The 51832-nt window shown below is 68.8% G+C and carries 46 protein-coding genes and 1 pseudogene; 15 read left to right on the top strand and 32 right to left on the bottom strand.

Features of this window, described 5'->3' with window-relative positions; genetic code table 11:
- Window positions 1–213, top strand: a pseudogene (locus FMP39_RS24965) (FHA domain-containing protein); the annotation flags it as partial.
- Window positions 214–299: 86 nt separating this feature from the next.
- Here the strand turns inward: FMP39_RS24965 and sctV are convergent.
- On the bottom strand, window positions 300–2423 hold the full coding sequence (sctV, locus tag FMP39_RS24970) for a type III secretion system export apparatus subunit SctV (RefSeq protein WP_141592716.1): 2124 nt from the start codon (window positions 2421–2423) through the stop codon (window positions 300–302).
- Window positions 2424–2655: 232 nt separating this feature from the next.
- On the opposite strand from sctV, the gene FMP39_RS24975 reads away from it, so the two are divergent.
- Window positions 2656–3453, top strand: coding sequence for a carboxypeptidase-like regulatory domain-containing protein (locus FMP39_RS24975; protein WP_228558308.1), 798 nt, complete (start codon window positions 2656–2658; stop codon window positions 3451–3453).
- Between the two features lie 55 nt (window positions 3454–3508).
- Here FMP39_RS24975 and FMP39_RS24980 read toward each other — a convergent pair whose 3' ends face one another.
- Window positions 3509–3973: a tetratricopeptide repeat protein gene (locus tag FMP39_RS24980; RefSeq protein WP_141592718.1), complete on the bottom strand. Its 465-nt coding sequence runs from the start codon at window positions 3971–3973 to the stop codon at window positions 3509–3511.
- Window positions 3974–4229: 256 nt separating this feature from the next.
- On the opposite strand from FMP39_RS24980, the gene FMP39_RS24985 reads away from it, so the two are divergent.
- Window positions 4230–4454, top strand: a complete 225-nt coding sequence (locus tag FMP39_RS24985) for a hypothetical protein (protein ID WP_002640925.1) — start codon at window positions 4230–4232, stop codon at window positions 4452–4454.
- A 170-nt stretch (window positions 4455–4624) separates the two neighbouring features.
- Here FMP39_RS24985 and FMP39_RS24990 read toward each other — a convergent pair whose 3' ends face one another.
- The gene (locus tag FMP39_RS24990) at window positions 4625–5131 is read right to left on the bottom strand and encodes a tetratricopeptide repeat protein (protein ID WP_225888784.1); all 507 of its coding nucleotides are present in this window, start codon (window positions 5129–5131) and stop codon (window positions 4625–4627) included.
- A gap of 59 nt (window positions 5132–5190) precedes the next feature.
- The gene (locus FMP39_RS24995) at window positions 5191–6357 is read right to left on the bottom strand and encodes a DUF1521 domain-containing protein (protein ID WP_141592719.1); all 1167 of its coding nucleotides are present in this window, start codon (window positions 6355–6357) and stop codon (window positions 5191–5193) included.
- Between the two features lie 265 nt (window positions 6358–6622).
- On the opposite strand from FMP39_RS24995, the gene FMP39_RS25000 reads away from it, so the two are divergent.
- Window positions 6623–6847 (top strand): hypothetical protein, encoded by a 225-nt coding sequence (locus FMP39_RS25000; protein ID WP_002640925.1) that lies wholly within the window; start codon window positions 6623–6625, stop codon window positions 6845–6847.
- A 196-nt stretch (window positions 6848–7043) separates the two neighbouring features.
- On the opposite strand, the gene FMP39_RS25005 is transcribed toward FMP39_RS25000, so the two are convergent.
- From FMP39_RS25005 to FMP39_RS25115, 23 genes are all read right to left on the bottom strand, one after another.
- On the bottom strand, window positions 7044–7421 hold the full coding sequence (locus FMP39_RS25005) for a hypothetical protein (RefSeq protein WP_141592720.1): 378 nt from the start codon (window positions 7419–7421) through the stop codon (window positions 7044–7046).
- Window positions 7422–7520: 99 nt separating this feature from the next.
- On the bottom strand, window positions 7521–8102 hold the full coding sequence (locus FMP39_RS25010; protein WP_141592721.1) for a hypothetical protein: 582 nt from the start codon (window positions 8100–8102) through the stop codon (window positions 7521–7523).
- Window positions 8103–8195: 93 nt separating this feature from the next.
- Window positions 8196–8672 carry a SycD/LcrH family type III secretion system chaperone gene (locus FMP39_RS25015; protein WP_011552527.1) on the bottom strand — a complete coding sequence of 159 codons (477 nt, stop codon included), beginning with the start codon at window positions 8670–8672 and terminating at the stop codon, window positions 8196–8198.
- Window positions 8673–8676: 4 nt separating this feature from the next.
- Window positions 8677–9156, bottom strand: coding sequence for a hypothetical protein (locus tag FMP39_RS25020; RefSeq protein ID WP_141592722.1), 480 nt, complete (start codon window positions 9154–9156; stop codon window positions 8677–8679).
- A 47-nt stretch (window positions 9157–9203) separates the two neighbouring features.
- On the bottom strand, window positions 9204–9488 hold the full coding sequence (locus tag FMP39_RS25025; protein ID WP_011552525.1) for an EscU/YscU/HrcU family type III secretion system export apparatus switch protein: 285 nt from the start codon (window positions 9486–9488) through the stop codon (window positions 9204–9206).
- A 43-nt stretch (window positions 9489–9531) separates the two neighbouring features.
- Window positions 9532–10611: a type III secretion system export apparatus subunit SctU gene (gene sctU, locus FMP39_RS25030; protein WP_090489467.1), complete on the bottom strand. Its 1080-nt coding sequence runs from the start codon at window positions 10609–10611 to the stop codon at window positions 9532–9534.
- 22 nt (window positions 10612–10633) lie between these two features.
- Entirely contained in the window at window positions 10634–11452 is an 819-nt protein-coding gene (locus FMP39_RS25035) for a flagellar biosynthetic protein FliR (protein ID WP_141592723.1), read from the bottom strand.
- The gene (gene fliQ, locus FMP39_RS25040) at window positions 11449–11712 is read right to left on the bottom strand and encodes a flagellar biosynthesis protein FliQ (RefSeq protein WP_013939029.1); all 264 of its coding nucleotides are present in this window, start codon (window positions 11710–11712) and stop codon (window positions 11449–11451) included. Before fliQ ends, FMP39_RS25035 begins: the two co-directional genes overlap by 4 nt.
- A 12-nt stretch (window positions 11713–11724) precedes the next feature.
- A complete protein-coding gene (gene sctR, locus FMP39_RS25045; protein ID WP_020477619.1) occupies window positions 11725–12549 on the bottom strand; it encodes a type III secretion system export apparatus subunit SctR in 825 nt (274 codons plus the stop codon).
- Window positions 12550–12560: 11 nt separating this feature from the next.
- Window positions 12561–13247 carry a flagellar biosynthetic protein FliO gene (locus FMP39_RS25050; protein WP_141592724.1) on the bottom strand — a complete coding sequence of 229 codons (687 nt, stop codon included), beginning with the start codon at window positions 13245–13247 and terminating at the stop codon, window positions 12561–12563.
- A 118-nt stretch (window positions 13248–13365) separates the two neighbouring features.
- Window positions 13366–14769: a type III secretion system cytoplasmic ring protein SctQ gene (gene sctQ, locus FMP39_RS25055; RefSeq protein WP_141592725.1), complete on the bottom strand. Its 1404-nt coding sequence runs from the start codon at window positions 14767–14769 to the stop codon at window positions 13366–13368.
- On the bottom strand, window positions 14766–15674 hold the full coding sequence (locus tag FMP39_RS25060; RefSeq protein WP_141592726.1) for a flagellar hook-length control protein FliK: 909 nt from the start codon (window positions 15672–15674) through the stop codon (window positions 14766–14768). Before FMP39_RS25060 ends, sctQ begins: the two co-directional genes overlap by 4 nt.
- A 33-nt stretch (window positions 15675–15707) precedes the next feature.
- On the bottom strand, window positions 15708–16196 hold the full coding sequence (locus tag FMP39_RS25065) for a flagellar assembly protein FliH (RefSeq protein ID WP_011552518.1): 489 nt from the start codon (window positions 16194–16196) through the stop codon (window positions 15708–15710).
- Window positions 16197–16247: 51 nt separating this feature from the next.
- Window positions 16248–17561 (bottom strand): type III secretion system ATPase SctN, encoded by a 1314-nt coding sequence (gene sctN / locus FMP39_RS25070; RefSeq protein ID WP_141592727.1) that lies wholly within the window; start codon window positions 17559–17561, stop codon window positions 16248–16250.
- Between the two features lie 24 nt (window positions 17562–17585).
- Window positions 17586–18257: a FliH/SctL family protein gene (locus tag FMP39_RS25075; protein WP_090489477.1), complete on the bottom strand. Its 672-nt coding sequence runs from the start codon at window positions 18255–18257 to the stop codon at window positions 17586–17588.
- A gap of 24 nt (window positions 18258–18281) precedes the next feature.
- Window positions 18282–20546: a hypothetical protein gene (locus tag FMP39_RS25080; protein ID WP_141592728.1), complete on the bottom strand. Its 2265-nt coding sequence runs from the start codon at window positions 20544–20546 to the stop codon at window positions 18282–18284.
- A 71-nt stretch (window positions 20547–20617) separates the two neighbouring features.
- Window positions 20618–21436 carry a type III secretion system protein gene (locus tag FMP39_RS25085; RefSeq protein WP_011552514.1) on the bottom strand — a complete coding sequence of 273 codons (819 nt, stop codon included), beginning with the start codon at window positions 21434–21436 and terminating at the stop codon, window positions 20618–20620.
- A 114-nt stretch (window positions 21437–21550) separates the two neighbouring features.
- Window positions 21551–22108 (bottom strand): ATP-dependent helicase HrpB, encoded by a 558-nt coding sequence (locus FMP39_RS25090; protein WP_228558309.1) that lies wholly within the window; start codon window positions 22106–22108, stop codon window positions 21551–21553.
- Entirely contained in the window at window positions 21990–22826 is an 837-nt protein-coding gene (locus FMP39_RS25095; RefSeq protein ID WP_011552512.1) for a sigma-70 family RNA polymerase sigma factor, read from the bottom strand. Before FMP39_RS25095 ends, FMP39_RS25090 begins: the two co-directional genes overlap by 119 nt.
- 7 nt (window positions 22827–22833) lie before the next feature.
- Window positions 22834–23229, bottom strand: a complete 396-nt coding sequence (locus FMP39_RS25100) for a hypothetical protein (protein WP_011552511.1) — start codon at window positions 23227–23229, stop codon at window positions 22834–22836.
- A gap of 16 nt (window positions 23230–23245) precedes the next feature.
- The gene (locus tag FMP39_RS25105) at window positions 23246–23677 is read right to left on the bottom strand and encodes a lipopolysaccharide assembly protein LapB (RefSeq protein WP_090489481.1); all 432 of its coding nucleotides are present in this window, start codon (window positions 23675–23677) and stop codon (window positions 23246–23248) included.
- 30 nt (window positions 23678–23707) lie between these two features.
- Entirely contained in the window at window positions 23708–24274 is a 567-nt protein-coding gene (locus FMP39_RS25110; RefSeq protein WP_011552509.1) for a hypothetical protein, read from the bottom strand.
- Window positions 24275–24412: 138 nt separating this feature from the next.
- Window positions 24413–24688 (bottom strand): hypothetical protein, encoded by a 276-nt coding sequence (locus tag FMP39_RS25115; RefSeq protein ID WP_026113931.1) that lies wholly within the window; start codon window positions 24686–24688, stop codon window positions 24413–24415.
- 265 nt (window positions 24689–24953) lie between these two features.
- Between FMP39_RS25115 and FMP39_RS25120 the strand changes: the two genes are divergently transcribed.
- The 8 genes from FMP39_RS25120 (at window position 24954) to FMP39_RS25155 (ending at window position 34548) form a co-directional block, all read left to right on the top strand.
- Entirely contained in the window at window positions 24954–25571 is a 618-nt protein-coding gene (locus tag FMP39_RS25120; protein ID WP_141592729.1) for an RNA-binding protein, read from the top strand.
- Window positions 25572–25814: 243 nt separating this feature from the next.
- Entirely contained in the window at window positions 25815–26312 is a 498-nt protein-coding gene (locus tag FMP39_RS25125; RefSeq protein ID WP_011552506.1) for a GbsR/MarR family transcriptional regulator, read from the top strand.
- Window positions 26309–27052, top strand: a complete 744-nt coding sequence (locus FMP39_RS25130; RefSeq protein WP_141592730.1) for an ABC transporter ATP-binding protein — start codon at window positions 26309–26311, stop codon at window positions 27050–27052. Before FMP39_RS25125 ends, FMP39_RS25130 begins: the two co-directional genes overlap by 4 nt.
- Before the next feature lie 2 nt (window positions 27053–27054).
- Window positions 27055–29163 carry an ABC transporter permease gene (locus FMP39_RS25135; RefSeq protein ID WP_141592731.1) on the top strand — a complete coding sequence of 703 codons (2109 nt, stop codon included), beginning with the start codon at window positions 27055–27057 and terminating at the stop codon, window positions 29161–29163.
- Between the two features lie 4 nt (window positions 29164–29167).
- Window positions 29168–30469 carry an ABC transporter permease gene (locus FMP39_RS25140; protein WP_141592732.1) on the top strand — a complete coding sequence of 434 codons (1302 nt, stop codon included), beginning with the start codon at window positions 29168–29170 and terminating at the stop codon, window positions 30467–30469.
- Window positions 30470–30473: 4 nt separating this feature from the next.
- The gene (locus FMP39_RS25145) at window positions 30474–31256 is read left to right on the top strand and encodes an outer membrane lipoprotein-sorting protein (protein ID WP_141592733.1); all 783 of its coding nucleotides are present in this window, start codon (window positions 30474–30476) and stop codon (window positions 31254–31256) included.
- The gene (locus FMP39_RS25150; protein ID WP_194858553.1) at window positions 31253–32869 is read left to right on the top strand and encodes a hypothetical protein; all 1617 of its coding nucleotides are present in this window, start codon (window positions 31253–31255) and stop codon (window positions 32867–32869) included. Before FMP39_RS25145 ends, FMP39_RS25150 begins: the two co-directional genes overlap by 4 nt.
- Window positions 32870–33048: 179 nt before the next feature.
- Entirely contained in the window at window positions 33049–34548 is a 1500-nt protein-coding gene (locus FMP39_RS25155; RefSeq protein WP_228558310.1) for a hypothetical protein, read from the top strand.
- Here the strand turns inward: FMP39_RS25155 and FMP39_RS25160 are convergent.
- Window positions 34538–35632: an EAL domain-containing protein gene (locus FMP39_RS25160; RefSeq protein WP_141592736.1), complete on the bottom strand. Its 1095-nt coding sequence runs from the start codon at window positions 35630–35632 to the stop codon at window positions 34538–34540. The genes FMP39_RS25155 and FMP39_RS25160 overlap by 11 nt on opposite strands.
- Before the next feature lie 10 nt (window positions 35633–35642).
- Window positions 35643–37094 carry an LVIVD repeat-containing protein gene (locus tag FMP39_RS25165; protein WP_228558311.1) on the bottom strand — a complete coding sequence of 484 codons (1452 nt, stop codon included), beginning with the start codon at window positions 37092–37094 and terminating at the stop codon, window positions 35643–35645.
- A 193-nt stretch (window positions 37095–37287) separates the two neighbouring features.
- Between FMP39_RS25165 and FMP39_RS25170 the strand changes: the two genes are divergently transcribed.
- Complete coding sequence (locus FMP39_RS25170; RefSeq protein ID WP_228558312.1) at window positions 37288–40995, top strand: tolB protein precursor protein; 3708 nt, start codon at window positions 37288–37290, stop codon at window positions 40993–40995.
- A 7-nt stretch (window positions 40996–41002) separates the two neighbouring features.
- On the opposite strand, the gene FMP39_RS25175 is transcribed toward FMP39_RS25170, so the two are convergent.
- Window positions 41003–41473 carry a hypothetical protein gene (locus FMP39_RS25175; RefSeq protein ID WP_228558313.1) on the bottom strand — a complete coding sequence of 157 codons (471 nt, stop codon included), beginning with the start codon at window positions 41471–41473 and terminating at the stop codon, window positions 41003–41005.
- 291 nt (window positions 41474–41764) lie between these two features.
- On the opposite strand from FMP39_RS25175, the gene FMP39_RS25180 reads away from it, so the two are divergent.
- Window positions 41765–43567, top strand: coding sequence for a CotH kinase family protein (locus tag FMP39_RS25180; protein ID WP_228558314.1), 1803 nt, complete (start codon window positions 41765–41767; stop codon window positions 43565–43567).
- Window positions 43568–43628: 61 nt separating this feature from the next.
- Here FMP39_RS25180 and pbpC read toward each other — a convergent pair whose 3' ends face one another.
- On the bottom strand, window positions 43629–45998 hold the full coding sequence (gene pbpC / locus FMP39_RS25185; protein WP_228558315.1) for a penicillin-binding protein 1C: 2370 nt from the start codon (window positions 45996–45998) through the stop codon (window positions 43629–43631).
- Window positions 45999–46031: 33 nt separating this feature from the next.
- Between pbpC and FMP39_RS25190 the strand changes: the two genes are divergently transcribed.
- The gene (locus FMP39_RS25190) at window positions 46032–46715 is read left to right on the top strand and encodes a phospholipase D-like domain-containing protein (RefSeq protein WP_141592741.1); all 684 of its coding nucleotides are present in this window, start codon (window positions 46032–46034) and stop codon (window positions 46713–46715) included.
- Between the two features lie 22 nt (window positions 46716–46737).
- Here FMP39_RS25190 and FMP39_RS25195 read toward each other — a convergent pair.
- On the bottom strand, window positions 46738–51832 hold a 5095-nt coding region (locus tag FMP39_RS25195; RefSeq protein ID WP_141592742.1), incomplete at its 5' end, for an alpha-2-macroglobulin.

Here is a 51832-nt window from a genome sequence, read left to right on the forward strand (position 1 = left end):
GCCGAGGAGCCCGCGCCCCCGCCCGAGGAGCAGGTCTCCGAAGAGCCGCCCCCGCCGGTGTCGGCGGAGTACCCCATGCCGGATGAGCAGCCCGCCCAGCCGAGCGCGATGGCGGCGCTCAAGGACAAGGGGAAGCTCGTGCCCCTCGTGGTGATGAGCGTGGTGGGCCTGGTCTTCCTGGTGCTGATGATTGCCGTGCTCGCGGGCGCCTAGGGTCGCGAGCAGGGCCCTGCCCTCATGAGAGGACATTCCTTCCGCCCGCGCGTCCCTGTCACGCGCGGGCGGAGGTCCATCCGCGGCTATCGCGTGGAGATGCGCGCCACGGGCTGGATGTTCAGCTCGGGCGACAGCTCCTGGTAGCTGAGCACGGAGAACGACGGGTTGAACTCGTACTCCAGCAGCTTGCGGACGTAGCGGCGGATGTCCATGGCCGTGAGGATGACGGGCCGCTGCGCGCTGGGCGGCAGGTGGCCACACTCCGAACGCACGGCCTGGACGATTTCCTGCGCCAGCTCCGGCTCCAGCGCCAGGTGCGCGCCCGCGGAGGTCCGCTTCACCGAGCCGCGGATGGCGTCCTCGATGTTCGGGTCCAACAGGTACACCACCAGGGTGCCGGTGCCACGCGCGTACTTGTGGGAGATGTAGCGACGCTGGGCCGCGCGGACATGCTCGGTGAGCATGACGTTGTCCGCCTCCACCTGCCCGTACTCGGCCAGGGCCTGGAGGATGCCGCGCAAGTCACGGATGGAGATCTCCTCCTCCACCAGGCGCTGGAGGATGTCTGTCAGCTTCAGCACGTTGACGACCTTGGGGACGACCTCCTTCACGATGGCGGGGAAGGCCTTCTCCAACTGCTCCAGCATCGTCTGCGTCTCCTGCACGCCGACGAACTCACGGGCGTTGCGCCGCAGCACGGCGGCGGTGTGCAGGATGATGTAGCCGGGCACGTCCCACGTCGTGAGGCCGGCGGCCTCCAGCGTGTCGCGGTACTGCTCGGGGACCCAGGCGGCGGGCTGCCGGGTGGCGGGGTTCACCGCCTCGAAGCCCTGGATGTTCATCAGCCGCAGCCGGTCCACCGTGTCGTTCACCAGGACGTGGCCCAGCGTGGCCTGGCCGGTGACGACGGGCACCTCGTTGATTTGAATCTGGTACGCGCCCGGCGGCAGCGAGCCGTTGCCACGCGCACGCACGCCCGGGAAGCGCACGCCCAGCTCCACGAAGAGGCCATCACGCATGAACGGGATGAGCTCGAAGAGGAACTTCCCGTTGTCCTGGCGCGAGTCCACGAAGGGGACCAGCGCGTCGGAGACCTCCAGGACGATGGGTGTGACGACGGGGATGAACAGCTCGGAGTCCGGATTGAGGGCTTCCTTGGGCGCGGGCTCCGAGGCCATGGGCGTGCCCAGGTCCGTCTCCATGGCTGGGCCGGCATCCTCCGCCTCCACGGCCTGCTGCTGCTTCTTCAGCATCGTCCAGGCGCCCAGGCCCGCGCCGATGCCCAGCAGGAAGAAGGGAATCTTGGGCAGACCGGGCACCAGGCCCAGGACGATGAGCATGCCGGAGGCAATGGCGATGGCCTTCGGGTAGGCCGTCAGCTGGGAGCCCATGTCCATGCCCAGGTGATTGCCCTCTTCCTCACCCGCCACGCGCGTCACGATGATACCGGCGCAGGTGGAGACGAGGATGGCGGGAATCATGCCGACCAGACCGTCACCGATGGTGAGCAGCGTGTACTTCTGCGCCGCGTCGCCAGCGGACATGCCCTTCTGCGTCACGCCGATGATGAGGCCACCGACGATGTTGACGACGGTGATGATGATGCTCGCGATGGCGTCGCCCTTCACGAACTTCATGGCGCCGTCCATGGCGCCGAAGAGCTGGCTCTCACGCTCCAGGTCGCGGCGCTTCTTCTTGCCCTGGTCCTGGTCGATGGAGCCGGCCCGCAGGTCGGCGTCGATGGACATCTGCTTTCCGGGCATCGCGTCCAGGGTGAAGCGGGCGGCCACTTCGGCGACGCGCTCCGAGCCCTTGGAAATCACGATGAAGTTCACGATGACCAGGATGATGAAGAGGATGGCGCCGACGACGAAGTTGCCCTGCACCACGAAGTTTCCGAACGCCACCACCACCTCTCCCGGGTCACCGGTGAGGAGGATGAGACGCGTGGTGGAGATGGTGAGGGCCAACCGGAACATCGTGGTGATGAGCAGCAGCGTCGGGAACACCGACAAGTGCAGCGCCGCTGGCACGTAGAGGGACACGAGGAGCAGCACCACCGAGATGCTGATGTTCAGCGTCAGCAGCACGTCCAGCAGCAGCGTGGGCAGCGGGACGATCATCATCCCGACGATGGCCACGACCACCACGGCGAGGACGATGTCGGAGTACTTGGAGAGGAAGCTGTTCGAATTGGTGGCAGCCATCAGCGGTCAGGCATCCTAGGCCAACCCGGGTGCCTTCTGTCAGGGGGGGCGTCGCGAAGGGCCCCTCCCCCACGACGAAACCCGCCGTTCTCCCTCGGGCGGAAGCAGCCGGGCAGTCAACCGAAGTGGACATTCCTTCTTGCACCGCGCCCCGTCACGCGGGTTCATCCCCCTGTCGTGCCCTGCCGACCTGGAGGGCCGGGGCAGGCCACACGAAACCTGGGAGAACACGATGCGACTGAAGAATGCCTTGGGCAGGGGTCTTCCGCTGATGTTGCTGGGGGCGTCCCTGGCCTGTTCGGCCTGCTCGGACGGCGGCCCCAGCGGCCCTGGCCCCTCTGGTGAGAGGGAGAAGAACGTCGTCAAGGGCAAGGCCACGGACACCGCGGGCAAGCCCCTGGCGGGGGTGGAGGTGGTGGCCGACAATCAGGTCCTCTACGACTCCGACGTGGTGGGCGTGACGGGCGCGGACGGCACCTACCGGCTGGAGCTGGGCCAGGCGGCCACCACCTGGAACGCCAGCGCGCGGCTCAAGCGCGACTTCAACGGCCGCAGCTACACCTTCGAGCTGCACCCCAGCAACGCCACCCCCTTCGCGGGCAACGAGGGCGCCGTCCGGGACTTCCATTGGAAGCTGACCGGCGCGAAGCCCGAGGGCGGCGTCTACGGCAGCGGCGTCTACTTCGACCTCAGGGATTATGTCGATCCGTCCGACCCTGATCAGGCGGTGACGCGTGAGCACATCGAGCTGACCCTCACCCCCACGGGCCCCCTGGTGGACGGGAGTGCCGGCACCCCGAAGACGGCCCGGGGCAGCAACACGCCGGACGGCTTCGGGCTCCCGGACGTTGCCCTGGGGCGCTACACCGTGACGGGCCGCTACGCGCCGCCGGGCCAGGCCGTCCGCCCGCTCGTCGTGCGCGTGCAGGGCGAGGAGACCTACACCGAGTCCGTGACGGTCGACTTCAAGCCCGTCATCGAAGGCGGTGAGGGTCCGTACCGCCTGGACGTGGAGCTGAAGTTCCCCTGAGCCCAAGGGCCAGGGAAGGCGGGCCGGGGCCTTCGAGCGGCCCCGCCCGCGCCTACTACGCCGCGCCGTCGGATTCGGAGGACGGCGACCCCTCGGCGCTCTCCAGCGCCGCGGCGGCCAGCATCCGGGCCCGGGCGCTGAGCGGATCCTGTCCTTCGGGATCCAGCCCCACCGCGTGATTGAAGTCCCGGGCGGCCTCGTGGACCTTGCCGAGCCGCAGGTGGACTTCCCCGCGGTTGACGAAGGGCGTGAGGTCGGAGGGGTCCAGCTCGATGGCGCGGTTGAAGTAGGACTCGGCCAGGTCCAGGTCTTCCAGCGCCAGGTGGCAGGCGCCCAGCGCCGTCTGGAAGTAGGCCTCGGTGGGGTCCATGGCCGCCAGGGACTGGAACAAGGTCAGCGACTCACGGAAGCGGCCGTCCTGGAAGAGGTTGAAGCCTTCCGTGGCCCGTTCGAGCATCTCCGGGCCGGACAGGGGCTTCACGTCGTCGTTGGTCACCGTTGCCTTGGATTCAGTCGTCATCTGCACACATCCCTCACGAGGGCGGGAGGACGGCCCCGGAGCCGGTAGGGCAAGCGGTTCCGGGCGCCGGGAGCTTAGACTGTTATCGGCTTTTCCACCAAAACGGTGCGCCGCTTCGGAAGCGATATTCGCGCTGCCGCCGCGAAAAAAAGGATCAGAAAATGGGGAGGAAACTTCTGCCCCCCATTCTCCCATAATCCTTTTGTAAGCAGCGCCGCCGCAAACCACCCGCTTCCCAAACTTTCTGGAGAACGCCATGACCACCGCCACCACCGCCGCCGCCGCCGCCACGAAGGCCCTCGGAGCCAGCCAGGGTCTCTCCGCCCTCGAGCAGAAGTCCCTCTCCGGTCTGACGGGTCCGGACCGTGAGCGCGCCGAGGCGCAGCTCATGCTCCAGAAGCAGCAGGAGGCCACCGCCTTCGTGGCCAACCTGATGAAGAAGCTCAACGAGATCGCGATGTCCGTCATCGGCAAGATCTAATCCTGCCGCTGTAACGCGACTCTCGGAGCCGGCTTCCCTCTCGGGATGCCGGCTCCTTGCTTTTGCGGGCTCGAGCGCCTCACCCGAAACGACGAAGCCCGGACTGCGCGACGACTCGCGCGGCCCGGGCCTGGTGCGTGTTGCGATGAAAAGGGGCATGCCCCCGGGACCTACCGGGACTTCTTCACCTGGTCGGCCTGCTGCTTGAGGGTGCGCAGCGTCGCGTGGGCGCGCTGCGTGGCACGGCGCTTGAGACCCGGGTCCAGCTGGATGGCCTTGCTGAGGTCCGCGAGCGCCTCGGGAACATTGCCCCGGCGCAGCTGGATTTCACCCCGGCCGACCAGCGCGTCCACGTGGCCGTCGTTGAACTGGAGCGCCAGCCGGAAGGCGTCGAACGCCTCGTCGAAGCGCTCCAACGTCATGAGGGTCGCCCCGAGCTGCGCGTGGAAGACGGCGTCGGTGGGCGAGGCGGCCACGAGGCCCTGGAAGATCTGCAGGGCCTGCTGCGAGCTGCCCGCCTGGAGGAGCTGATAGGCCTTGTCCGCCCAGGCGTAGAGCTGCGTGTTGGAGAGGTTGAGGAACTGCCCCAGGGTGATTTCGCCGCGGATCACCGCCTCGGCGAGTGCTTCCGGGACGACGACCTTCTCTTTTTCACCCCTGGGGGCGGAGTCACTCACGACAGCCTCTAGAAGGGCCAGGCAGTCCCCCACCTGGCCCGATGAAGTACGTCCAGCGGCTAGAACGACTGGGGACCGCGGAAGCGGACCATATCATTCAGCTTGGACAGCTTCTCCAGCGTCCCGAACATGTCACCCAGCGCCTTGAAGGACTGGGTCAGCCCGGACTTGTGCTGGTTCTTGTCGTAGGCGCCGAAGAGGTCGTCCGCCTTGCGGAACGGGTTGAAGCCGTTCGCGTTGGTGTTCTTGAGCTGGTCGAACACCTTGCTGATGGAGTCGAACGTCTCGTTCAGCTTGTTCAGCTCGGGCTTGGCACTGCTCATGTCCCAGGGCAGCGGTTTCACCTGGGGCAGGTTGGTGTTCATGTCCCAGTTCTGGGCCACCTCACCCGCCGCGGGGGAGTCCGCCGCCGCCGAGTAGTTGAAGGCCATGGTGCGCCGCTCGGTGATGACGGCCTCGCCCACCTTGTGCACGTCGCCGCCGTTCTCGTGGCCGACAATCTCCTTGCCATGGAACGTCCAGTCGGCCGCGTTCTGCCCCATGTGGAAGACGTCCGCGGACTGGTTCGAGTGGAAGCGGACGACCTCGTCCATGCCCTTGTTGGTGACCTGGCCGACCTTGCCCTTGCCCTTGTCGATGTCCGTCACGCGCACGTGGCTGTCGCCGTAGACGACGTCCAGCTGGCCCGTCACCGTCATGCCGTTGCCCCAGGGCTTGCAGGAGCAGTTGATGCGGGTGCCGTCGCCCAGGACGAAGGACGTGTCGCGCTTGAAGTCGAACTTGCCGCCGTCGCTCTCGTCGACGTGCGGATCACCCCAGACGCGGGTGTTCTTGCCGTCCGGCCCCGTCACGCGCCACTCGAACTGGCCCAGCTGCTCGATGGTGTAGCCGCCCGGGGTGGTGATCTTCCCGGTGCCCTCTTCCACCTTCAGGGAGTTGGCCTCGCGCACCGCGTCCAGGGGGTTGGGACGCTCGGCGGGGAAGGCGGCGTTGGTGCCCGTCGCACCCGCCTGCTTCGTGGAGGCAGCGGCCTGGGACATCTGATCCACGGCCTTGCCGGCGACGTTCACCGCCTTGCCCGCCAGGTCAACGGCCTTCTCCACCAGATTCAGCGTCGACTCGATGAGCTGCGCGTTGCGCGCGATCGTCGAGGTGTTGACGTTGCCCGCGCCCTGCGTCGTGGCGAGTTGCCGGTTACCGCCAACTCCGCCGATGCCGTTCGACATATTCGGTGCTCCCTAAGGAGGGGGAAATGTTCGATGCTGCTTCACCGTGATTTTCGGTGTTCAGCGCTGGGAGTTTCGCCTCGGTGCGTCGCTTTTCTTAAAAAGAAGGTACGAGCCGATCACGCGGGGCGGGGGCACCTCTTGCCAGGGCGGGAAAAAGAATCAGAAAATCCCGAGGAAACTTCCGGCCCCCTTTCTCCCATAATCCTTTTGTAAGCAGCGCCGCCGCAAACCACCCGCTTCCCAAACTTTCTGGAGAACGCAAATGACCACCGCCACCACCGCCGCCGCCGCCGCCACGAAGGCCCTCGGAGCCAGCCAGGGTCTCTCCGCCCTCGAGCAGAAGTCCCTCTCCGGTCTGACGGGTCCGGACCGTGAGCGCGCCGAGGCGCAGCTCATGCTCCAGAAGCAGCAGGAGGCCACCGCCTTCGTGGCCAACCTGATGAAGAAGCTCAACGAGATCGCGATGTCCGTCATCGGCAAGATCTAATCCTGCCGCTGTAACGCGACTCTCGGAGCCGGCCTCCCTCTCGGGATGCCGGCTCCTTGCTTTTGCGGGCTCGAGCGGGCCCCAGCACAACCCACCCCCCTTCCCCAGCACCCCGCAAAGCAAAACCGCCGCTCCGGTCAAAGACCCGGGCGGCGGCTTCAAGGACAGGCGCGCGGCGGGGCCGCTCGCGGTCGGGCTACTCGCCCCACATGTCCTTGAGGAGCTCCTTGCGGCGGCTCATCAACTTCCCGAAGAAGTTGTCGTCCCGCATCTTCTGGAACATCGCGTTCGTCTCGTGCTTCTTCGTCGTCGACTCGGCGTGCGACTTGACGTCGTCGGCGGAGGCGTTCGGGTTGCTCTTGAGGAAGGCCTCCATCTCGCCCTGGACCTTCTCCTTCACCGTGTTGATCCGGCCTTCGCCCAGGTACTGGAGGCTGCCCTTGATCTCCGGCTCGTTCATCCGGTCCATGGCGGAGTTCAGCACGCCCTCCCACGCCTGCTTCTGGGCCTCGGGGGTCGTCGTCGTCGACTTGCGCGTCGTCGCGGACGCGTTGTTCGCAATCTTGGTGGTCACGGGGAAATCTCCTCGGAAGAAAAGAACGTCTCGAGGGAGTTATCGTCGGCGCCGGGCCCCAAGTTGCGTCCCTAGGGCCCAGGCGCCAACGCGGTGCGACTAGCCCTTGAGCTTGCCCAGGCTGGGGTTCTTCATCCAGGCCTTGAAGGACTCCAGGTCCTTCTGCTCGGCCTTGACGTCCGGCGCCGCGGCCGGCGGAGGCGGCACGTCACCCGTCAACGACGCGTGCTTCTTGCTGCTCGTCTCAAAGGCGTCCTTCGCACCACCCGGCCCGGCGGGGGCCTTGGGCGCGGCGGCCGGAGCCGCCGTGGCGGCGGGCGCGGCGGCAGCGGCCTCGTCGGTGGAGAAGCCACGGGCGTTCAGGTACGCCTGCATCCACTCCACGGACTCCACCAGCACGGGCGGCATGGTGGCCAGGGCCGGCGTCTTCGTCGCCTCGTTCAGGTGCCGGGTAAAGGCGTCCTTCACGTCCTGGTAGAGCTGGAAGCTCAGCGAAGCACCGGGCTTGGTGTTGCCCAGCAGCGCGGACATCTTCCGCATCACCTGCTGCAGCGTACCCGTCGCGGACTTCGCCTGGTTCTCCAGCTCGGTGACGAGACGCTCGCGCTTGGCGACCAGTTCGGGCGGGGCCTCTGGAGGCATCTGGGCGGGAACGCGCGGATCAGGATTCGGGTTCGACATGTCAACGACCTCCCTGACGACGAAGAATTGAGCGTCGGGCAGCCTACCAGACTCCCCGGAAGAACAGTCGACTCCGGATGTGAAATGCGGCTGTCAGCGGCGGCTCAGGGCGGAGATCATGGCCGCCGCCTTGCGCACCACGGGGTCATCCCCCGGCTGCATCGCCGCCGCCCGGCGTAGATCCTCCAGCGCCTGGGGCTTCTGGCCCATGGCCAGCTTCACTTCCGCGCGCCCCACGTAGACGGACGGATCATGCGGCGTCAGCTTGGCCGCCACGTCGAAGGCCGCCAGCGCCCCCTGCCCGTTCCCAGCCGCCATCTCCACCACGCCCAGGGCCTTGGCGAAGTAGGCGTCCGTCGGGTTGACGGCATACAGGCCCTGGAAGAGCGTGCGCGCCTCGCTCACCCGGCCTTGATAGAAGAAGTAGTAGGCCGTCTTGGCGATGGCGTAGAGCTCTTCGTCCGAGTAGCCACGCACGTCCCGCAGCGTGGCCTTGCCATCCGCCCAGCGCTGCAGGAGCGTGTCCAGCTTCGCCTCGTCCTTTGGATCATCCGGGTCCAGGGCCGCCATGACGCTAGTAGCCCTCGTCCTTCTGCGCGTCCCACATGCGTCGGATGATCTCCTTCGTCTCCTCGTTCACCTGATCCACCAGGGAGAGCATGGCGGACTCGCGGTGCAGCAGCGCCTTGAGCCGCTCCAGCCGGTCGGGCGCCGCCTTCACCTTGCCCAGGCCCCGCTCCAGCATCCGGCGCTGGTCCTCGTGCCCCCGGCCCGCCACGCTGGACAGGTGGGGCCGGTCGCTGAACCGCTCCAGGTCCGCGTCATGCCCGCCGGGGTGCGGCGGCAGCGGCAGGCGGAGCTCCTCCGAGGAGTGCGCCGGCCCGATGAAGTCCAGCAGCGCCGCGGACGCGAGCGCCGGGTTCTTCGGGTTGCCCGTCTTGCGGAGCTTCTTCCGGTCGACCTGCGCCGGGTCGACGAGCCGCTCACGGACGCTGCGGGGACCGCCCCAGGGCCACAGGGACGTATTCGGAGGCGGATTGTTGATTCTGGCCATCGTGATACCGAACCTCACTCCAGATGGGTGGGGGACGTCCAGCCCCCCTAGCGCCTGGCAGCCGCGGCCGCCTGCTCACGTTGCAGTTCGTAGACGAAGTTCAGGACCTCGGCCACAGCGTCATACAGCTCCTCGGGGACCTCCTGGCCCACCTCCACGCGGTAGAGCGCATTGGCCAGGTTCACGTTCCGCATGAGGGGGATGTTGTGCTCGCGGGCAATCTCGCGAATCTTCTCCGCCTTGAGCCGCATGCCCTTGGCCACCACGCGCGGCGCGCCGTCCTTCTCCTTGTCGTACTTCAACGCGATGGCGATTTCGGCGTCGTCACTCATGGAAGGCCCCGTTGTCCCTGCATGATAGCCACACCCGGCCTCCTCACGCGCGGCCCTCGGGGGCTGGCTGGCCGGACTTCAAGCCGTAGACGAAGTTGAGGACCTCGGCGACCGCGTCGTACAGCTCCTCCGGGACTTCGTGCCCCACCTCCACCCGCAGCAGGGCGTGGGCCAGGGGCACGTTGCGCAGCGTGGGCACGTCCTGCTCGCGGGCAATGGCCTTGATGCGCTCGGCCTTGAAGTCGATGCCCCGGGCCAGCACGCGCGGCGCGCCGTCCTTCTCCCGGTCGTACTTGAGGGCCACCGCCACGTGGTCCGGGTTGGTGACGATGACGTCGGCCTCGCGCACGGCCTCCATCTGCGCCCCCTCCATGATCTCCTGGTGCATCTCCTTGCGCTTGGCCTTGTGGTGCGGGTCGCCCTCGCTCTGCTTGTACTCCTTCTTCACCTCCTCCTTCGTCATCATCATGTCCTTCATGAAGGACTTGCGCTGCCACCAGACGTCGAAGACGCCGAAGAGGACGAAGAGGAGCGCCACCCGCGTGGCCACGCGCGTCACCAGCTCTCCCATGATGGCCATGATGCCGCGCGTGTCCTGCCTCAGCGTTTCGGCCACCATGGGCATGGAGTCGCGCACCACGCCGTAGACGACGTAGGCGGTGACGGAGATTTTGATGAGGTTCTTCAGCAGTTCAACAATCGCCTTCTTGTTGAACAGGTTCTTCATTCCTTGGATGGGATTGAGCTTCTCCATCTTCGGAATCAGCGGATCCATGGTGAAGAGCGTCCCCACCTGGAGGTACTCCATCAGCCCGCCGACAATGGCTCCGCCCGCCAGCACCGGCAGCGACACCAGCAACACCGCGCGCACGCCCAGGTAGAGCAGCTGCCCGGTGGCCACCGACAGGTCTACGGGATTCGTCAGGTGGTCGAAGGAGAACAGGAAGAGCGACGTCAGCTCCGTCTCCAGCATGTCCCAGCTGCCTTTGACGGCGGCCAGCCCCACCAAGAGCACGCCCACACCGCTGAGGTCCTTGCTCTTCCAGACCTGCCCCTTCTTGCGTGAGTCATCCAGCTTCTTCTGGGATGGCTCTTCTGTTTTTTCGCCGCTCTCGTCCGACATGGCGCGTCCCGGATGAAGAGGCTCAGGACAAGAGCCGCAGGGCTTGGTTGAGGGTCCGCAGCATGACGACCATCTCCCCCTGCATGCGGTCCACCAGGGCGCCGAGCACCAGGAAGACGAGCAGCACGCTCACCAGGGGCTTGACGGACATGGAGATGAAGAACACCTGGATTTGCGGCGCCACGCGGTTGATGGCGCCCAGCGCCACGTCGGTGAGGAAGGTCGCCAGCATCGCCGGAGCGGCCAGCGCCAGGCTCACCCGGAGCAGGTCCGCGAACACGCGAAGAATCAGGTCGAAGAAGGGCCACGGCCCGTCGTGGAAGCGCGGGAAGCCGTCCAGCGGCACCGCCACCAGGCTGTCCGCCAGCGCTTCGATGACCAGGTGGTGCCCGTTCAGCGTGAGGAACAGCACCACCGCCAGCTGCACCTTGAAGCTGGAGAACAGCGTCACCTGCTGCCCGAGCTGGGGCACGTACAGCTGCGCGTTGTTGCTTCCGGACATGGTGTCCACCAGGTTGCCGGCCACGCGCGCGGCTTCGAACAGCGTGTTGACGACGAAGGCGATGGTAAAGCCGACGAACACCTCCTTCGCCATCAGCGCGATGTACGGCAAGGCGCTCAGGGGGATGGACGTCACCGAGCCCGCGATGAGGGGATAGAGGACGATGGAGAGCGTCAGCCCGACGCCCATCTTCAGCTCGGTGGGGACCACCTCGCCGCCCAGGAAGGGGCTGAAGATGAGGACGGGCATCACCCGGCACATCACCAGCGCCACCGTGAAGATGACGGCCGAGACGTTGGCCCGGGTGCCCAGCTCTGCGACGAGGTCCGCGACGTTCATTTGATGAGCGCTGGGAACCTGTCGAAGACGTGGAACGTGAAGCGCACCAGCTGGCTTCCAATCCAGGGGCCGGCCAACGCGAGGATGCCGAACACGGCGACGACCTTCGGCGCGAAGGTGAGCGTCTGCTCCTGGATCTGCGTGGTGGCCTGGAACAGGGAGATGATGAACCCCACCAACAGGCTCATCAGCACCGGCGGCGCCGACGCGACGAGCACCAGGAACAGGGCCTCCTGGGTGATGAACGTGAGCTGATTCATGGAGCCCTCTCCCTACAGGTAGCCGACGACCAGGCCCTTGGCGATGAGATACCAGCCGTCCACGAGCACGAACAGCAGCAGCTTGAACGGCATGGAGATGGTGGTCGGTGACAACATGTGCATGCCGAGCGCCAGCAGGATGTTGGCCACCACCATGTCGATGACGATGAACGGCACGAACAAGAGGAAGCCTATCTGGAAGGCCTCCTTGAGTTCGGACACCACGAAGGCCGGGATGATGACCATGAAGTCATTGCTCTCCACGGCGTCGCGGTCCTCGCCCTTGCGCATCTTCTTGGCGAGGTTGAAGAAGAGCGCCCGGTCCTTGGTGGTGACCTTCTTGATGAGCCACTCGCGCAGCGGCTCCTTGGACTTGTTGGCGGCGCCCAGCATCGAGCCCACCGTCTCCGAGGAGAACACGCCGGGGCCCTTGGCCCAGATGTCCAGGCCGGCCGCGCGGTACATCTGCTGGCCCACCGGGGCCATGATGTAGACGGTGAGGATGATGGCCAGGCCGGTGATGACCTGGGTGGGCGGAATCTGCTGCGTGCCCAGCGCCGAGCGGACGATGGAGAGCACCACCGAAATCTTCACGAAGCTGGTCGCCATCATCAGCGCGAAGGGCACCAGGCCCATGGCCGCGAGCGCCAGGATGAGGATGAGCGGGCGCGAGGCGAACGAGTCGCTGTTGACGGCCTCGTTGACCACCGAGTCGGGGATGGCCGCGCCCCCGCGCTTCTGAGCGAGCGCGGCGAAGGGATGAACGGCGACCACGGCCGCGAACAGCCAGGGCGGGACGCGCGGGAGACGGGAACGGGCGGAGGAAGGGAGGTTCACGGGCACGGTCGTCAGGAGCCGGGGGGCTGGGAAGGCGGGCCACCACTGCGGCGGGAGAGGAGCTTCTGGAGGAATGGGCTCAGTGGAACTGCATTCGTCTGCGGGCGCTGCGCGCGGATGCGCTCCACCGCCTCCACATCCAGCTTCGACAACAGTTGCAAGCCGCCCTCGCCGCCGCCCAACAGCAGGTATTCGTCCGCGGCCTTCACCACGAAGAGGCTGCGGCGCTGGTCCAGGGGCAGCCGCTCCACCACGGAGACCAGGGGCTGACGGCCCGCGGCCGTCCCCTGGAGCCCCATCAGCTTGCGCAGTCCCACGTTCAGCGTGAGGTAGATGGACGCAACCACCACGCCCAGCACGAGCAGCGTGCGCACCAGCGTCCAGCCCAGGCTGTCCGTTTCCTCGGACTCCGACAGGGTGTCCCCGCCCGCGCCGCTCCGGGCCGCCTTCGCGGACTCGCGAGCAGACAGCTCCGCGTCCAGGGCCCGGTCCGCTTCCAGCAACTCGACGTCGGCTGTGGGGTCCACCTTCTCAGCGGCCGGTGCTGGCGTCGCGGGCGAAACAACCGCGGGTGCCGGCGCCTGGGCAGGCTCCGCGGGAGGCACCACCGGCTTCACGGTGGGTGCGGACGTGGACGGAGCCTGGGCCATGGCGGCGGGCGGCGCGAACACCAGCGCGACACCAAGCAACAGGCGCATGAGGGGGGGACGGAGGACTGCCATGGCTGGGCGCGAGGCTAGTGCATCGGCCGGAGGACCGCCACGGGCCCACGCCCGGCCGGCCACTCCTGCTCGCCTGCCCTGCCCCGACTGGGACTCAGCTCGCCAGGGTGATGATGCGCACGCCGAGCTGGCCTTCCAACTCCACCAGCTCACCCCGGGCCACCACCTTGCCGTTGACGGACAGCTCCACCGGCTCTCCCGGCCCCCGGTTCAGCTCGAGGACCTGCCCGGTGCGCAGCCCCACCACCTGCTGCGCGGTGACGGGCACGCGCGCCAGCTCCACCGCAATCTGCAGGGGCACGTCTCCGAGCAGGTCGCTTCCGTCCGGCTTGCTCACATCGTCCAAGGCCGCCCCTTCCAGTTCCGGAGGCACGTCCAGCTCCGGGTTCGTGAAGTCCTCTTCTTCATCCCCAGGCTCCGCGCTCGCCTCGTCCGCGGAGCCCGGGTGGCCCGGCTCTCCTTGAACGAAATCGGTGATGCGCGCCTGGTAGCGCCCGTCCTCGCCGACGAACACTTCCGCCTCGGCCCACCCCGCCGTCCCCTTCCCCACCCGCAGCCGCGCGGTGCCTGCCTCGCCCTTGTCCGTGCGCGCCGACAACGCGTCCACCAGCAGCACGTCCTTCACCCGCAGGCTCGCCAGGTCCTGGCCGGAAATCTCCGCCGAGCCAATCTCCGCGCGCAGCCAGCTGCGCACCGCCGACAGGCGGCTCGCGAAGGCCTCCAGGTCCGCCTTCACCCGGGCCCGCCGCTGCGTGCTCTCCACCGCCGGCTCTGCCGCGTCCAGCACCGCCGCGGGCACCACCAGCCGCACCATGCCGCTGTGCGGTCCCAGCGTCGCTTGCAGGTGGACCGCCAGCATGGGGCCATCATCCCCCAGCCGCGCGGAGACCTCGTCCACACCCCGCGCCACGCCGTCCAACCGGGGGCGCGGCACCGCCGCCTGCAGCCCCGGCACCAGCAGCTTGAGCCCCTCGAGGACGACGTAGGCCATCACGCCCTCCTCGATGTCCGTCAGCGGTCGCAGCCCCACCGTCTCACCGGCGCCGCCCAGCAGCAGGTCCACCGCCACGTGCGCCAGCGCGAGCTCCACCTCCAGCACCGCCCGGCCCTGGAGCGCACCAGGCGCGAGCACCGCCAGGAAGGTGGGGTCGCCCAGGAAGCGCCGCAGCTCCGCCATGGGCCGCACCTGGACGGACTCCACCGTCAGGCGCACCTCGGCGTCGAACAGCTCCGTGAGCCGAGCCGCCACGGCCACCGTCGTGCCGTCCGCGGGCGTCAGCCACCGCAAGCGCTCCGCGAGCAGCCCCTGGGCCCGGGAGACCTTCTCCAGGTTCCGGAAAGTGAAGGGCCGCCAGCGCCGCTCCTGGCTGGCGGGTGGCTCCTGGGATGCCGGGGACTCCTGCGGAGGCTCCTGGCGCGAAGGCCGGAGCTGGCTCAGGTCCACCAGCATCGTGCGCTCGTGGACGCCCGATCCTTCGTCCTCGGATTCGAGACTCATGCCTTCGCCTCGAAGCGGACGTCTTCAAGCCGGAGCCCACGGCCACTGAGCGCGGTCCGCAGCCCCTCGCTGGCGCCTTCGAGCTGCTTGAGCACCTCGCGGTTGCTGCCGCTGAAGGTGGCCGAAATCTTCCCGTTCCGGGCGCTGACCTTGATGGACAGACCGCTGAGCACGTCGCCCCGCAGGTCGATCTGGAACTCCGCGTTGCCCGCGGCGTTGGTGCCCACGCGGACGCGGTCGACAATCTTCTGCGCAATCTCGGTGGCCAGGGCCCGCAGGCGCTCCGAGCCCGCGGTGTCCTTGGGCTTGGCCACGGGCACCGGCGCCATCAGCGCGGGGTTGAAGCGGAAGCCGGGGGCGATGGACTCCGACCCGCCTTCCTTCTTGTCCTTGCCACCGCCACTGCCCTTGCCGCCGCCCGCGTCGGCATCCGCCCGGATGGCGGCGCCCCGCTCGGAGCTGACCTGCCCCAGGGAGGACTCCGCCTTGCCCAGGTCCTTCTCGCGGCTCTCGGAGGTCCGCTTCTCGTCGGTGCGCCGGGCGTCCCGGGCGTCCGACGCGCGCGAGCCGCCACGAGCCTCCGCGGCCTGCCCCTGCGCCTGGGCCTGCGGCTGGGCCAGTTCCTTCATGGCGGGCTGCTGGTCCTGCTGCACCCGCTCACCAAACGTCTTGCCCTGCTGGGTGGCCCGCGCGAGCACGGCGCGCGCCAGACCGCCCTGTTGCTGCTGGGGCTGCGCGGGCGCCGGGCCCGGCGACGGAGGCGGCTGCTGGGCCTGCTGCATCAGCCGCTGGAAGGCGGAGGCCCCCTCCTGGCGCTTCTTGGCCTGGCCCTCGGCGAGCTTCTTCTCCTGGAGGAGGCGCTCGGCCATGCGCGCTGCTTCGCGATCGTCGTCAACTCGGCTCATGACGTCATTCCAGGGGGATGGGGAGGGCGCAGGTTACTTGCGCTGGCGCGCCAGGAACAAGGCGTTGCCAATCTCCTCCTGGTTCAGTTCCTCACGCTGCTGTCGCTCGTACTTCACCTGCTTCTGCCAGTTCTCTCGGTGCTTCTCGATGGCCTTCAGCTCCTTCGCCGCCTCGGCCATCTCCCGCCGGCGCTGCTCCACCAGCCGTTCGGCCACCTTGACGGCCTCCCGCTGGCGCTCGACCTCCAGCGCCACCTGCGCCTCTTCGTCCTTCAGGCGCTCCTCGAAGCGGTTCATCATGTTCATGCCGTTGATGCCGGCACCCTTGAACATGACCTCCTTCAGGTAGGCGGCCACCTTCGCCTTGCGCTCGCGCTTGCGCTGCTCCAGGTCGTCGATGAGACGCTGGAGCTCCGCCTTCTCCTTCTCCAGCGCCTTGATGGCGGAGGAAAAGGCCTGCTCCGCCTCTTCCTTGGCCCGGGCGCGCATGTCCTGCAGGGCCTGCAACCGGTACGGGGGCATGTTGGCCCCATCCTAACCCGGAATCCCCGCCGCGCACCCCTGGCCAACGCCTTACTCGTCGAACAGGGCGATCAGTTGCTCCACCGTCTCCTCGAACCCGGAGTTGGAGTGGGTGTCCTGCTTGAGGAAGTCGATGATGGCGTCGTACTTGTCGATGGCCTGATCCGTGCGGGGATCCGTCCCGTACTGGTAGGCCCCCAGGAGGATGAGGTCGCGCTGCTTCTCATACGTGGAGAGCAGCTCTCGCAGCCGTCCCGCCGCCTTCTTGTGGTCCTTGGAGACGATGCCGCTCATCACACGGCTGAGGCTGGCGAGCACGTCCATCGCGGGCCACTGGTTGCGCTCACCCAGGGCACGGTTGAGGATGAAGTGGCCGTCGAGAATACCGCGGACCTCGTCGGCGATGGGCTCTTCCATGTCACCGCCGGCCACGAGGCAGGTGTAGATGGCGGTGCACTTGCCCTTCTCCGAGTTGCCCGTGCGCTCCAGGATGCGCGGCAGCATGGAGAACACGCTCGGCGGATAACCCTGACGGGCCGGGGGCTCACCCACGGCGAGGCCAATCTCACGCTGGGCACGCGCCAGACGCGTCACCGTATCCAGCATGAAGAGCACGTTGCCGCCGCGCTCGCGGAAGTACTCGGCGATGGCCGTGGCGACATAGGCCGCTCGCAGACGCACGAGGCTGGGCTGGTCAGAGGTGGCGCACACCAGCACGGAGCGCTTCATGCCCTCCTCGCCCATGGCGTCTTCGATGAACTCACGGACTTCGCGGCCACGCTCGCCGATGAGCGCCACCACACAGAGGTCCGCTTGGGTGTTCCGGGCAATCTGCCCCATCAGCGTGGACTTGCCGACGCCGGAGCCGGCGAAGAGGCCCACGCGCTGGCCCTCCCCCACCGTGAGCAGCCCGTCGATGCAGCGCACGCCCAGGGGCAGTGGCCGCTCGATACGCTGGCGGGTGAAGGGGTCCGGGCAGTCGCGGTCCACGGACCAGTCGATGAGGCCCTCCTCCGGCAACGGCTGGCCGTCCATGGGCTCGCCGATTCCGTTGAGCACGCGGCCCAGCAGCGCCTCTCCGCACTTGATGCTCAGCGGCTTGCCGGTGGGGATGACCTCGCTGTCCGGACCGATGCCGTGCAGCTCGCCCAGGGGCATGAGCATCACCTCATCCCCTTGGAAGCCCACCACCTCCGCCTTCACCGCGCCGCGGTTTCGGCTCTTGATGAGCACCAGCTCGCCCACGCGGACGTTGGGCACGCTGGCCTTGATGATGAGGCCCGTCAGCTCCGTGACGCGGCCGCGCACGCGCACGACCTGCGCTTCCTTGATGAGGTCGAAGTACCGCGAGAGGTCAATGGCCATGGGCGAGTCCCTTGACGCTCCGGCTCAAGCCGGCCCTTCCTTGCGCGCGGTGTCCGGCAACAAGACGTTCTGGAGCATCTCCAGCTGCGTGGGAAGCTGTGCATCCACCGTGCCGAACTCCGTCTGGACGATGCAGCCCACGGGGGCCACCTCGGGGTCCTCCTTGATGGCCAGGTCCACCGCGCGGCCGATGAGCTCCATCAGGACCGGCTTCTTCGCGCGGAGCACGGCGGCCGTCTTCGGGTGGACCCGCAGAATCATGGAGCGGGCGCTGCGCAGGTTCTCGATGGCCGCGGCGCACAGCTCCACCATCAGCTCCGGGTCCTTCTCCAGGCTCCGGCCGATGATCTTCTCCGCCACCTTGAGCGACAGCGCGATGACGTCCTGCTCGTGGCCGGTCAGCACCTCCCCCGCCTGCATCTTCGCGCGAAGGATGATTTCGGTGGCCTGCGCCAGGCCTTCCTGACGGCCCTGCTCACGCGTCTTGGCGAGGAGCTCCTCGCGCTCGCGCTGCGCCTCCGCGAGGATGCGCTCCTTCTCGCGCTGCGCCTCCTCCAAGATGGCCGACGCGCCCTGACGGGCCTCGAAGACCTCGGCGTTCATCACCCCCGCGCGGGGAGGCCGCAGCACGGGACGCTCGGGCGCGTGCGCCGGCTCCGCCGTCCCATCACCTCGAATCACCTTGCCGATCGCCATGGGCCGCTCCTTGCGGGCCGGATGCTAGCGCGTTCCGCCCTTGGTTCCACGTCCCCCTGCACCCGGAGGCACAGGACGGTCGGTACCCGACGGAGAACGGGGACGCCGCTGGACGGACGTGCCCTCACCCCGGGGCTTGGGCATGGGCGCCAGGGCCGGCGAGGTGATGGCCCGCCCCACCAGCACCCGGGGGGGACGCTCCGGCTCCTGCTCCGGCTCGGGGGGCTTGGCCCGGCCGCCCCCCTGGGCACCGGACGAGCGCGAGCGAAACACCCGGGAGACCTCCGAGTCCTCCCGCTCCGGCTCCGCGGCCCCGAACTTCATCCGAGCGGCCCGGGGAGGCTCCTCCGCCGGACGCTGCTGCCCCCGGGACGCGACGCGGGAGCGCTCATCCGCTGGGCGCGCCTGGACGCGGGAGCCTTCGGCCACACGGGAGCGCTCATCTGGGGCTCCGGACTGGACGCGGGAGCCTTCGGCCACGCGGGAACGCTCATCTGGGGCTCCGGACTGGACGCGGGAGCCTTCGGCCACGCGTGAGCGCTCGTCTGGAACGTTGGCATGGACGCGGGAGCCTTCGGCCACGCGTGAGCGCTCGTCTGGAACGTTGGCATGGACGCGCGAGCCCTCCGCCACACGGGAACGCTCATCCGCAGGTCGGGCGTGGACCCGCGAGCCCTCGGCCACGCGTGAGCGCTCGCCCTGGCCTCCAGCCTGAACGCGCGAGCCCTCGGCCACGCGGGAACGCTCGTCGGGCGGACGCGAATGCACTCGGGAACCCTCGGCGACCCGCGCGCGGTCCCGCTCTGACAGCGTGTCGGGATCCTGGGGGCGAGGCCGTGCGCCGCGCTGCCCCAGCCGAGAAGGCGGCGGACCAATGCGCGCGCCCTCTGGATCCGCGCGAGGCGGGCGCGTATCGGGCCCCTCACCCTCACGGTGAGCCCCCGCGCCGCCCGCGTTCGCAGGCTCACGCCGGGCCGGCATCCGCTGCACCGCGGAGCCATCCTGTCGCTTCGCGGACGTGGCCACGCGGGACGGCTCACGCGAGGACAACACCCCCGCGTTTCGCGCCGCCCGCTCCGCCATGAAGTCCCGCCGGGCCGGTGCTCCCGCGCCCTGCCGAGCCGCCCCCGGGGCCTGCCCCCGCACCGGCGGTCGTGTCGGCACATCGCGGCCAGCAGGTGCCGCCTTGGCAGGTGCCGCCTTGGCAGGTGCCGCCTTGGCAGGCGCTGCCCCACCGGGCGCCGCCGCCTTGGCCGCGGGTGGCGCCGCCGCGGCAGCCGCCTTCCGGGCTCCCGGAGGCGGAGGAAGAACGGCGGACTGGCGCGGAGGCGGCGGTGTCGCCAGGCGAACCGGCCGCTCAATGAGGCCACGCGTGGCCAGCCGTTCCAGGTCCATCACGATGTCGGTCCGGCCGCCATCGCCTCGCGCGGTGGGACGCACGCGCTCCTCGCGCACCCACTTCGCCAGCAGGCTTCCGAACTCACCGCGGTACTTCTCCAGCATGCGCGCGGCGAACTCCGGAGACTGCGCCACGCATGCGCGCGCCAGCCGCTGAGCCCCCGCGCTGCGCAGCGCCACCGAGGGCCGCGTCAGGCCCTCGTGCGGCTCCAACTGCGCCCGGGCATCCTCCTCCGGCAGCTTGCGCGGAGCGTTGGCGGCCACGGCCTTGGTGGCCAGCAGCTTCAAGTCCGGCGGCAGCTGCTCCAGCATGGCCTCGCGCTCCGCGTCCGGAAGGCCCGCCAGCGCCGGCCCCAGCACCCGCGCGCCCAACCGGTCGCACATGGTGAGCAGCTCCCGCTGCTGAAGCTGAAGCACGTCCGCGAACTTGAAGCCCGCGGCCTGCTGCCCAGCGACCTCGCGCGCGAGCAGTTCCTCCAGCTTCCACCGGACGATGTCCAGGACCTGCGGGCGGACTTCGCGGGTCAGCTTCACGCGCGAGGGCGGCAGATGCGCGCGCACCGCCTCCGCCAACGTGCCCGGCAGCGCGCGCAGCACCACTTCCACCAACGCGCCCCGCTCACGTTGCAGCAGCGCGGCCAGCCGCTCTGGTTCGGCGCTCCAGAGCTGACCACGGCGGTCCTTCACCAGCCGCTTGATTTCCTGCACCAGCGCGGGAATGCGCTTCTCGCGCGGAACCTGAAGCAGCTCCTGCGCGCGATGACGCAGAAGCGCCCCCTCCTCTTCGGGAAGGTGCTCCAAGGCGCCGAGGCTCTCCTGGCCGCAGAACGTCACGGCCGTCAGGAGCAGCATGCTCTGGCGCTTGTTGAGCGAGGTGAAGAACGAGTCCAAACGTCACCTCGCGGGCCCCACGGACGCCCGCTGGGAGAAGGAGGGAAGCCCCACCGTGAGGGGCGGTGACGTCAAGCCTCGGGAGGACGACCGCGGGTACGCGCTCCAGCGCGCGTGGCCGGGGCGCTGCTGGAGCCGCCGCGCATGAAGGTCCACATCGTCAGGCCCAGCATCGCCAGCACCAGCACGAAGGCGCCCGCGAACATCACCTTGAACTGGCTGGCGCTGGCCGCCGTCATGCGCAGCCCCAGCACGTCCTGCAGGCGGCTCTCCGCGTCCGTCTCCGCCGACGGCGGCAGCGCCTGCGTCATCAGCACCGTCACCGCGCTGGCCTTCAGCTCCGGCACCGCGGTGGCCGCGAACTGCTGCACCACGGCGGTGTCGATGGGCGGCTTGCCACCCTCGCCCGGGCGGTACTTGATGAACACCGACGCGGACGGCATCGGCTTGTTCTCCGGCTGCGTGAGGTCGTTGTTCTCCGGAATCATCACGATGGCGCGCGCTTCGAGCACGCCGTCGATCTGATTCAGCGCATTGGAGACCTCGCCGCCCATCGCCTTGAGGAGCATGGCGCGCTCCTCCGTCGCGGTGGGCACCATGCTGCCCTTGGCGAAGTGGGCCAGGCCCTTCTCCACCGGCCGCGGCAGCGAATTGAGCTTGAGCAGCTCCGCCGCCTGCGCGGCATCCGCCTTGGGCACGGTGATCATGAACCGTACCTCGTTGCCGCCTTCTTCCTTCTCCTTCTTGGCGTTGATGCCGTTCTTGCTGAGCAGGACGTAAATTTCGTTGGCGTCCGCTTCGCTCAGCGCGTGCTGGAGTTCAATGTGGCAGCCCGTCAGGAAGAGAAGGGCGAGAAGCGAGGCGGCAAACGCGTGCGGTCGGCGAATCATGGGCGGGTCGGAGCTTACTAGGCCCCCGGAAAACGCGGAAGGGCGCCCCCTCCCGCTCGTAGAGGGAGGGACCGCCCTTCTTGAGGCCGCGCCGCCGGGAAACCGGGGTTGGGCCTACACCTGGGTCTTGACGACGTCCTTCAGGCCGGTGGTCGCCTTCTCCACGACCTTGCTCGTCAGGTCCAGCTGCTGCGTGTACTGGTACATGGAGGCCTGGAGCGACAGCAGCTCCGCGTTGGAGAACGCCTTGCCGCTGGAGGCCTGCTTGATGATGTGCTCCAGGTTGACCTGACCCTTCTCCAGGTCGCCGACAATCTGCGTCATCATGTCGCCCGCCTTGGACGACTTGGACGCCTCGGCCTTGGCCGTCACCGGCTCCGCCGCCTTGGTCGTCACCGACTCCTGGGCGCCGTGCACCTTGTTGAGGGCGGCCTTCTCCGTCTTGTTGACGGACTCCACCTGACGCACGGCATCCGTGCGCTGGGTGGCCTGCGCCGCCTGGGCCTTGTTCACCTGCTGGGCGGCGTCCACCTGACCGGCGCCCTGCGCCTTGTCAGCGAGAACTCCGTCGAACTTCGACGCGCCCTGCTTGTTCGTCTGCTGAGCGCCCTGATCCTGCAGCTTCTGCTGCGCGACCTGCGCCGCGGAGACTCCGGCCATCGGACCCGCCATGTGAGACCCTCCTTGCATCCATCGGAGAAGGAGGGAGTTCCTCCTCCTCGTTCAAGAGTTCCTTGAGCCGGTCGATTGCCCGCGCATGCAGCCGCGAAGCCCAGCTCTTCGACTGCCCTATCTCCGCTCCCGCTTCCTCCAGCGTCCTGCCCTGGAAGTAGTACCCCATCAGGAGCTTGCGCTCCTTCTCCGGGAGCTTCTCGATCGCCGCCCGCACCCGCGTCTTCAGCTGCTCCTGCTCCATCCGGATGTCGACGGGGAGCGACTCGTCGGTGTAACCCGCCGTGTCCGCGCCTTCGATGCTGGTGGCGAAAACCATCGCCAGCCCCGTCACCGCATCCGAGATGTCATTCACATCATCGTCGAATGAGCTGCCGCGGTTGCCTGCTCCGGCCTCACGATCCGAAAGATTTCCCAGATACGCCGCCGCCCGCTCGCCCACATAGGCGTTGCGGGCATCGGAACCACGCAGCACGCCCATCTTCCGAAGCCCGTCGAAGATGGCGCCCTTGATGCGGTAGTGCGCGAAGGTGAGGAAGTTGGCCCCGACCTTCGGGTCGAACCGCTCGGCGGCCTCCAGAAGGCCTATCTGGCCGTAGGCCAGCAGCTCATCCAGCTCCAGCTGGGCGTTGAACTGCTTGCGCACGGTCGCCGCCAGCGACCGGACGTAGGGGCCGTACTTCTCGAGGATGACCTGCCTGTCGTCGCCCAGAGCCAAGCGCCGCTCACTCGGCCTTAGACCACAGCCGCTCGAGGACCTGATTCAGCCGCGGATCATCCTGGAGCGCGTCTGCAATCTTGGTGGTGAGGGAGGAAGACTTCATGCGGAGCTTCTCCTTCAGGACTTCGGCGACCAGGGCCTGCGTCGCCTCTTCCTTGCTCTTGAAGCCCCCGTTCTTCAGCTTCCGGGCAATGGCCACCGCCTGGGAGGCCACTGGATCCGCGGCCTGGGGGCCCTGGACATTGCTGGAGCCTACCAGACCCGAGGGCCCGACAAGAGACTCCGTCCGGTCCACCCGGCCACCAAAGCTGGCGCCACCCGCCGGAGCCGCGCCGGCAGGACCCTTCGCGCCACCCGCGCGGCCCTTCCCACCGCCTCGTCCGACACCTCCGACAGCCATCGCCGTGACCTCCGTCCTACGACTTCGCCGGAGGCAGGACTCCCGCCTCCTTGGCCTGGATGAGGGACTGCGCCAGGCGGGCACCGTCCCCGTCCGGATCCAGGTCCATGGCGGCCTTCAGCTCCTTGAGCGCCTCGGGAACCTTCCCCATGAACAGCAGCGCTTCGCCGGCATGCGCCCGCGGGAGCCCGGACTGCGGCGCCAGGCGCTGCGCGACGCGGTAGGCCTGCAGGGCCTTGTCATGCCGGCCCTGCGAGAACTCCACGGCGCCCAGCGCCAGCTGGGGCACCTCGCTCCGGGGCATCAGCGCGGCCGCCCCGGAGAAGATCTCCTTCGCCTTGTCGAAGTGGCCCATGTCGAGCCACAGGTAACCGGCCTCCAGCAGGACTCTGGCCTGCTGGCGTCCGAGCGGGACGAGGCTGTTCGAAATCTCCGAGGTGTCCGCCATTGACGCTCCCTAGGGCGACAACGCCCGCAGTTAGCGGACGTTGCTGATGGAGTTCTTGATCGTATCGTTCCGCGACTTCATCACGTTCGAGATCGCGGTGAAAGTCTGCGATTCCTGCTGAATGGCGGCCTGCAGGTTCAGGAGCTTGGAGTTCTCCTCGGCCATCTTGTTCAGCGAGAAGTTGCCGTTGACGGTGTCCGTGGTGCTGCCGGAGCCCTGCGCACCCAGCCCCAGCGGCGAGCCGGAGCCAGCCACCGCGCCACCCAGACCGCCCGCGACGACACCGCCGCCGGCCGGCGCCACCGCGCCACCCAGGTTGCCCGCCACCGCGGTGTTCATCACGCCCGCGTACGGCGCGCCCATGCCCGAGCCACCCGTCGAGGAGAACGTGTGCATCGAGGAGACGGCGGCGGAGACGATCTGCCCGCCGGGGACCATGCCCGCCATCGCGCCCACACCCGTGCCCACGGCACTGGCGGCGCTGTTGAGACCATTGTGAAGCCGCGCGCCGAAACCGGTGTCCGGCGTCTGCCGCGCCGTCGTGACGTTGGTCGAGAGACGAACGTTCGGGCCCATCATGTTGTCGATCTTCGCCATTGCTTCCTCCAGGCGCTGCTTTCAGCGGAAAGGTCAGAGATCATCGATGCTCAAGATGCTCTCTCTTGCATTATCGGCGGGGGGCCTCGCCGGTTGCCTAACCCCGGAAAAAAAGAGTCTCCCGGGGAAAAACCACCGTCATTTCCGGCCCTTGCCACCCTTCGATTCGGCGATCAGCCGCTCGCGGGTCTCCACCAGCATCTCCAGCAGCTCCTCCGCGCGGCCAATGGCGGCCTGGGCCTTCTTGCCCTGCTCCACCTTGGGGCCCTTGAGCTCGGTGAGGCCCGTCTTCACCCCGTCGAAGAAGCCACGGACCTCTTCCACGGAGGCCGCCTCGAGCAGGGACTCGATGGCGGGAAACGAGGGCGCGGGAAGGTCCTGCGCGGTCTGGGACGGCTTGGCGGTCGGGGGCATTGCGGAGACGGTCTCCTGTCGGGCCACCGGCCGGGCTGGCCAGTGGGCGCTGGGCCCCCGACGGTAAGGGAAAAGCCCCGCTTCCTACAAGGCGCTCTCCTCTTCCCGGGACGCGCGCGGCCCCCGGACTACCGGCCGGAGAGCGAACGGCCATTCCAGCAGGGGGGTGAGCAAGCCCTGTCCGGTTCCACGAGCGCACCTAGCTTCTCTCCAACGGGGGACGTCGCCGCCCCCGCCCACTCACAACAACCACAGGAGAACCTCCATGAAGAAGCTCGTTGGCGTCTTCGCCACCATCGCCATGCTCGGAACGGGTACCGCCCTGGCCAACAACGACGAGAACAAGCCGAAGGACTCCTCGGCGGCCCAGGGTGGCTCGGGCCAGGTGGGGCAGAGCGAAATCCAGCAGGACACCACCACCATCGAACGCGAAACGACCACCACGCCCACTGCGCCGGGCCAGGGTGGCTCCGGCACCATGGGCCAACAGGCCAACATGGGCCAGAAGGAGCTCAACGGCCGCGTGGTGAAGGCGGAGAGCGACAAGATCTTCGTCGACATGCATGGCGCGGTGGTCCCCCTGGAGGTCGACCGCAGCACCCGATTCAGCGACCCGACCCTGAAGAAGGCCAAGGACCTGCGCCCCGGCCAGGAGATTCGCGCCAGCTACGAGGTGAAGGAGACCAAGAACGTCGCCAAGAGCATCTCCCTCTCGGGAACGGGCGGCGCGGGTGACCCGACGCTGACGCCGGACTCGTCCATCAACCAGGACAGCGACATGGGCGGCTCCGGCGTGGACAAGCACGAGGGCACCGGTGGCGCGGGTGACGACAGCACCCTGAACCCGGACACGGGCTCCAATACCTCGCCCGACACGTACTGATGACACACCCTTGGGCATGTCAGACCTGCACCCCATGAAGGGGATTTCGGGGCCCGCAGCCGCGAGTCGGCTGTGGGCCTCGCGCCATGGGACGTGCGCCTGGAGGGCTCGCCCCACCCTCCACTCCATACAGTTCATTCAGTATTGACTGAACGAAACCCCGCCGCCTAAAAGCCTGCCCGTCACCCCGGCTGCCGTGCGCTCCGCACCGCGACGCCCAGCCGGCGAGGCGTGGAGACAGGCATGGTGGAACTGGAAGCCGCCGAACGTCGCTTCATCGAATCGATGGGGCTGTACTTCGAGCGGCGGGGCGGCACGCGCATCGGCGGGCGCATCTACGCGCTGTTGATGCTTGCGGGCAAACCCCTGTCAAACAAGCGCATCGCCATGCTGCTCAACGTGAGCGCGGCGTCGGTGTCCACCAACCTGCGGGCCTGCACGGACATGGGCCTGGTGGAACCCGCCAGCGTTCCGGGGGACCGGCAGCACTACTACGTCATCCATTCACAGGGCTGGGAAGGCAAGCTGCGCGTCGCCGAGGAGTCCCTGAGCGCCTTCGGCCGCCTCTGCTCCGAGGCCCTCGCGGTTCCGCGTCTCGCTGGAAATCGCAGCTTGCGAGAGGCGTCTGCTTTCTGTGATTTCTACAAGGCTGAGCTCACAGGCATCGCCGAGCGGTGGCGCGCAGCGAATGCCCCCCGTCCGCCACGCCCCGTCAAGACTTCGAAAGGACGTACCGCATGAATCCCACCGCTTCGCAGTCCGCCATCGTCTCCATCACGAACGTGACCAAGGACTACACCCTGGGGAAGGTGGTGGTCCCGGCGCTCCGGGGCGTGGACCTGGAGGTCCATGCCGGTGAGTTCATCTCCATCGCCGGGCCCTCCGGCAGCGGCAAGACGACGCTGCTCAACCTCATCGGGTGCGTGGACACCGCCACCGGAGGCGTGGTCCGGGTGGCCGGGCAGGACACCAAGCAGCTCACGGAGCGTCAGCTCACGAACCTGCGCCTCAACACCATTGGCTTCATCTTCCAGAGCTTCAACCTGGTGCAGGTGCTCAGCGTATTCCAGAACGTGGAGTTCCCCCTGCTGCTCCAGCGCAAGCTGGACAAGGCCCAGCGCCGGGAACGGGTGATGCAACTCCTGGAGCAGGTGGGCCTGGCAAACCACGCCAAGCACCGGCCCAACGAGCTGTCCGGCGGCCAGCGCCAGCGCGTGGCCGTGGCGCGCGCGCTCGTTACGCGGCCCCAACTGGTGCTCGCTGACGAGCCCACGGCCAACCTGGACTCGGTGACGGGCCAGAACATCATCGACCTGATGAAGGAGCTCAACCAGAAGGAGGGCACCACCTTCATCTTCTCCACCCACGACGCGAAGGTGATGAGCCACGCCAACGCGGTGGTGCGGCTGGCGGACGGCAAGTTCCTGGACCGCATCAGCGCCGCCGAGGCCAGCCGCGCCATGGCCTCTGGAGGCCACTGACCATGGGACAACTCCGTTTGCTGCTGCAGGTGGCCTTCCGCAACCTGTTCTCCAGCAAGATCAACCTGCTCATCGGCGGCATCATCTTCTTCGGCACCCTGCTCGTGGTGGTGGGCGGCGCGCTGATGGACAGCATGGACAGCGCGATGAGCCGCAGCATCATCGGCAGCGTCGCGGGCCACATCCAGGTCTACTCGGATGAATCCAAGGACCCGCTGGCCCTCTACGGCAGCATGAGCGGCGAGCCGGACCTGGCCGCGCTGGACGACTTCAGCCAACTCCGGCCCTTCCTGGAGAAGCACCCCAACGTGAAGACGGTGGTGCCCCTGGGCACCAGCGGCGCCATCGTCACCTCCGGCAACACGGTGGACCTGACGCTGTCGAACCTGCGCGCGCTCTACAAGAAGCGCGACGAGACCGGTGAGACGCCCGAGCTGCGGGAGAGCATCGACAGCGTCAAGGGGCACGTGCGGCAGATGGTCGACCTGATGGCTGACCAGACGGCCAAGAGTGAGCAGGAGCTGGGCGGCGCCCAGAAGGACCCCGCGGAGGTGGAAGCACTCGCCCGGGCGCGCACGGACGCGTTCTGGGACGCCTTCGAGGAGGCCCCGTACAGCGCGCTGGAGCTGTTGGAGAACCGCATCGCCCCGCAGATTCCGGACGGGGACATGCTGGAGCTGCGCTACGCCGGCACGGACCTGGACGCGTTCCAGCGCACCTTCGACCGCATGGAGATCGTGGACGGGCAGCCGGTGCCCACCGGGCAGCGAGGCATGCTGCTGTCCAAGTTCTTCTACGAAGAGTTCCTCAAGATGAAGTCGGCGCTCCGGCTGGACCACATCAAGCAGGAGCGGGACCTCAACCAGAAGACCATCGCCACCGACCCGGACCTCCAGCGCTGGGTGAAGGAGAACCAGACCCAGACGCGGGAAATCACCTTCCAGTTGGACCCCGTCAAGACGCGGAAGATGGTGGAGCGGCTGCAGAAGCTGCTGGGCAGCCAGGAGCCCGCGCTGGACAAGCTGCTGACGCAGTTCTTCACCACCGACGACGCCAACTTCGACACCCGCTACGCCCAGTTCTACTCGGAGCTGGCGCCGCTGCTGGAGCTCTACCGGCTGCGCATGGGGGACGTGCTCACCATCACCGCCTTCACGCGCACCGGCTACATGCAGAGCGTCAACGTGAAGGTCTACGGCACCTACCAGTTCAAGGGCCTGGAGAAGTCCGCCATGGCCGGCGCGCTGAGCCTGATGGACCTGATGTCGTTCCGGGACCTGTACGGGTATCTCACCGCGGACAAGAAGGCGGAGCTGGCGGAAATCCAGAAGCAGAGCGGCCTGGAAGCCCTCAGCCGGGACGAGGCCGAGGAGGCCCTCTTCGGTGAGGACAGCGACAACGAGCTGGTGGCCGAGGCCACGTCCAGCGACGTGGACGACCAGGCCGCCTTCACCGGAGACCAGGGGGCGCTCACGCGCGAGAACCTGCTCCAGCGCGTCTACACCCAGCAGGAAATCGAGCAAGGCGTGGCCCTGAGCGCGGCGGTGATGCTCAAGGACCCGGAGCTGCTGGAACAGACGATGGTGGAGCTGCGGCAGGCGGCGAAGGATGCGGGCCTGAAGCTGCGCGTGGTGTCCTGGCAGGAGGCGGCGGGCATCATCGGGCAGTTCGTGTTGCTCGGGAAGCTGGTGCTCTACTTCGCCGTCTTCATCATCTTCGTGGTGGCGCTGGTCATCATCAACAACGCCATGATGATGGCCACCATGCAGCGCGTGCGCGAGGTGGGGACGATGCGGGCCATTGGCGCGCAGCGCTCCTTCATCCTGGGCATGGTGCTGGTGGAGACGCTGGTGCTGGGGCTCGTGTTCGGCTCGGCCGGCTCACTGGTGGGCAGCGGCATCATGGCCCTGCTCAACAGCGCCGGCATCCCCGCGGGCAACGAAGCGCTCTACTTCTTCTTCTCCGGCCCCCGGCTGTTCCCCACGCTGAGCGCCAGCAACCTGGTGGCGGCGTTCGTGATCGTCCTGGGCGTCTCCGCCATCTCCACCCTCTATCCCGCGTTCCTCGCGACCCGGGTCTCGCCCCTCCAGGCGATGCAGACGGACGAGTGAGAACATGCTCCAGCTCTTCCTCATCGCATTCCGCAACCTCGGCACCCACCGCAGGCGCACCCTGCTGCTGGGCGGCGCCATCGCCAGCGTCACCGCGCTGCTCGTCATCCTCATGGGCCTGTCCACGGGCATGAAGGAGTCGATGCTCCGCTCCGCCACCACGCTGTCCACCGGCCACGTCAACGTGGCCGGCTTCTACAAGGTGACGGCGGGCCAGGCGGCGCCGGTCGTCACCGGCTATCCGGCCATCCTGGAGCAGATTCGCAAGGACGTGCCGGAGCTGGACTTCGCCGTCCAGCGTGGCCGGGGCTGGCTCAAGGTCGTCAGTGAGACGTCCTCCATTCAGGTGGGCGTGGGCGGCATCGACATCCAGTCCGAGCCGGGCCTCCGCCAGGTGCTCCAGATTCGCGCGGGCGCGCTGGACGGCCTGGCCGAGTCCGGCACGGTGCTGCTCTTCGAGAAGCAGGCGAAGAAGCTCAACGTCCAGGTGGGCGAGTCTGTGACGCTGGCCGCCCAGACGCTGCGAGGCGCCAGCAACACGGTGGACGCGCGCGTGGTGGCCATCGCGGCCGACATGGGCATGCTGAGCGACTTCGGCATCTTCGTGCCCTCGGACACGCTGCGCTCGCTGTACCAGTTCAAGAGCGACACCGCGGGCGCGCTGCTGCTCTACCTGAAGGACATCCAGCACGTGCCGGTGGTGCAGGCGCGGCTGCGCCAGACGCTGACGGACGCGGGCCACACGGTGATGGACCACGACCCGCGCGCGTTCTTCATGAAGTTCGAGACCGTCAACCGCGAGGCCTGGACAGGCCAGCGGCTGGACATCACGAACTGGGAGGACGAAATCTCCTTCATTACCTGGACGCTCACCGCGCTCAACAGCCTCACTGGCGTCCTCATCTTCGTGCTGATGGTCATCATCGGCGTGGGCATCATGAACACGCTGTGGATCGCCATCCGGGAGCGCACCCGGGAGATTGGCACCCTGCGCGCCATTGGCATGCAGCGCACCCGCGTGCTGCTGATGTTCGTCTTCGAGGCGCTCCTTCTGGGCCTGCTGGGCACGCTGGCCGGCGCCAGCACCGGGTTGGTGCTGTGCCTGGCCGTCAATGCCATGGCCGTGCACGTCCCGGAAGTGGTGGCGGTCTTCATCATGTCGGACACGTTGAATCTGGCCGTGCACCCCTCGTCCATCCTGGGTGCCATGGCGTTCATCACCGCGTGCACCACCGCCATCTCGCTCATTCCCTCCTTCCTCGCCGCGCGGCTCAAGCCGGTGACGGCGATGCACCACATCGGGTGACCCTATGCGCCTCAAGAACATGCTGTCCGCCGCGGCGCTGGCCGTGGCGCTGCTGTCCGCCCCGGCCGCCCTGGCCCTGGAGCAGGCCGAGCAGGTGAAGCTCCTGGCCACCATCGACGACCGCCAGCGCAACGGCGGCGACTACAAGGCGATGGTCTACCTGGAGCAGAAGGAGAAGGGGAAGGCGGACCTCGTCTACGAGCTGGTCGTCTACCGCCGCGACGAGGACGACAAGCTGATGATGCTGTTCACCAAGCCCAAGACGGAGGCGGGCAAGGGCTACCTCCGTCTGGACAAGAACCTCTGGAACTACGACCCCAACGTGGGCCGCTGGGAGCGCCGCACCGAGCGCGAGCGCATCGCCGGTACCGACAGCCGCCGCGCGGACTTCGACGAGTCGCGGCTGGCCGAGGAGTATGACCCGTCCTACGAGGGCGAGGCGAAGCTGGGCAAGTACACGGCCCACCTGATGACGCTGAAGGTCAAGCCCGGCGTGGACGTGGCCTACCCCGTCCTCAAGGTCTGGGTGGACAAGGCCTCCGGCAACATCCTCAAGCAGGAGGAATACGCCCTGTCCGGCCGGAAGATGCGCACGGCGCTCTACCCCCGCTGGAAGAAGATGTTCAGCGAGTCCAAGAAGGGCGACGTCTGGATTCCGGAGGAGATGCGCATCTACGACGAAATCGAGAAGGGGAACTCCACCACCATCCTCGTCAAGACAGTGGACCTGCGTCCGCTGGAAGCCAACCTCTTCACCAAGGCGTGGCTCGAGAGCAAGAGCCGATGACCCCGCGCACGCTCACCCTGGCCGCGGCGCTGTCCGCGGCCCTCACCGGTACGCCCACGTGGGCCCAGTCCGAGGAGCGGCCCGACGAGGACGCGCTCTTCGGAGGCGGGCAGGAGGAGACGCCCGCGGACGCACCCGCGGGCGAGGACTCGGGCCGGCCTGACGAGGATGCACTCTTCGGCGGTGACGGCTCGGAGCCGGCGGCGGACGTGGACCCTGGCACCACCGGTGGCGCCACAGAGCGGCAGCCGCCGCTGACCGCGCCTGACGAGGACCGGGACGCGGACGTGTTGAACGGCCCCGCGACCCGGAGCGCCTTCGACACCGAGGACGTGGTGGATGATCCGCTGAAGATTGGCGGTCAGTTCTACCTGCGCGGCTTCATGGCGGGCAGCGAGAACACCTCGCTCCGCCAGACGTCCTTCTCCGCCCCCACGCTGGTGGACGGCTACCTCGACGCGCGCCCGTCCGACCGGATCCGTGGCTTCGTCGTGGGACGCCTGAACTACGACCCCGCCATACCGCCCCGGACCACGCCAGACGCCCCGGCGAATCCGCGCGTGCTGCTGGACCAGGCGTGGCTGCGCTTCGACCTGGAGCGCACGGTGTTCTTCACAGTGGGCAAGCAGCACGTGAAGTGGGGCACCGGGCAGATCTGGAACCCGACGGACTTCTTGTCTCCCCAGCGTAGAGACCCGCTGGCCTTCGTGGACCTGCGCACGGGCGTGTCCATGTTGAAGGTGCACGTGCCCTGGGAATCCAAGGGCTGGAACGTGTACGGCATCCTCGTCATGGATGACCTGGGCACGGACGTGGGCGCCATCACCGACCCGAGCGGAAGCCCCACGTCCCAGGCCGGCGGCAGCGACCCGGTCAACCGGCTGGGCCGCCTGGGCGGCGCGCTGCGCGCGGAAGTCCTGCTGGGCCCCGCGGAGCTGGGCGCCAGCGCGGTGGCGCAGAATGGACGCAAGCCTCGCTTCGGGCTCGACGTGTCCTCGCCGCTGGGGCCGCTGGATGTCTACGCCGAGGTTGCGCTGAAGGAAGGCACGGACCGGCCGCTGTACCGCATTCCGGAAGGGACGACGCTCGAGGACATCGCGCAGAACGGCGTCCAGGTGGAGGCGTACATTCCCTCGGGGCTCACGCCGCAGATGACGGCGGGCGCGACCTACAGCTTCCCCTATGGGGAGAACGACCTGGCCGTGCTGGGCGTGGAGTACTTCTTCAACTCCACGGGCTACACCGGCTCGTTCGGGTATCCGTACCTGCTGCTGAAGGACGCCTTCAACCCGCTCTACCTGGGACGGCATTACGGCGCCGCGTACCTCTTCCTGGACCGGCCTGGGCCACTGGAGCGGACGTCCTTCAACCTGTTCACGCTGGGCAACCTGTCGGATCGCTCGTTCACCACGCGGCTCAACGTGATGCACCGGGCGCTCACGTATCTCACGGTGGAGGCGTACGGCTCGGTGAACTACGGACGGCGCGGCGGTGAGTTCCGGCTCGCCGTTGATGTGCCGGAGGGGCTCGTCGTGGACGGGCAGCCGATTCCGGCCTTCTCCATCCCCGCGCCGACGTTCCAACTGGGAGCGGGGCTCCGCATCAGCCTCTGAGCCGTCGATTCGTCTTGAGGTGCCCGAGGGCCGTGCTCCCCTGCTTCCGGGAGCGCGGCCCTGGGTGTTTTCAGGGCGCGAGCAGGCAGTTTCGGGGATGCCCGCCCTGCGAGCAGCCGGCCGGGCGCCGTACAGGCAGTTGGGGTGTCCGAGGGCGGACGGATGGACAGATTTTCGCCATGCGCCTTTGGATTGCCATCGCGGCAGCGTGGGGCCTCGGCCAGGTGCCGAACGCGCCGGTCATGATTCCTCCCGAGGACCCTTCCATCCGGGACCCGGCCGCAGCGGCGCTCCAGGACGCGAACCAGCAGGCGGCGGAGGAGGTTGAAGGACTGAGGCCCCCGGTGGGCTACGTCTATGAGGCGCCGGAGGATGCGTCACCGCTCGACTTCGTGCTGACGCCCGTCCTGCCCGACGGCGCGCCACCGCCGACGCCAGGACAGGTCGCCGCCGCAGAGGCCGCGCAGCGCTACGAGCCGGTTCCCTCGCCCCTGGAGGCGCTGCAACAGGAGCAGGCCGCGATGGGCGGGAGCGGCCAGCAGACGGGGGATGACGGCACCTCGACGGGCCAGGACACCACGGGTGGGACGACGAACGGCGCGGGTGGTTCGGGGGTGACGGGGCAGGACGTGAGTGGCACCGGCGGCACTGGCACCGGCGGCCAGCAGGACGTGCGTGGCACCGGCGGCACTGGCACCGGCGGCCAGCAGGACGTGCGTGGCACCGGCGGCACTGGCACCGGCGGCCAGCAGGACGTGAGTGGCACCGGTGGCACTGGCACCGGCGGCCAGCAGGACATGAGTGGCACCGGCACGAGCATCGGCAACACAGGCACGGGTGGCGCCGGCACGACGGGCTCCCAAGACGGCAGCGGTGCGCCCCCTGAGAGCACCGTCCCTGCGGAACAGCAGAACCTCGGCAACACGGGCGCGACCGGCGCTCAAACGGCCCCCCAGCAGGGAGCCCCTACGAGCCAGAGCGGCCCAGGCACGACCAGCGCAGTCCCCTCCCCTGCCCCCGCGACGCCGGCCTTCATTGGCGGCTCCGAGCCCATCGGCCGCTCCGAGCCCATTGGCCGCTCGGAACCCATCGGCCGCTCCGAGCCCATTGGCACGCCGCCCACCGTAGCGCCCGTGAACAACCAGACGGGCACTGGCGGCGCAGGAACGCCGACCACGAATCAGCCGACGCCCGCGCAGCAGATGGAACAACTGCGTGAACGGATGAAGCAGCTCGAAACCCAGCTCAACGAGCGCGACGCCGACCTCTCCGTGCGGAACCAGGCCGTCCAGCTCCAGGTGGACACCTACGGCGACCGCGCGGTTGACGTGGAGCAGGCGCGACAGGACCGGCTGACCCAGATTCAGACCGCCAGTCAGTGGATGCTCGCGGCGGACACTGCGCTGGAACAGGGTGAGCTGGACGTCGTCAATGCGCTCGACATCGCCGACAACGCCTTCGTCGACTTGCGTGACAGCGCGGAGGAGGACGGCCAGGGCACCGTCGTCGTCCACGCGGAGCGCCTGCGTGCGCTGCTCAATCTCGCCCGCAACTTCGTCAACAACCGCGACGGATATAATGCCCGGCTCGCCCTCCAGGAGGCAGGCGTCCAGCTGAACATCCTCCGCGCCGCCAACCTCGAGCGGCAGGCCACCGGCAACGTCCTGCTCAATCCGTGAACGACGGCGTCGCCCCCACGGGGGGGCTCTGCGGACGGGCGATGAGGTAGCCCTGCACGAAGTCCACCCCGTGCGCGCGGACCCAGCGCAGCTCCTCCTGCGTCTCGATGCCCTCCGCCACCGTGCGGATGCCCAGCGTCCGCGCAATCTCCAGGAGCTTCTCCACGATGGAGCCCTTGTACGGGTCCAGGTGGACGTCACGCACCAGCTCCATGTCCAGCTTGATGATGTCGGGACGCAGCCGGTGGATGAGGTTCAGTGACGAGAAGCCCGCGCCCAGGTCGTCCAGCGCCACCTGGAAACCCGACTTGCGGTAGAAGTCCACGATGCCGCGCAGATGCTCCGCGTCCGCCGTCTGGTCCGTCTCGATGATTTCGAACACCACCCGCTCCGGCGCAATGCCCGCCGCGTGGATGGCCTCCACCGTGGAGCGAAGGCAGACCGTGGCGTCGTAGATGGCCGTGGGCGTGAAGTTGATGAAGAGGTGCGTGTCCAGCCCGTGCTTCACCGCCTGCCGGATGGCCGTGGTACGCGCCGCCAGGTCCAGTTGGAACAGCAGGTCCGCCTCGCGCGCCGTCTGCATCATCCGGCCGGGCAGCACCAGCGTGCCGTCCGGCTCCAGGCCTCGCATCAACGCCTCGTGCGCGAAGATGCAGCGGGTGTCCTGCGCATGGACGATGGGCTGGAAGTGCGTGGTGAGCCGCTCCTCGGAGAGTAAATCCACCAGCCACCCCGCGCGCGTCCGCGTGACGAGCCGCTGGAGTGAGCCCACCCGGGGATAATCACCCAGCCCGGGCTCCGCCGCCCCCGGCATGAACAGCGCCCGGGTGGCCCGCGCCTCCTCCTGCGTGAGCGCGGCCAACAGGTTCGATGCCAGAGGCGACAGTCCCGCCTCCGGCACCCACACCTCGACGCAATGGGCTTCGGCACGCACCTGGACCTCGTGCCGCGCCTCCCGGAGGAAGGACAGCAGCCGGCCCTGGCTGTGCCCCACCGGGCTCCACAGGAACAGACGCCCGGCGCCCTCCGCCAGGGGAGGAAGCGTCTGGCACCTGCCGCAGGACCGCGTCGGGGTGTCGCTCATTCCAGACAGCCTACTCCGTCGTCTCGCGGAAGATGAGCAGGCCTCGCGAGGAATCCGTCGCGTACACGAATCCGTCGCCCGGCACGTGCACCTTGCTCAGGCCTTCGAGGAACACGACGCCGTGGCCCGCATCCGTCTCCCGCCAGGTGTTGTAGTAACCCACCTGCTGGGGCGAGCCGGGGACGGACACGTCCACGATGCGCAGGCCATCCTGACCATAGGCCAGGTAGACCTTCGTCCCGGAGAACGCCACCGAGCGGATGGACACCTCCGGGCGCGTCCGGAACTCACCCGTCCGGGCCACCGTGGCCGGCGCGCTCACGTCCAGCACGCTCAGGTGCGCGCCCCAGTCCTCGCCCGCGTCGAATGCGTAGACGCGGTCTCCCACCATGCCGACCGCCGTGGCGGCCGACATGCCGTTGGCGAAGCGGCCCAACAGCTTCGGGTTCGCCGGGTTCGTGACGTCCGAGACGGTCATTCCGAAGGACCAGTTGCTCACGTAGAGCCGGCCGCCCATCGCCGCGACGTGCAGGGGCACCTCCCCCGCCACGGGCTCCGCGCCCTCGACGAAGTACCGCTTGAGCTGCTTCGGCTCCGCGGGCGTGGCGACGTCGTAGACGTACACCTCCGCGTTGGGCGCGGGCGACGCCGCGTACAGGACGTTTCCGTCCAGCGCGAGGGAGTTCACCTCCACCACGGACTCGGGCACGGAGCGCAGGCGGACAGGTATCGCCGGGTTGGTGATGTCGAACACGGCGATGCCGCTGCGGCGGCTGGCCACATAGAGCGTGTTCCCGTTCACCAGCGCGTCCGTGTAGTAGTCGTTGGACAGCTCGTACTGGCGGACCTGGCGCGGCTGCGAGGGGTCGCTCAGGTCGAAGGTGATGAGGCCCTTGGCCCCCGCCGTCACGTAGGCGTGGCCATGGGCCACCGCGACATTCGTGGCCGTGGCCTCGGTCAGCTTCACCTCGCTGACCAGCTCCACGCCGGACGCCTCTGCTTCACCCGCGCGGCGGCCCAGCCGGATGGCCTCGAAGGTGCCCTTCATGTCCGCGGTGCCATTGGCGCAACGCCGGAAGATGCCGGACATCTGCCCGGGCCCGGACGAGGAACACCCGGCGACGGCGAAGCGCATCGTCACGTTGTTGGCGCCCTGGAACTCGCTGGCCAGGAAGAACGACTCCGGGGTGCTCTGCCGCTCCGTGGCGGCGAGGCCCATCAGCATCTGGGTGTTGTTGCCCCCTCCCGACAACCGCATGGCGGCCGCGGCTCCGGAACCGTCGTTGAGGTTGATGTTGAGGTTCCAGATGCCCTCGGGCTGTACGGCGGAGAGGCTTGAAAGCTGGCAGGCCGACACATCGATGGCCTCGACCTGACACTCCGCCTTGGGAACGGACGGATTGTCATTGCCGCAAGCGGTGGCGAGCGCCAGGGTGCTGGTGAGTGCGAGGAGGCGTTTCATGCCCCCATGCATATCATCCGGCGCCAGCACCCGACGAAACAGCGCGCTCCCCCGGCCTCCGAGGGGGCGATGCCCACTGCCCGTCAAGTAACCGGAAAGAAATAGTCGGGGCGCTTGTATACCGGGACCGCTGGGAGGCAGCCTCCCCAGCAGGTGTAGTCTCGCCGGTACCCCACCCACAGAGGTGCCTTCAGTGAACCCCCGTCCCCTCGCCGCAGCCCTGCTCGTCCTGCTCTTCCCGGGGCTCGCGCTTGCCCAGTTCTACGTCGTGCCCCGAAGACCCGGGAAAACGGCGGTGAACAGCTACGAATTCGAGTGGCGACACACAGACATCCTCGTCGGACCGGGGGCCACCGGTCTGGCGGAACCTCCCGAGCGGACGGCGCACGAACAACCACCGGAGAGTCCAGGCGGCGCCAACCCGGGCGCGCCCACTACCTCGCCGAACGAGGGCGACACGAAGGCGCCCCCCACCGGTCCGCCCTCGGAGTCCACGGGAGGTACGTCCGAGCCCCAGTCCCAGACGGGGCTGCCCGGCAGCACGCCGGTGGTGCTCGAGGGCGCGACCGACGCGGGCGTGCCGCCCTTGACGACGGGTGAAGACGGGGGCGTCCCGGAGAGTGGCCTGGCGGCCGCCGACGGGGGAGCGGAGGACGGCGGTGCCCTGGCCGCGACCGATGCGGGGACGACGGACGACGGTGCCCTGGCCGCGGCCGATGCGGGGCCGGCGGATGGCGGCACGCTCGCGGCCGGAGGTAACGACGGCGGCGAGCAGGACGCGGGCGCCACCTACCTGATGGCCAGCGACGCCGATGACGACGGCGGGACGGTGCTGGGCGGCGGCCAGTCGGTGTTCGCGGGCGCGGACGGCGGCTTCAACTACACCTACGCGAAGTCGCTGGGGGACAAGTCGGGCGGGGTGCGCTTCTACTTCTATGAGCGTGAGCGCATGGTGGCCGAGCGCGCCGCGCCGCTCATCGAGGAGGCCTACCGGTACCTGGTGGACCAGTTCAAGTACGTCCCCACCAAGACGTTCCCGTACATTCTCTACAGCAGCTACCAGGAGTTCCTGCAGACCAACCTCTTCGCCGTGTCCGAGGGCACGCTCGGTCTCACCAGCACCGGCGAGGACCTGAAGCTGACGCTGCCGTACCTGGGTGACCACCGCCTCTTCGAGGAGGTCAGCACCCACGAGCTGGCGCACCAGTTCACCATCCAGAAGGTCCGCACCGTGGCCGAGCAGGCCAAGATGTTCGGCGATCCGCTGCAAGCCATTCCGCTGTGGTTCATCGAAGGCCTCGCCGAGTTCTACGCCAAGCGCGGCATGGACCCGGAAGCGGAGATGCTGGTGCGGGACCTGTTGGTGAACCCGGACCTCTTCAAGGGCTACGCCTTCCTCGACTTCTTCTCGCCCGGGCCCTACGGCTACCTGTGGATCTACAAGGTGGGCCAGGTCCGCGTGTCCTTCCTCGAAGAGGAGTACGGCGCCGGCTTCATCCAGCGTGTGCTGGAGGAGTCGCCGCGGCTGTCGGGTGGCTCGCGCGATTCACCGTCGCTCAAGTTCGAGGAGCTGCTGGAGCGGCTCACCGGTGACAACCCCAAGCGCATCTCCGCGCGGTTCGAGAACTGGCTGAAGCGCCGGGCCTTCAAGACGTACCTGGCGTCCGAGCAGTCCGCGCCGGCGCTGGACCTGCTCGACAAGGCGCCCGGCTACACCACCGCCATGGCGTCTTCCCCGTCGGGCAACGTGCTGGGGCTGCGCACCATCGTCCCGGAGACGGGTGAGAGCCGGCTGTACATCATGGATCCGCGCGTGCCGGACAAGACGGTGAAGGTCGCGGGTGACGGCGTGCCGGGCGTGGAGTCGTTGCACCCCATCTCCGGACGCAGCTTCGCGCTGACGAACGACAAGCTGGCCTTCATCGCCGAAATCACCGGGCGCGACGTCATCTACGTGCAGGACTACACGCACAAGTCGGAGCGGCGCGGCGCGGACGTGCTGGTGCGCCGCAACGCCATCCGGACCGGCATCGACCGGGAGGTGGGCCTGGTGGTCGACCTGAGCCTGGGCGGACGCACCGCGTACCGCATCGACCGGCACGGGCTGCTCGCGGCGTACTCGCCGGCCTTCTCGCCCGACGGCCGGTGGGTGGCCTTCATCGGCATCAACGACGCGGGTCTGCGGGACATCTACGCCATCGACCTGCAGGCGGGCCCGGACGCCCCGCCGCTGCAGCTCACCGACGACGTGTTCTCCGAGCGCGAGGTGACGTGGGGGCCCTCGGGCATCGTCTTCACGTCGGACGCGACGTCCCACCGCCAGTTCAACCTCTTCCGCGTGCGTCCGGACGCGCCCCGGCAGGTGGAGCGCCTCACCAGCGAGGAGCGGGACCACACGGCCCCGGTGGCGCTGGCGGACGGACGCCTCTTCTTCACCGCCTTCAACAACAGCAGCTCCGATTTGCACGAGCTGACGAAGGACGGCCGCATCGTGCGGCGCACGGACCTGACGACGGGCGTCTTCGAGCCCGGCCCGGGCCCGGACGGCGGCCTGTGGATGCTGTTCCACGTCTCCGGTGAGCGCCGGCCCGCGGTGCTGCGCCCGCCGCGCATGCTGGCGCTGGACGTCCCCGCCGAACCGCCGCCGGAGCCGCCCAACCCGCTGGCGGTGCGGCCCCTCACGGACGCGCAGAACTACGAGCCCTTCACCCGGCAGAACCTGGAGTTCGGTCCCTTCTTCGGCTTCGCGGGCGCGGGCGGCGGCGGCTTCGTGGGCCAGTTGTTCGCGGCGGCCAGTGACCGCATGAAGGACCACCAGTTCCTGCTCACCCTGGCGGTGTACGGCAGCTTCGACCTGACGGACGGCTACCTGCTCTACGTCAACGACAAGTCACGCACGACGTGGGGTGGCGGCATCTTCCAGTCCCTGCGCTTCCGCGTGGACCGCACCTTCGAAGGTGAAGAGGGCGCGCAGAATGCCTTCTTCACGTCGGGTGAGCGCTTCTTCGGCGCGCTCGGCAGCATGCGCTACCCGCTGAGCACCTTCCTGTTCGTGCAGGGCGACCTGGCCATTGGTGGCACCCGGTACTTCCTGGACGACTACACGGAGTTCGAGCTGTTCTTCCCCGAGCGCAACGCGGCCAACCGGGAGCTGCTGACGGCCTGGAACGCGCGCAACCGCGCCATCCGCTTCCAGACGGAGCTGAGCGGGCAGATTGGCTACGACAGCCTGAAGTACCACTACGCCACCGGCCCGCTGTCGGGCAGCGCGGCCATGCTGGAGACGACGGTGGGCGTGCAGCCCTTCGACAACCAGGCCTACGGCAATGTGCGAGTGGACGCGGAGCGCTACTTCCCCATCTACGGCCGCGCCAACATCTTCATCCGCGGTGGCCTGGGCACCACGCTGGGAGGCCGGTACGCGCGCTCCTACTTCCTGTCTTCGTTCGACACGCTGCGCGGCGTGAACTTCGGCGACATCCAGTGGCTGCTCGGCCGGCACTACGTCTACTCCACGCTGGAGGCGCAGTTGCCGCTCAACGACATCATCCGGGTGGCCTTCCTCAGCGACCTGGAAGCGATTGCCGCCATCGACGCGGGCGGCGTCGGCGAGGGCCGGGATGACTTGTGGAACCACCGCGTGGTGAACGGCGTCGTCGGTTTCAACCTCGCGCTGGGCCCCCTGCTGCTGCGCCTGCACTTCGCCCGGCCGTTCGACGTCGGCGCCGCTGCCGGCCGGCCGGACCCGGGCTGGGTGACGAACTTCTCGCTGGGCATCGCCGGCCTCAATGGCTTCTTCGACCAGGCGAACACCGGGAAGAGTGTCGGCCCATCGCCGACGCCCATGTCCCCGGCCCTGATGCCCTCCATGGGAGGCGGCTACACCGCGCCGCGCCGCTGAGGCGGCGTCAGGACTGCGCGGCGACGAGGGCGGCGTTGGCGCGGGCCATGGGCCCGCCCTCCATGGGGATGCGCTCGAAGTCGCCGCGCAGCGCCTTGATGGCGAACTTCTCCAGGTCGATTTCCCGGCGGGTGCGCACGCCAAGCACGCGCAGCAGCTCGGACAGGGGGCTGAAGCCGGACACGCTGTGCTGGAGCAGCATGCCCCCCGCCACCGCGGTGAGCCCCCGCCAGCGGCCGCCGTCCCGCCGGCCCAGCAGCAGGCCCAGCAGGCCCAGGGCCGACGTGCCCACGGCGAGGGCGCGGTTGATGTCCCACTCGCGCTCCAGCCGGGCGAGGTAGCGCGTCATCTCCGCGCGGTCCCCCTTCTCCGCCATGTACCGGACGCAGCGCTCCACGTGCTCGTCGATGCGCCGGTTCACCACCAGCGGCGTGTGGACACGCACGGTGTCTGACGACGTCTGGTTCCACGTTTCCATATGAGGCCCTCTCTCCCTGACGCGGCGCGCCCCCTCTTCCCTTGAAGCTAGGACCGCCGCCGCCCCCCGTGCACAGCCCACGCGGGGAAAGGGGCCCCGTTCCGCCCGGCCGCCTGCCCCGCCAGGGGCCCCTTCGCGTCCCATTCCCTCCAGGGTGGGACAAGCAGCCAGGTTGGGTAATCCGTTTCCCTTGCACGCGACGGTGGGGGCCTGAGTGCCGACTCAAGCGTTCGCTCTCCACCAAAAAGGGGCCCTGGAGGCGGGCACAACCGTTGCTTTGCGCCGGGGTTGATGACTCCTTCTCGATTGCTGCTGTGCCTGCCGCTGCTGAGCCTGTGGGCGTGTGATGGACTCCAGGCGGAGCGGCCGCCGCTCCTCCAGGACCCTCCGGGCGTGGAGAATCCGCAAACGCCCCCTGGCGAGGAGGAGCCGCCGCCGACGCAGCCGCCACCGGTGGACCCGCCTCCCATCGACCCGCCGCCGGTGGACCCGCCTCCGGAGCCGCCACCTCCCGTGCCGGAGACGGAGCGGCCCTTTGTCATGCCGCCCGTGCAGACGTCGGTGCCGCAGTACGAGCTCATCATCCCCGAAGAGACGATGCGGATGTTCGAGGCGGACCCTTGGACGCCGGAGCAGGACGGCCTCTTCAAGGCGAACGGGACGACGTACCGCGTGCAGGTGCGCCTGCGGGGCGCTTCCGCGCGCTTCTTCCCGAAGAAGAGCTGGAACGTGAGCTTCGAGGACGGCGTGCGCTTCGAGGGGAGGACGTCACTCAACCTCGTGGCCGAGTACGCGGACGCGACGCTGCTGGCGGAGAAGATTGCCTTCGACCTGCTGGAGGCCATGCGCGTCCCCGCGTCGAAGGGCACGCTGGTGCGGCTCAACGTCAACGGCGTGTACCAGGGCGTGTTCCTGGAAATCGAGCAGGTGAACAAGGCCTTCCTGCGAGCGCACTCCTATGCCGACACGGATGGAACCATCTACCGGTGTGGCTGGAAGGATTGCGAATTCAAGATGGTGAAGGTGCCGTACCAGGGTGACTGGGCGAAGAAGACGAACGAGTCCCAGCCGGACGACAAGCTCTGGGAGATGGTGGGCGCCATCAACCACACGCCCGAGCCCCAGTTCGTCAGCGAAATGGAGAAGCGCTTCGAGCTGGAGCACTACCTGCGCGCCATGGTGATGGACGCGCTGATGTCCAACAACTACGTGGAGGACTCGGAGAGCTACTTCATCTACGACCGCGCGGTGGCGAAGTGGTCCTACGTCCCGTGGGACCTCAACAACGTGGACTCGCGCTGGTGGTACCCCATCAGCGTGGAGGACATGAGCCAGAGCACCAGCAACATGCGCCACCCGCTGTTCAGCTTCACCCTCACCGACGCCTGGGTGGCGAAGATGTACGAGCAGCGCAAGCTGGAGACGGCCTCGTACCCCGGCTACCTGCCGGTGTTCTCCAACCTGGCCACCCGCGTGGTGATGAACCCCGTGCTGCGCGAGCGGCTGGAGGCGCGGCTGGACAAGGCGATGGACGAGCTCTTCACCAGCGAGGTGATGGACGCGCACATCGACACGCTGCACGCGCTCATCGACCCGCACATGCGTGACGACCCCTTCATGGACTACGGCCGCTTCACCGCGGGCCGCACCTACCTGAAGCGCTACGTGCGCGAGCGCCGCAACTTCATCTTCCAGGAGCTGGAGCGGCTCGCGCAGCAGCGGCCCACGCTGGTGCTGGAGGCCGTCCACCCGCGCGAAGGTTGGGTGGAGGTGGGCAACCGCACGTCGGCGTCCCTGTCCCTGGTGGGCATGGTGCTGACGACGCAACTGCGCGTCAGCCTGGCGCAGAGCCCCGGCCACCTGCCCACGCAGGTGCGTGCCCCCATCGGCGCGGTGCTGCCGGAGCTGACGGTGGCCCCGGGGCAGCGCGTCCGCCTCAACGCCGCGCAGTTGGGCATCCAGATGCCCGCCAACGGCGAGATTGGCCTCTTCGACGGGCGCTCCGTGGTGGGCGTGAAGGACCTGCTCTTCTACGGCGACCTGGGCGCGGGCAAGCGCTACGAGCGCGGCTCGCGGGGCTGGGAAGTGCGCTGAGCGCGGCGGCGAGCCACACCTGAGCGCGGCGCTCCTGTCCTCGGGGGCGCCGCGCTGCGTTTCAGGGCCGCATGCGGACCTCCAGCGTCCGCTTCGCGCTCAGTCCCCGGTCATCGGTGACGAGAATCTCGTGGGAGCCCACGGACGGCGTCCACCACACGCGCTCATCGGCGCGCGCCGTCCCCAGCAAGGCCCCGTCCACGAACCACGTCAGTGCCCGCTCGTGTGAGGCCTCCGCCTCCAGCGGCACCTCCTGCTGTGAGGCCGGGACACCGGGAATCAGCACGGCCACATGTCCCGGCGCGGGGGAGACAATGGACGGGGCCGCGCGCGCGCCCCCGGGCTCGCAGCCAGGCGCGGCGGCGGGCGGCTCCGGCAGGCGCCGGTGCTGCTCCTCCAGCCAGCGGCGAATGGTGGCCGGCCAGGTCACATACACCCGCGTCTCCGTCTTCCGCCCCGTCCGGCACATGGGCCCCACCGACAGCCCCGTGGCCATGTCCACCTCCACGTGCTGATGGTACGGGCAGCGCGCGGTGGGCACCGCCGAGCGCCGCGCGTAGACGTGCTTGCGCTGCACGCAGGCGTCCGTCGGCAGGTGGCCCGAATAGGCGCAGACCTCCACCACGGCCAGGTCATCGGGCGGATTCACGCTCTCGTCCGGCAGGTTGAGGCCGCGCGGGCCCACGCCCTCCAGGATGTCGAACAGCACCGGCCCTGCCGCGTCAGCGCCCACCAGGTGCACGCTGGGCGTGTGGTTGAAGTTCCCCAGCCAGACGACAGCCGTGTGCCGGGGCCCCGAGCCCGCCGCCCACGCGTCGCGGTGGCCGAAGCTGGTCCCTGTCTTCCAGTGCACGCGCGCCGGCATGCCCGTCAGCCGACGGCGTGCCGGGAAGTCCGGCCGGTCCTTCAGCGACAGCGCCTGGCGCGTCAGCCAGGCCGCGCCAGGGGACAGCACCTCCACCGGTGCGGCCGCCTTCTCGTCCAGCAGAAGCCGCAGCGGCGGCGCGCGTCCATCCCCCGCCAGCGCGACGTAGACGCCCGCGAGCTCCAGCGGCGTCAGCTCGATGCCGCCCACCGCCGCGGACAGGCCGTAATACCCGGGCTCCTGCACCAGGCTCGTGACTCCCGCCGCTTGCAGGGCGCCCAGGAAGCGCTCCACCCCCACGCGCTCCAAGAGCCGCACGAAGGGCATGTTGAGCGACTGGGACAGCGCGTACTCCAGGCGCACCAAACCCTGGAAACGGCCGTCGAAGTTGCGCGGCGCATAGCCGCCGTAGGCCGTGGGCACGTCCGCCACCAGGTGCTCCGGCCCCACCATTCCCAGGTCGATGCCCATGGCATACAGCAGGGGCTTGAGCGCCGAGCCCGGCGAGCGCGGCGTGGCGAAGCCGATAATCTGCCCGCCGTGCTTCTGGTCGAAGAAGTCGAAGTTGCCCACCAGCGCGAGCACCTCCGCCTGCTGCCGGTCCACCACCACCGCCGTGCCGTTGTAGATGCCTCGCGGCGCCAGGCCCACCGCCGCGTCCCGCATCAACCGCTCCACCATCCGCTGCGTGCCTGCATCCAGCGTGGTGCGCAGCCGGGCATTCGCCGGCCGCTGCGTGCGCAGCCACACCGCCACGTGTGGCGCCTCACGGGGAAAGGGCTTCAGGTCCGTGGGCACAGGCGTGTCGCGCACCTCGCGCAGCACCGTCTCCGCCGACACGCGGGCCGCCTCGGGCCCTCGGGGAAGCGCCTCCACGTCCAGCAGCCTTCGCGCCACGCCGTCCCGCGCCGACTTCAACCGGGCCGTGTTCTGCGCCGTGGGGAAGCGCCGGTTCGGGTTCTGCGGCACCGCCAGCAGCGTGGCAATCTCCGCGGGGCTCAGGTTCGCCGCCGTGTGGCCGAAGTACGTCAGCGCGGCCGCCTCCACGCCTTCGACGTTGCGCCCGTACGGGACGAACTGGAGATAGGCCGCGAGCACCTCCTGCTTGGACAGCCGCACCTCCAGTTGCATCGCCCGGAAGGACTCGATGACTTTCGACGTGAAGGTGCGGGGCCGCGGCTCCAACACGCGGACCAACTGCATCGTCAAAGTCGAGGCGCCGGACACCCGCCGCCCCGTGGACAGGTTGCGTGTCGCCGCGCGCAGCACCGCCAGCGGGTCCACGCCCGGGTGGTGGAAGAAGCGCTTGTCCTCCAGGGCCAGCAGGGCCTGGACATAGTCCGGGTCCACGCGCTCCAGTTGCGTGGGGATGCGCCAGCGCTCGTCCGGGGCCAGGAAGACGTGGGCCGGCGTGCCGTCCCGGTACTCCATCACCACCGATGCGGGCGCGAAGAGACGGGCCGGCAGGGGCACGCGCCAGGCGGCCACCCACGCGGCCACCGTGAGGCCTAGCAACCCCAGGCCGACGGGCAAGAGCTTCCGGGTGATTCGACGGGCACGACTCATGAGACGGTGAATCCCAGGCATATACTCCGCGCAATGAATGCCTTTGAAATCGACGCCATCCTGACGTCCATTCTAGACGACCGGCGGCTGACCCCCACCGAGCGGCAGGCGTTGCAGTCCGTCCTGGCGGAGCGGCGGGCTGGCGAGGCCCTGCTCACCCTCTTCCGCTCCCGGGCCTTCGCCCTGGCACGAGCGTCGATGAAGGACGCGCGCTCCCGGGAAATCATCTCCTGGCTGGAGGAGACGGTGCAGGCGCTGCACGCGCCCCAGCCCGAGAAGACGTCGCGCATGGAGGCGCACTTCTCTCCGGGCGAGGGGCCGCTCAACGCCATCGTCCAGCAAATCCAGTCGGCACGCGGCTCCATCGACGTCTGCGTCTTCACCGTGACGGATGACCGCATCACCCGCGCGCTGCTGGACGCCCATCGGCGCGGGGTGCGGGTGCGAATCGTGAGTGACGATGACAAGGCCATGGACCCGGGCTCCGACATGGAGCGGCTGGGGGACGCCGGCATCCCCATCCGCCTGGACAGGACGTCCGCGCACATGCACCACAAGTTCGCCGTGTTCGACCGGCTGCGGCTGGTGACGGGCAGCTACAACTGGACGCGCTCGGCCGCCGAGTACAACCACGAGAACGTCCTGGTCTCCGACGACGCGCGGCTGGTGCAGCCCTTCAACCGCGCGTTCGACGCGCTGTGGGAGACGCTCGACTAGGAGCGTCTCCCCGCGCCGTGCGCTACAGCAGGTTGTCCTTCCACGGCCCGGACACCTGAATCGTCCGGCCCGGCTCACGCGCCCACAGGCGCGGGTCATACATGGCCTCCGCCTCCGCCGACGGCAGGGTGAAGGCACCCGCCGTCACCGCGCGCACCGCGTAGACGACCTTCTTCGACTCGCGAGGCCCCAGGCTGCCGAAGACCTCCATCCGGTCATCGCGGATGTTCACGTAGTCCGCGGACCACAGCGACGCCGGGTCCACCCAGTCGGTGGAGCCCCCCCGGCCCAGGCGCGCGTTCTCGATTTCCCAGCCCGCCGGCAGCCGGTCCACCAGGGCGATGTTCTGCACGCGCTCGCCCGTCGTGTTGCGAATCTCCAGCTCCACGTAGACGAGGTCCGCCAACGCCACCGGGGCCTGCCCCATGGCCAGCACCGTGCCGTCCAGCTTGCGCCAGGTGCGCGTGAGCGCCAGGCCCTCGCCGCCCGTGCGGGGCTTGCTGTCCGAGCGCACGCCCTCACTGCTGAGCACGAGGTACAGCCGGCCCTCGTCCTTGGACGTCACCTCCAACTGAAGGCCCTGCCGCTCGCTGGCGCGGGCCAGGGACCACGTCCGGTCCGACGAGCGCACCGTCTTGTCCTGCACCGGCGTCATGACCTTTCCGTCCGCCTTGAGCACCGGCGCGGAGAACTGGGTGGACGTCCCTTGCAGCCGCTTGCCCAGGCCGGTGATGCCCCACACCAACTCCTGCGTCGTGTACCAGCCGCTGGAGTGCGCCTGGAGCGATTCGGCCACCATGCGCGCCAGCGGCTCACCCGCCGCGTCCTTGCCGAACAAGTCCTGGAAGGTGCTGAGCATGAAGCCACGACGGCGCCGGTCGGAGTAGAAGGACCAGTCGTTCTTCCGCTCCTCGGTGACGGGCGACAGGTCGGGGTTGCGCAGCTCCTTCTCGTAGCGCCGGTCGCCCGACAGCCACAGCGAGGCCTTGAGCATGTAGTCACGCTCCTGCTCCTCGCCCGTGAGCGCCTTCTGCTTCGCCCGCTCCGCCAGCGCGTCCACCATCTTCTGCACACGCGCCTTGCGGCCCTTGCCGGCCACGGAGAGGACGTAGTGCATGTAGGCCTCCGCGCTGTCCGTGTACATGTCATCGCGGCCCTGGCGGCTCTCGAACTTGTTCAGCTCGGTGGACATCCACGTGAGCGCGTCGTTCAGCCGGTCCTGCGGCACGGGGTACTTCAGCTTCTGCGCGTCCAGCAGCATGTGCGTGGCGTACGCCGAGCCCCAGCCCACCGGCTCCGTGGCGCCCGGCCAGTAGCCGAAGCCGCCCGACGGCGTCTGCATGGCCAGGATGCGGTTGATGCCCGACAGCACCATGTCGCCCACGGTCCCGCCCTGGGTCAGCGTGGGGTCCACGTCGTTCACCAGCTCGGACACGTACAGCAACGGACGGGTGGCGGACGTCGTCTGCTCCACGCAGCCGTAGGGGTAGCGCGCCAGGTACGCGAGGTGCTGCAGCGAGCGCGCGTACGGATTGGCCGTCACCCACAGCGTGGAGCGCTCCGTCGTGGGCACCCAGCCCTGGAGGTACTGCGAGACGTCCGTCGTCCCCTGCGCCAGTTCAATCTGCTGCACCAGGCGCTCGCGCGGGCCCGCCGGAGACAGCGGCACGTCCAGCGACTCGCTCGAGGTGTAGCCGCCGCCCTCCACCGTCACCGACAGCCGCGCCGCGCCCACCGCCTGCACCGCGCGGGCCTGGAAGACGAAGGTGTGGGACTTGCCGTCCGCCACCCGCGCCGTGCCCTCGCTCTTGCCCAGCAGTTGAAGCGGCGAAGTGGCCGCCGCGGACATCACCAGCCCAGGCACCGGCAGTGACTCCGCGTTGAGCGTCACCTTCACGTCCTGCGCCTTGCCGGACAGGTTGGTGACGAAGACGGGCACCTGGATTTCGTCGTGCTGCGTGAGGAAGCGAGGCAACGTCGTCTGGAGCACCAGCGGGTCACGCACCAACACCTGCGCGCTGGCGCGGCCAATGCGCTGCGGGCCCGCCGTCACCGCCATCACCCGCACCGCGCCGCGGTACTGGGGCAGCTTGAAGGGCACGCGCAGCTTGCCGTTGGCCGGCACCGGCAGCAGGCCGCTCCACAGCGCCACCGGCTTGACGGGCTGCACGCGGCCATCCGCGCCGCCCTCGCCGTCACCACCCGTGGAGCGGGACGCGCCGCCCGGCGGCACCAGCAGCGTCCAGCCCAGCGTCTCGTAGGTCTCCACGCCCAGCGCCCGCCGGGTGAAGAGCTGCTTCTGCGGGTCCGGGCTCTGGAAGCGCGTGAGGGAGAGGATGCCCTCATCCACCACCGCGATGGTGGCGAAGGTGGGGCCTTCCTGCGGGCCCAGCTCCAGGTCCACCGTGAGGGTGTCGTTGGAGCGAACCTCCTTGGGCACGTTCATCGTCACCGACTGCGTGTACTCCACCGGCTCCAGCGTGACACTGCCCACGCCGAAGGCGCGGTCGGGCATGAAGGCCTCGGCGGACTCCAGGTGCGGGTCCTTCACCAGGAAGGCGCTCACGTACACGTTGGGCGCGAAGGCGGACGGCGTGAAGCTCCACGTCACCTCGCCGGGCTCCACCGCCACCCAGTGGGAGGCGAGCACGCGGTCCGTCTCCGCGGTGAAGAGCATCCGGCCCTTGTAGGGCGACTTCAGCTTCACGGTGATGGCCTGTCCCACGCGGCCCTTGGCCGGCAGCGCCAGCTCCAGCGAGGTGGGCTTGAGCGGGCGCGGCGTCTGGTCCACGCGCGAGCCTTCCCCCCACCAGTAGTAGCGGCCCTCCCCTTCCAGCTCCAGGTCCGTCTGGGCCCCACCCGAGCGCACGCGCACGATGTAGCCCGCGGAGTCCGCGCCCGGCGTCACGTCCAGCGAGAAGCGGCCGTCCTTCACCGCCACCGTGGAGCGGCCCTCACGCACCGGGCGCAGGTAGCGCTGGTAACGCTCGTAGCCTTCGTTCTCGTCGTAGAAGGAGCCGTACTCCTCCTCCAGGCGCAGGAACTCCACGTCCACCGTCTTGGGCGTCTTGTCCGAGGCGGCCAGCAGCTTGCCGTCCCAATCCACCACCACGCCTTTCACCGTGAAGGGCTTGCCGGCCTTCACCTTGCCCGTACTGCCCTGGAGGCCCACGTAGTACGCCTCCGGGTGCACCGGCACCGTCACGCTGCCCAGGGTGGAGCGGCCGCTGCCCGACTCGAAGACGCTGGCCAGCGCGCTCAGCGCCCCGGCGCCCCGCAGGGCCCCCATGGCGCCCTGGGCCGGGCAACGAAGGACGGCCTGTCCCTTCGCGTCCAGCGTGCCCTGCACCTGGCCCAGCGTGACGGGGCGGGGCTCGCTGCCGTCCTGGCGCCACAGTCCGTAGGCGTACTGCGCGTTCTCCTTCGGCTTGAAGGCGGACGGAATCAGCCGGCACGTCAGCTCCACCGGGCTGCCCTCCGCCGAGCCGCCGAAGAGGTACGCGGCCTCCACGCCCACCGGGACTTCGTCCCCCTGGAGGTAGCCGGCCTGCTCCGTGCGCGCCTCCACCTTCATGCGCTCCGGGACGAACTCCTCCACACTGACGGAGTAGATGGCCACTTCGCGGTCCGCCACATTCAGCACCACGCGGTAGCTGCCCGTGTCCTGGAAGGATTCGAAGGGCAGGTCCAGCGTCACCAGGCCCGCCTCGTTCGTCTTCAGCGACACCTTCTTCAGCTCGCGCTCACGCGGGTCCACCACCACCAACTCCACGGGCATGCCCGCCGGCGGCGCCTTGTCATCCTGGCCCCGCAGCACCGCGGCGATGTGGGCCGTGTCGCCCGGGCGGTACACGCCCCGGTCCGACCACACCGACGCGCGGTAGGCCTTCTCCGAACGGTAGGGCTCGCCATGCACGTCCGCGTTGGCAATCTCCGTCTTCAGCTCGCTGTACTTGAGGTACGTCAGCTCCTCGCCGTCACGGGCGATGAGCGCGAAGGGCACGCTGTCGTCGACGCCGGGGGCGGGCACCTGGAGCCGGCAGCCATCCGCCGCCACCGTGGTGCAGCGGGCCACCGACTCGCCGCTCTTCTTCACCAGGGAGACTTCCACGCCCGACAGCGGCTCGGTGCTCTCGATGCCCAGCGCCCACACCCAGACTTCACCGGCGCCGTTGGAGCCCGGCGCGGCCTCACCGCGCTTGGCCACCAGGCTCAGGTTGGTGAGGAGGATGCGGCTGGCCGCCGCGTGGTGGCTCTGCCTCGCGGTGATTTCCACCAGGCCCTTCGTGTTCGCCGGCACCAGGCTGGCCACGTCCACGTAGGTGGTCGCCAGCGTGTCCGGCTGCGACTTGAGCGCCAGCGTCCGCTTCGCCACCACGTTGGAGGTGCGCTCGTCCGCGCGCTCGCGGTAGTCATCGCTCATCCAGAAGACGAGGTTCTCCGGCGGCACGTTGCGGACGGTGAGCTCCACCGAGTCCAGGTTGAGGTGCTGCAACGGCAGGTTGCGCCACGCGCTGCGCGGCAGGTAGCGGCCGGAGGTGGCGAAGGACAACTGCGGCGAGCGCGCGGGGACGGCGAAGGCCTCCTCGTAGGTGGCCAGCAGCATTCCGCCGCCCACCGAGGACGTGCCCGCGTCGATGCGCAGCGCGTAGGAGCCGCGCTTGAAGTCACCGAAGATGCGGAAGCCGCGGCGGGACGGCGCGACGGAGACCTTGACGGCGGGCGTCAGGTGGATGGCCTCCGCGGCGACGCCGTCATCCAGCGTGCAGCCCTTGTTGCGGTGGTCCCAGTAGTACGGGTCATACCCTTCCGTCTCGCGCGGGGAGGGCGGCTCGGCGCCGTCCACGTCCCGGCAGCTCACCTCGATGTAGAAGCCCGTGGTGCCCTGCTCCACCGAGGCGCGGGTGATGTCCATTCGCTTGCCGCCGCGGAGCTCGAACGCGCTGCGCGCGGCGGGGGCCGTCGCCTTCGCCTGCGACGCGGCGGGCAGTCCCGCCTGGAGGCTGAAGTCGACCGTGCGGCCCTGCTTGAGCAGCCCGCTGGTCAGCTGCGCGCTGACGACGTTGCGCGTGGTGGGCAGGGTGCGCCACTTCACGTCCCCCACGGCCCTGTCTCTT

It is taken from the genome of Myxococcus sp. AB056 (assembly GCF_006547365.1).
Classification (GTDB): Bacteria; Myxococcota; Myxococcia; order Myxococcales; family Myxococcaceae; genus Myxococcus; species Myxococcus virescens.

Excerpts from the sequence above, each read along its gene's own strand:
- sctV (WP_141592716.1), bottom strand. The coding sequence starts at position 2,423 with ATGGCTGCCACCAATTCGAACAGCTTCCTCTCCAAGTACTCCGACATC.
- FMP39_RS24975 (WP_228558308.1), top strand. The coding sequence starts at position 2,656 with ATGCGACTGAAGAATGCCTTGGGCAGGGGTCTTCCGCTGATGTTGCTG.
- FMP39_RS24980 (WP_141592718.1), bottom strand. The coding sequence starts at position 3,973 with ATGACGACTGAATCCAAGGCAACGGTGACCAACGACGACGTGAAGCCC.
- FMP39_RS24985 (WP_002640925.1), top strand. The coding sequence starts at position 4,230 with ATGACCACCGCCACCACCGCCGCCGCCGCCGCCACGAAGGCCCTCGGA.
- FMP39_RS24995 (WP_141592719.1), bottom strand. The coding sequence starts at position 6,357 with ATGTCGAACGGCATCGGCGGAGTTGGCGGTAACCGGCAACTCGCCACG.
- FMP39_RS25000 (WP_002640925.1), top strand. The coding sequence starts at position 6,623 with ATGACCACCGCCACCACCGCCGCCGCCGCCGCCACGAAGGCCCTCGGA.
- FMP39_RS25010 (WP_141592721.1), bottom strand. The coding sequence starts at position 8,102 with ATGTCGAACCCGAATCCTGATCCGCGCGTTCCCGCCCAGATGCCTCCA.
- FMP39_RS25015 (WP_011552527.1), bottom strand. The coding sequence starts at position 8,672 with ATGGCGGCCCTGGACCCGGATGATCCAAAGGACGAGGCGAAGCTGGAC.
- FMP39_RS25020 (WP_141592722.1), bottom strand. The coding sequence starts at position 9,156 with ATGGCCAGAATCAACAATCCGCCTCCGAATACGTCCCTGTGGCCCTGG.
- FMP39_RS25025 (WP_011552525.1), bottom strand. The coding sequence starts at position 9,488 with ATGAGTGACGACGCCGAAATCGCCATCGCGTTGAAGTACGACAAGGAG.
- sctU (WP_090489467.1), bottom strand. The coding sequence starts at position 10,611 with ATGTCGGACGAGAGCGGCGAAAAAACAGAAGAGCCATCCCAGAAGAAG.
- FMP39_RS25035 (WP_141592723.1), bottom strand. The coding sequence starts at position 11,452 with ATGAACGTCGCGGACCTCGTCGCAGAGCTGGGCACCCGGGCCAACGTC.
- fliQ (WP_013939029.1), bottom strand. The coding sequence starts at position 11,712 with ATGAATCAGCTCACGTTCATCACCCAGGAGGCCCTGTTCCTGGTGCTC.
- FMP39_RS25050 (WP_141592724.1), bottom strand. The coding sequence starts at position 13,247 with ATGCGCCTGTTGCTTGGTGTCGCGCTGGTGTTCGCGCCGCCCGCCGCC.
- sctQ (WP_141592725.1), bottom strand. The coding sequence starts at position 14,769 with ATGAGTCTCGAATCCGAGGACGAAGGATCGGGCGTCCACGAGCGCACG.
- FMP39_RS25060 (WP_141592726.1), bottom strand. The coding sequence starts at position 15,674 with ATGAGCCGAGTTGACGACGATCGCGAAGCAGCGCGCATGGCCGAGCGC.
- FMP39_RS25065 (WP_011552518.1), bottom strand. The coding sequence starts at position 16,196 with ATGCCCCCGTACCGGTTGCAGGCCCTGCAGGACATGCGCGCCCGGGCC.
- sctN (WP_141592727.1), bottom strand. The coding sequence starts at position 17,561 with ATGGCCATTGACCTCTCGCGGTACTTCGACCTCATCAAGGAAGCGCAG.
- FMP39_RS25075 (WP_090489477.1), bottom strand. The coding sequence starts at position 18,257 with ATGGCGATCGGCAAGGTGATTCGAGGTGATGGGACGGCGGAGCCGGCG.
- FMP39_RS25085 (WP_011552514.1), bottom strand. The coding sequence starts at position 21,436 with ATGATTCGCCGACCGCACGCGTTTGCCGCCTCGCTTCTCGCCCTTCTC.
- FMP39_RS25090 (WP_228558309.1), bottom strand. The coding sequence starts at position 22,108 with ATGGCGGGTCCGATGGCCGGAGTCTCCGCGGCGCAGGTCGCGCAGCAG.
- FMP39_RS25100 (WP_011552511.1), bottom strand. The coding sequence starts at position 23,229 with ATGGCTGTCGGAGGTGTCGGACGAGGCGGTGGGAAGGGCCGCGCGGGT.
- FMP39_RS25105 (WP_090489481.1), bottom strand. The coding sequence starts at position 23,677 with ATGGCGGACACCTCGGAGATTTCGAACAGCCTCGTCCCGCTCGGACGC.
- FMP39_RS25110 (WP_011552509.1), bottom strand. The coding sequence starts at position 24,274 with ATGGCGAAGATCGACAACATGATGGGCCCGAACGTTCGTCTCTCGACC.
- FMP39_RS25115 (WP_026113931.1), bottom strand. The coding sequence starts at position 24,688 with ATGCCCCCGACCGCCAAGCCGTCCCAGACCGCGCAGGACCTTCCCGCG.
- FMP39_RS25120 (WP_141592729.1), top strand. The coding sequence starts at position 24,954 with ATGAAGAAGCTCGTTGGCGTCTTCGCCACCATCGCCATGCTCGGAACG.
- FMP39_RS25125 (WP_011552506.1), top strand. The coding sequence starts at position 25,815 with ATGGTGGAACTGGAAGCCGCCGAACGTCGCTTCATCGAATCGATGGGG.
- FMP39_RS25130 (WP_141592730.1), top strand. The coding sequence starts at position 26,309 with ATGAATCCCACCGCTTCGCAGTCCGCCATCGTCTCCATCACGAACGTG.
- FMP39_RS25135 (WP_141592731.1), top strand. The coding sequence starts at position 27,055 with ATGGGACAACTCCGTTTGCTGCTGCAGGTGGCCTTCCGCAACCTGTTC.
- FMP39_RS25140 (WP_141592732.1), top strand. The coding sequence starts at position 29,168 with ATGCTCCAGCTCTTCCTCATCGCATTCCGCAACCTCGGCACCCACCGC.
- FMP39_RS25145 (WP_141592733.1), top strand. The coding sequence starts at position 30,474 with ATGCGCCTCAAGAACATGCTGTCCGCCGCGGCGCTGGCCGTGGCGCTG.
- FMP39_RS25150 (WP_194858553.1), top strand. The coding sequence starts at position 31,253 with ATGACCCCGCGCACGCTCACCCTGGCCGCGGCGCTGTCCGCGGCCCTC.
- FMP39_RS25155 (WP_228558310.1), top strand. The coding sequence starts at position 33,049 with ATGCGCCTTTGGATTGCCATCGCGGCAGCGTGGGGCCTCGGCCAGGTG.
- FMP39_RS25160 (WP_141592736.1), bottom strand. The coding sequence starts at position 35,632 with ATGAGCGACACCCCGACGCGGTCCTGCGGCAGGTGCCAGACGCTTCCT.
- FMP39_RS25165 (WP_228558311.1), bottom strand. The coding sequence starts at position 37,094 with ATGAAACGCCTCCTCGCACTCACCAGCACCCTGGCGCTCGCCACCGCT.
- FMP39_RS25175 (WP_228558313.1), bottom strand. The coding sequence starts at position 41,473 with ATGGAAACGTGGAACCAGACGTCGTCAGACACCGTGCGTGTCCACACG.
- FMP39_RS25180 (WP_228558314.1), top strand. The coding sequence starts at position 41,765 with ATGACTCCTTCTCGATTGCTGCTGTGCCTGCCGCTGCTGAGCCTGTGG.
- pbpC (WP_228558315.1), bottom strand. The coding sequence starts at position 45,998 with ATGAGTCGTGCCCGTCGAATCACCCGGAAGCTCTTGCCCGTCGGCCTG.
- FMP39_RS25190 (WP_141592741.1), top strand. The coding sequence starts at position 46,032 with ATGAATGCCTTTGAAATCGACGCCATCCTGACGTCCATTCTAGACGAC.